The following is a 45192-nucleotide window of genomic DNA, read 5'->3' as shown; positions in this document are numbered from 1 at the left end:
GAGACGGGCCCGGGCTGACAATTTCGACTGTAATGGACGTTCTTAAATGACTAGGCTTATTCCGCCGTTCCGTAGACGGCGCCCCAGCCGTGGGCGGCCAAGGCGGAGTTGAGCTGGTCGCAAAGTGACTGGCGGTCGTAGTAGCCGGGCGGCAAAAGATTCACGATCTCCATGAGGTCGGGCGCCAGGTCCAAGATTTCGGCCTGTACGATCAGATCCAGGCGGTCGATGGCGTGGCGGTCGTAAAACAGTCCGTCGACCAGGCGCTGCAAGTCGCCGAATTCCTCGGCCTGAAACGATCCGTACTCCATAGTGCCTCCTTGGGCGCCCCACGCCGGCATGCGCGGCGATTCGTAATTGATTGCGATGAACTTAATCTATCACGGCTTCATAACGTTGCGACGATGGCGGTCTATACTTAGACGAACTGCAACGTACCGCTTCGCGAAAGGTCGCACCCCATGCAGACGATCTACCAGAAGATGGAAACCACCGAACTCGATGCCGCCATCGAGGCGCTTAAAGCCGAGGTTGCCGAGGTCAAGGCCAAGGGCCTGGCGCTCGACATGGCGCGCGGCAAGCCGTCGCCCTCCCAGGTGAACATTTCTCGCCCCATGCTCGATATCCTCAATGCCGATGCCGATCTGCACGACGGCAATGTCGACTGCTCCAACTACGGTTGCTTCGAGGGCATTCCCTCGGCACGCAAGCTGGCGGGGGAGTTCCTGGGTTGTCCTGCCGAGCAGACGCTCGTACTGGGCTCATCGAGCCTGCTGATCGAGCACGATATCGCCGGTATGTTCTGGCGTTGCGGCTCGTGCGGCAGCGACCCTTGGGAGGCTTACGAGGCAGCGCACGACGGCAAGAAGGTCAAGTTCCTGTGCCCCGTTCCCGGCTACGATCGCCACTTTGGCATCACCGCCGACTTGGGCATCGAGAACGTCCCCGTCGCGATGACCGACAACGGCCCCGACATGGACGAGGTTGAGCGCCTGGTTGCCACCGACGACTCCATCAAGGGCATCTGGTGCGTGCCCAAGTATTCCAACCCCACGGGCATCACCTTTAGCGAGGACACTGTGCGTCGCCTGGTCGAGATGTCCACGGCCGCGCCCGATTTCCGCATCTTCTGGGACAACGCCTACTGCGTGCACGACCTGTACGACGAGACCGACGAGCTCGCCAACATCTTCGATCTTGCCCGCGCGGCGGGCACCGAGGACCGCGTGGTGGCCTTTGCCTCGACGTCCAAGATCACCTTCCCGGGTGCCGGCATCGGCTTTATCGGTGCGAGCCCCGCGGTCATCGCCGAGTTCTCCAAGCGCCTGAAGGCCGGTCTTATTAGCGCCGACAAGCTCAACCAGCTGCGTCACGTGCGTTTCCTTCCCACCATCGAGGCGGTCAAGGAGCACATGAAAAAGCATGCCGAGTTCCTGCGCCCGCGCTTTGAGGCCGTTGAGCGTAAACTCACCGAGGGCTTGGGCAACACGGGTTGCGCCACTTGGACTCATCCCCATGGCGGCTACTTTGTGAGTTTCGATGGCCCCGAGGGCTCGGCCCAGAAGGTCGCCGCGCTTTGTGCCGACCTGGGCGTCAAGCTCACGCCGGCTGGTGCCACCTGGCCTTATGGCAAGGATCCGCGCGACACCAACATCCGCATCGCGCCGAGCTATCCCACGGTCGAGGACCTGGAGGCTGCGCTCGATGTGCTGGTGCTGGCTGTCAAGCTCGTCGCTGCCGAGCTTGCGCGTACCGAGCGCGCCTAACGCGTAGGGCCCCGCAAGTCCGCGCCTAGTACTATCCGCACTTTCGATACGTAAAGGAGCGTATACATGGATTTGGGTATTTCCACCAACCCCACGCCAGAGCTCTACACCATTAAGGTGACCGGTGAGATCGATATCTCTAACGCCGATAGCCTGCGCAATGCCATCGACCTGGCACTCGAGCAGCCCACCGAGGCCGTTGAGCTCGATTTTGCCCAGGTGAGCTACATTGATTCGACGGGCATTGGCGTGCTCGTGGGCGCCGCGCACCACGCGGTTGACCACGGCAAGCGCTTTAGCTGCACCAATGTGCAGCCCCCGGTGATGCGCGTGGTTCAGCTGTTGGGTGTCGACCAGGAGATTTCGATCACCGCTGCATAATCTTTGCCCCAAAAGGGCGTGCCGTTTGGCATATGTTTGTGATGCGCTCGGACGTTTTGGCGTCCGGGCGCTATACTTGACCGAATGAATAGACGAGTTCCGGCCGAATGGCGCGGTGCGGGCTCGAATCACATCGAGCCTTGGAGGTATGTGTGTTTGGTATTGGAGAAGGTGAGCTGGCAATCATCGTGGTCTTCGGCTTTTTGCTGTTTGGCCCGGATAAGCTCCCGCAGATGGGCCGTACGATCGGCCGTGCCATCCGTCAGTTCCGCGAGACGCAGGAAAAGATGACGGCGGTTGTCCAGTCCGAGATCATCGATCCGGTAAGCGAGGCCGCTTCGGCTCCGGTCAAGCCCAAGAAGGCTGCCGTCGATGACGATTCCGATGCGGACGAGGATGCTGCCGAGACGGTAGCGCCCGCCAAGAAGGAGACCTTTGCCGAGCGTCGTGCCCGCCTTGCTGCCGAGAAGGCCGCGAGCGAGGCTGCCGCCGAGGGCGAGGGTGCTGCTGAGGAGTCCGAGGCCGAGGGTGCCGAGGCCGAGCCTGCCGCTGCCGCCGAGCCTGCCGTCGAGCCCGAGCCTGCTGCAGAGCCCGAGCCCGAGCCGGCAGAGCCCACGACGGCTGACCTCTACGCCCGTCGTCCCCGCAAGCGCAAGGCCGTCGTCGACCAGCTCGCTCGCGAGCTCGAGGTCGAGGACGATGCCGAGGCTGCTGCCGCCGACGCCCCGAAGGGAGGCGATGAGTAATGCCGATCGGACCTGCGCGCATGCCGCTCTTCGATCACCTGGGAGAGCTCCGTCGCCGCCTGACCATCGTGGTCGTTTCGGTGTTTGCCGCCGCCATCGTGCTGTACTTTGCCACGCCCGTGGTGCTCGATATTCTTGAGGACCCCATCCGCTCCTTTGTGCCGGACGGTAAGTTTTACATCACCACCACGCTCGGCGGCTTTGGCCTGCGCTTCTCGCTTGCCATCAAGATGGCCGTGGTCATGTGCACGCCCATGATCATCTGGCAGATTCTGGCATTTTTCCTGCCGGCACTGCGCCCCAACGAGCGCAAGTGGGTTGTGCCCACGGTGCTCGCCTCGACGGTGCTGTTCTTCCTGGGTGCCATCTTCTGCTACTTCATCATCATCCCGGCGGGCTTTGAGTGGCTCATCGGCGAGACCTCGGCTGTCGCTACGGCGTTGCCCGATCTGGAGAACTACGTCAACATGGAGCTGCTCTTTATGATCGGCTTTGGTGTGGCGTTTGAGCTGCCGCTCATCATCTTCTACCTGTCCGTTTTCCACATCGTGTCCTATGCGGCCTTCCGCAGCGCCTGGCGCTACGTGTACGTAGGCCTGCTCGTGGGTTCGGCTGTGATTACGCCCGACGGCTCGCCCGTTACGCTGGGTCTCATGTATGGCGCCCTGCTCTCGCTCTACGAGATTTCGCTCGCCATCGCTCGCGTGGTCATTACCGCGCGCGAGGGCAAGGAGGGCCTGTTCGTGAGCCGTCTGGACCTGTTCTCGGACGACGAGGACGACGAGGAGTAAATCGGTATGCACGAGGTTGGCATTGTCAACGGCATACTCGATACAGTGATTCGCGCGGCGCGTGGGGCGGGGGCCTCGCGCGCCGTTTTGGTAACGCTGCGTATCGGGGATATGACCGAAGTTGTGCGCGAGGCGCTCGACTTTGCGTGGGAGACGTTTCGCGACGAGGACCCGCTCACGCGCGGCTGCGAGCTTGCCGTGGAGGAGGTCCATCCACAAAGCGAGTGTCTAGACTGCGGCGAGGTTTTCGACCACGATCGCTTCCACTGTCGCTGTCCTCAGTGTGGTGGTGCCAACGTGCGCCTACTGCACGGCCGCGAGCTCGATATCGCAAGTATCGAAATCGAAACCCCCGACGATTAGCCCGCTAGCCATCTGGTGATGGGGTATAAAGGGGCCAAAGTAAGGAGCGCTAAGTATGGCCGAGAAAACGATTGATATTGCATCGCCGATTCTGTCGCGCAACGAGCGCCTGGCAGATCAGCTGCGTCAGCGATTTAATGAGACAAACACCTACGTGATCAATGTGCTGTCGAGCCCCGGCTCGGGCAAGACCACCACGATTCTGGGCACCAACGAGCGCCTGCGTGACAAAGCCGGCCTGCGCTGTGCTGTCATCGAGGGCGATATCGCCTCGGACGTCGACGCCATCACCATGAAGGAAGCCGGCATGCCCGCCATTCAGATCAACACGGGCGGCCTGTGCCACCTCGAGGGCAACATGATCATGGAGGCCGTCGATGCCTTCGACCAGGCCGTCGGTCTGGAGAACATCGACGTCATCTTTATCGAAAACGTGGGCAACCTGGTCTGCCCGGTCGACTTTGACCTGGGCGAGAACCTGTCCATCATGATTCTCTCGGTGCCCGAGGGCGACGACAAGCCCATCAAGTACCCGGGCATCTTCCAACACGCCGGCGCGCAGCTGCTCAACAAGGTCGACGTGGCTCCGGCTTTCGATTTTGACATGGATAGGTATACTAAGACACTCGATGACCTCAATCCGCAGGCGCCGCGGTTTGCCGTGAGCGCGCGCAAGGGCGAGGGCATGGATGCCTGGTGCGATTGGCTCATCGGGCAGATTGAGCAAGCAAGGGCGTAAGTCGGCCGCCATACGGGCGGGCGTAGCCGCAGAGACACGAGATAGGAGCCTCTTTTGAAGCTCATCATCGCAGAGAAAAACGACGCCGCGCGTCAGATTGCCGAGCGTCTGTCCACGGGCAAACCCAAAAAGGACAAGGTGTACAACACCGCCATCTACCGTTTTGAGTGGAAGGGCGAGGAGTGCGTGACCATCGGCCTTGCCGGTCACATCCTTGCGCCCGATTTTTGCGACAGCGTGCTGTTCGATAAAAAGCTGGGCTGGTATTCGGTCACCGAGGACGGCGAGATGCTGCCGGCCGATATGCCCGATGGCCTGGCACGTCCGCCCTACGACACCAAGCGCAAGCCGTTTCTTGCCGATGGTATCTCCATCAAGGGCTGGAAGCTCGAGAGCCTGCCTTACCTCACCTGGGCGCCCGTCATTAAGCTGCCGGCCGAGAAGGAGCTCATCCGCTCGCTCAAGAACCTTGCCAAGAAGTCCGACAGCGTCATTATCGCCACGGACTTCGACCGCGAGGGCGAACTGATCGGTTCGGACGCCCTCAACAAAGTGCGCGAGGTTGCGCCTGACTTGCCGGTCGCCCGCGCCCAGTATTCTTCGTTTACCAAGGCCGAGATTACGCAGGCCTTCGATAATCTTGTCTCGCTCGACCAGAATCTGGCCGACGCCGGCGAGAGCCGCCAGCACATCGATCTCATTTGGGGCGCGGTGCTCACGCGCTACCTGACGCTCGCCAAGTTTGGCGGCTTTGGCAACGTGCGCTCCGCCGGCCGCGTGCAGACGCCGACGCTCGCTCTGGTGGTCGAGCGCGAACGCGAACGCATGGCGTTTGTGCCCGAGGACTATTGGCAGATTCGCGGCATGGGTGCCGCTCAGGGTGCTGCCGAGGATGACCGCTTTAAGATTGCGCACAAGACGACACGTTTTACCGACAAAGATGCTGCCGAGACGGCGTACGGCCACGTCGACGGCGCTACGACGGCAACCGTCGCCGCGGTGACCAAGCGCTCCCGCAAGCAGCAGCCGCCCACGCCGTTTGCGACGACCTCGCTGCAGGCTGCCGCCGCGGCCGAGGGCATCTCGCCTGCGCGTACGATGCGCATCGCCGAGTCCCTCTACATGGCCGGTCTCATCAGCTACCCGCGTGTCGACAACACCGTGTACCCCGCGACGCTCGATCTGGGCGCCGTGGTGAGCGACCTGGCAAAGATCAACCCGGCGCTGGCGCCCGTGTGCAAAAAGGTGCTCGCCGGTCCCATGAAGCCCACGCGCGGCAAGGTCGAGACTACCGACCACCCGCCTATCTATCCCACGGGCGAGGGTGATCCGTCCACGCTCGACGGCGGCCAGCGCAAGCTTTACGACCTCATCGCCCGCCGCTTCCTGGCGACGCTCATGGGTCCTGCGACCATCGAGAACACCAAGCTCGAGCTCGACGTCAACGGCGAGCCGTTCGTGGCCTCGGGCGACGTGCTCGTGACCCCGGGCTTCCGCGAGGCGTACCCGTACGGCCTTAAGCGCGACGAGCAGATGCCGCCGCTGGAGCAGGGCGATACGGTCGACGTGTTCGACATTAAGCTCGAGGCCAAGCAGACCGAGCCGCCCGCGCGCTACAGCCAGGGCAAGCTCGTGCAGGAGATGGAGAAGCGCGGCCTGGGCACCAAGTCCACGCGCGCGAGCATCATCGAGCGCCTGTATGCCGTGCGCTATCTCAAAAATGATCCCGTTGAGCCGAGCCAGCTGGGCATCGCCATCATCGATGCGCTGTCACAGTTTGCCCCGCGCATCACGAGCCCCGATATGACCAGCGAGCTCGACGGCGACATGACCCGCGTGGAGCGCGGCGAGGACACCGAAGAACATGTCGTGACGCACTCGCGTGCGCTGCTGGCCGGCGTGCTCGACGAGCTGCTCAAGCATACGCAGGAGCTCGGCGACGCCATCAGCGACGCCGTCACGGCCGATGCGCGCGTGGGCGCCTGCCCCAAGTGCGGCAAGGACCTGGTTATGAAGACGAGCGCCAAGACCCGCGGCAGCTTCATTGGCTGCATGGGCTGGCCCGACTGCGACGTGACCTATCCGGTGCCGAGTGGCGTCAAGGTAAGCCCGCTCGAGGGCGAGGCCGCCGTGTGCCCCGAGTGCGGTGCGCCGCGCATTAAGTGCCAGCCGTTCCGCCAGAAGGCCTTCGAGATCTGCGTGAACCCCACGTGCCCCACCAACTACGAGCCCGACCTTAAGGTGGGCGAGTGCAAGGTGTGTGCCGAGGCCGGACGCCATGGCGACCTGATCGCGCACAAGAGCGAGAAGAGCGGCAAGCGCTTTATCCGCTGCACCAACTATGACGATTGCGGCGTGAGCTATCCACTGCCGGCGCGTGGAAAACTCGAGGCGACGGGCGAGACTTGTCCCGAGTGCGGCGCTCCCATCGTGGTGGTCAACACGGCGCGCGGCCCGTGGCGTATCTGCGTGAACATGGACTGCCCGACCAAGGAGAAGAAGCCCGCCCGCGGCCGCAAGACCACAACCAAGGCGAGCACGGCGAAGAAGACGACCGCTGCGAAGAAGACTTCGACGGCGAAAAAGTCGACTGCCAAGAAGTCGACCACCAAGAAGACGACGGCCAAGAAGGTCGCCGACAAGTAACGGCGCAGTCGAAACAATGCCCAAAAAACGAGCGAGGGTCTCATGATCCTCGCTCGTTTTTTTGACCGGCAGTTAGGGACGTTCCTTTTCTGCCGGCAGTTTAGGAACGTCCCTAACTGCCGGCTCGGGAACGACAAAGCGCTAGTTCACTTCGACGGGTTTGGCGCCGGGATAGCGCTCCTCAAAGTCTAGGCGGTACTTATTGTCATTGGTGCCCGCCACGTTGTCGCGCGACAGCGGCGCCACGATCTCATTCTTGTGGTCCGCAGGCTTGGCGTATTTCAGGCTGATCTCCCAGGCATCACTGATTGCGTCAATGCGGTGATCCAGGTCGTCGTACAGGGCGATGATGTCCTTCCAGGAGCTGTAGTTTTTGGAGCTCGTCGGGACGTCCAGGTCCTCGACGATGTCGTAATACTGCTCGATGGTGTCCTCCGTGCGCTCGGCGACGTCGGCGAGATTTTGACGGGTGGTTCGATCCTCTTCCAGATAGTTGCCGTTGAAGTTCTGCGCGCAGCCACGGACGTAGTTGTCGAGGTCTTCGAGCAGGTCGTAGTACTCGCTCAGGCGACGGTAGAGGTTTTGCTCGGAGAGGGTCGCTTCGCCGCCATCCTCGTCGTCATCGTCATCATCGTCGTACAGGCTGTTGGGATCGCCGAGAGGCTTTAGGTCATCGTCGTCGACGTCATGGTGCAGCTTAGCTACCTCGGCAGTCGTCTGCGTGGCGGCGTTGTCGAACGGTCTGATCGCAAAGAAGATGACCAGGGCGATGATGATCGCCACCAGCACAACGATAACGGCGATAAGCGGCCCGGTGCCGCTCTTTTTGGGAGCGGGGGTCTGTGGCGAAGCGGGCGCGTATGCGGGAGCCGGCTGCTGTTGGGGCGAGCCGCTCGCGACGGGTATGCGCTGCGTGGTCTCGACGGCCTCGGTCCTTGCGGCGGGGTCGGGGCTATAGGCGAGGGGGTCGTCCGCCTTGGCTTGCGGCGTATCAAGGGAGCCGGTCTGCTCAAAAGCGGGCTGGCTATCGCTCGCGGCTGTTTGCTCAACGGGTGCACCGCACGAGGTGCAGAACTTGGCATTATCTTCAAGAAGCTTGCCGCACGAGGCGCAATACCGAGACATTGCCACTCCTTTCGCCACATTTCAATGCAATACGACGATTATACCCACTGCCCCAAGAAGCCGGCAGTTAGGGACGTTCCTTATCTGCCGGCAGTTTAGGAACGTCCCTAACTGTCGGCTAATCGTTGGGGCGCGCCTGTCCCTGGGGTATCATGGCTTGGTTGATATATCCGCATTTACGCGCCTTGTAGGAAGGGGCTGCGTCCATGGCTTTTGAGCCCGCTCAACATAGCTTTATCACGCTCGAGGGCGTCGACGGTGCCGGCAAGTCCACGCAGGCGCGCCTGCTTGCTCGCGCGCTCGAGCTCGCTGGCCACCAGGTTGTGAGCCTGCGCGAACCGGGCGGCACCGCCATCAGCGAAAAGATCCGCGCCCTGCTGCTCGACCCCGCCAATATGGCGATGGGCGATACCTGCGAGCTGTTGCTCTACGAGGCCGCGCGTGCCCAGCTGGTGCACGAGGTCATCGCGCCCGCCCTCGCTGCCGGCAAGGTGGTCCTGTGCGATCGCTTCTACGATTCCACGACCTGCTACCAGGCGTTTGCCGACGGCCTCGATCGCCAGATGGTGCGCGACGCCAACAACCTGGCCGTCGCGGGAACGCACCCGGCGCTCACACTCGTCTACCACATCACGCCCGAGCAGGCGGCGCTACGCATGGCAGCCCGTGGCGCGGCAGATCGCATGGAGGCTAAGGGCATGGCATTCCAGGAGCGTGTCTACGAGGGGTTTTGCGCCATTGCTGCCGAGGAGCCAAACCGCGTAAAGCTCATCGACGCCACTACGACCGTCGAGGTAGTTTTCGAGAAGACGGTCGAGCAGGTTCGCGCGTACGGTCTCGATATCCCCCAGGATGCTGTCGCCGCCGCGCTTGCCAAGGAGGCCGAGTAACATGGCCCCCGCTCAGGCAAGCCTGCTGGCCAAGCTCGACACCCAAGAGCGCGTGCGCGACTTTTTGACCAATGCCGTCGCCAGCGGCCGTGCATCGCACGCCTACCTGTTTTTGGGCGCGCCCGGCGCGGGCAAGCTCGATGCCGCGTGGGCGCTCGCCCAAGCCTTCCTGTGCGAGCAGGACGGCTGCGGCGCATGCGACAGTTGCGTGCGCGTCTCTCGGCATACGCATCCCGACGTGCACTATTACACGCCCGAGAGCGCCACGGGCTATCTTATTGCCCAGACCCGCGAGCTGCTCGATGACGTGCCGCTGGCACCCATTCGCGCCAAGGCCAAGGTCTACATCATCGACCGTGCCGAGCAACTGCGCGCCAACACCGCCAACGCACTGCTCAAGACACTCGAGGAGCCGCCCGAGGGCGTTATGTTCATCTTGCTGGGCACCTCGGCAGACGTGATGCTGCCCACCATCGTGAGCCGCTGCCAGTGCGTGCCGTTTCGGCTGGTGTCGCCCGCCGTCGCCGCGCAGGCCGTGAGCCGCGCCACCGGCCAGGACCCCGCGCGTTGCCGCATGGCGGTCGCCGTGGCGGGAAGCCCCACACGCGGCATCGAGTTTCTTAAGAGCGCCGAGCGCCAGGACGCCCGCCGTCAGATGGTCCGTGCCATCGACTCACTCATTGCCGCCGACGAGGCCGACGTGCTCAGTCGCGCCAAGTCGCTCATCGTCGCCGTCAAGGCGCCGCTCGCCGAGGTCAAGTCCACGCAGGAAAAGGTACTCGAGCAAAATGCCGACTACCTGTCGCGTGGAGCATTGAAGCAGCTTGAGGACCGCAACAAGCGCGAACTCAACGCGCGCGAGCGTTCGGGTATCATGGAAGCGCTGGCGAGCGCGCGGACGCTCATGCGCGACGTGCTGCTGACACTTCAGGACGAGGCGGCCGACGTGGTGAACGAAGACGTGCGTGACACGATCGGTCGGCTTGCCGCTGCGACGAATGTTGCGGGTGCCACCCAGGCGCTCGAGGCGGTCGCGACCGCCGAGCGCAACATCGCCAGAAACGTTACTCCCCAGCTGGCCATCGAGGTCATGCTGTTCGATATCAGGAAGGCACTGAAATGCCGTTAGTCGTACCCGTTAAGTTTACCTACGCCTCGCGCGACCTGTGGTTCGACCCGCAGGATTTGGATATCCTCGAGGCCGATTATGCCATCTGCTCCACCGAGCGCGGAACCGAGATCGGCCTGGTCACGGCCGATCCCTTCGAGGTACCGCAGGACGAGATCGGCCAGCCGCTCAAGCCCGTGCTGCGCGTGGCGAGCGACATCGACCTGCAGCTTGCCGATGATCTGGCCATCCAGGGCGACGAGGCCATGGTCGATTTCCGTCGCCTGGTCAAGGAGCTCGACCTCGAGATGAAGCCGGTCGGCGTCGAGTACCTGTTTGGCGGCGAGAAGGCCGTGTTCTACTTTGCGGCCGAGGAGCGCGTCGATTTTCGTCAGCTCGTCAAGGACCTGTCCTCGACGCTGCACATTCGCGTCGACATGCGCCAGATCGGCGTGCGCGACGAGACCCGCCTGGTGGGCGGCTATGCCCAATGCGGACAGGAGCTCTGCTGCACGCGCTTTGGCGGACAGTTTGAGCCCGTCTCGATTCGCATGGCAAAAGAGCAGGACCTGCCGCTCAACTCGTCCAAGATCAGCGGCGTGTGCGGCCGCCTGATGTGCTGTCTGCGCTATGAGTTCGAGGCGTACAAGGACTTTAAGAGCCGTGCACCCAAAAAGAAGACGCTCATCGATACGCCGCTTGGCAAGGCACGTATTCAGGAATACGACACGCCGCGTGAGCAGCTAGTGCTGCGCCTGGAGAACGGCAAAGTCTTTAAGGTCAACTTGGCCGACATGACCTGCTCTGAGGGCTGCAAGAAGAAAGCTGCCGAGCAGGGCTGCAATTGCCGTCCCGACTGCGTGACGCGCGACGTGCTCGAGCGCATCGAGTCGCCCGAGATGCGCCTGGCGCTCATGGAGCTCGATCGCGAGAACGGCGTCGACGTGGGCGATGGCCTGTCGAGTGCCGACCGTCTGGCCGGCACGTCGATGCCCAAGCGCCGTCGTCGCGATGCCGAATCCGATGCTCGCGCCGGTCAGAGCCAGGGCGAGAGCCGTGGCCGCGGAAAGGGCCGTGGCAATGCCGCAACGCCTGAGGCCGAGGAGGCCGCTGGCGGCCGTCGCCGCCGCAAGCGTGCGGGCTCTGCCGATGCCGGCGAGGCCGCAGCCGCCGGCAAGAACGGCGCTCGCGAGCGCGAGGTTCAACAGCCCCAGCAGCAGAATCGCGGCGGTGGCATGAATCCCACGCGCCGTCGTCGCCGTCATCTGTCGAGCGAGGAGCGCGAGGACGCCTTCCGCGCCGCAGCTGCTCGCGAGGCTGGTGCCGCTTCCAAGGGTCCCTCGGCCTCCGATGCGCCTGTCGACAAGGGCGGCAAGTCACGTGGCGAGGAGGAGCGCGCGCCGCGTCCGCGCCGTCGCCATTCCTCGGGCGCGCAACAGAAGCCCTCAGTGCCCTCCGTGGCCGATCAGGTCTCGGATGGCGAGGTCAAGGTCACGCGCCGTCGTCCCGGAGATGGCGGGGGAGCGGCTGCTAAGGCTTCGCGTGGCGCCGCTCGCGACGAGCGCGAGCCGCGCGAGGATCGCGGTGGCGAGGGCTCGGCCGACCAGGGTCAAAAGCGCCGTCGCCGGCGCCGTTCCCGCAAGCCGCGCCAGGATGGTGGCGAGGGCTCGACCCCGTCTTCGTCCGCACCACAACCGCCCGCCGGCGAATAACGCCCGCGAGCGGATTTAGCCCGCCTTGCCCCGAGCGCATCGGGGTATCATAGCGCCGAATCAACAACCCTCCCTGCGACCGAATGTAGGGAGGGTTGTGTCTTGAAGAGCCATCTGAACATATCGAGCCGTCTGCAGGGTGCCGGTGCCCTACCGTTTGCGGACGAATTGCTACCGTTTGCCGAGCGGGTGGCACGCGAGGCGCTCGAGGCATTGTCGCCAACACGATGTGCCGGCTGCGAGCGCGCCGGTGCGCTTATTTGCCAAGACTGCCTGGCCGCGCTCACGCTCATCGACCCACGTCATAGCTGCACCCGATGCGGTGCCCCGTTTGGGGATTTGCTGTGCACTGAGTGTTCGGTCGAGGGCACGTCTTCGGCAATGGCGGAGGCGCTCGACCGCTGCCTGGCGTGCGCCGTCTATGCGCATCCGCTGCCGCGCATCATTAAAGCGTACAAGGATGCGGGCGAGCGACGTCTGGCTCCGTATCTGGCGGAGCTGCTCTACGACACCGCCCTGCATGCCCAGGTCGTAGCGCCCGAACGCTTAGGAGGTGTGCTGTCCGGTGCGGATGCGGTGGTGTTTGTGCCTGCGACGGCGGCAGCGTTTCGGCGGCGTGGTTTTGATCATATGGAGGCTATTGCGCGCCCATTTTGCGAGCTGTCGGGTGTTCCCCTGCTCGATGCTCTCGTCAAGTACGGGCATGGCGACCAGCGCGAACTCGGTCGTGAGGAGCGCCGCGAGCGTGCCCAAGGCATGTACGAGACGGTTGAGGATGTGCGGGGCAAGTGCCTGCTGCTTATCGACGACGTTATCACCACGGGTGCGACGATGGCCGCGGCTTCGGCGGAACTCAAGCGCGCCGGCGCCGCAGCAGTCGATGGCCTCGCTATCGCACGCGTTTGGTAGGGGTGGTTTTGTGGCAGTAAAGATTGAGCGGTGCAACGAGCCGACAGGCGAACAGCTAGCGGCTTCCGTAATCCTAACAGGCGCCTCGGCGCTACGCATGATGCGCGCCGAGCGCCGACAAATGGGTTACATCAGCTGGAGGGACCTCGATCCCGATGAAGAGCGCCGTGTGCTGTGCACGTCGTCGCCCTCGACCGAGGACATCTATCTTCCCGACTTGGTGCGGATTGGGGCCGCAAGCGGCGAGGTGCAAGAAGATCTTTGCTTGCTGGTGGGATCTGCGGCGCAGCGCCGCCGCATGCCTGGCGTGGGCTGGTCCGTATGCTCCGGGTTGCCCGCCGGCTCGATTCTAGAGGTGGAACCGGGGGTGTACAGTCTATCTCCCGAGGCCCTTTGTGTTGCCGTCGCCCGCGAGGTCGGCTGTATCCAGGCATTTGCCCTGGCCCAGGAGCTGTGCTCTAAGATTTCGCTGAGTGACCGCGGGAAGTATCTGCCTCCCTACACCTCGCCTGTTACGAATAAACTTGCAAAGGACAAGGACCAGCCAGCAGACGTGGGCTACTTTGAAGTCGAGCCGGTGCTGATGCCCGATCGTCTGGCAGATTATCTCGCGGTATACAAGGGGAACACGGCCAAACAACTGCAGCGTCTGTGTCCCTATCTTTCGGAAAACCTGCGCTCACCCATGGAGTGCATCATGCTCGCTTTGTTTTCGCTTCCGTTTTCCTATGGCGGTTTTGCCTGCGGTCCCTTTAAGACCGACTACAAGATCGAGTTCGATGACCGCGCGCAGGCAATCTCGGGGATGCCTCATGCAGTTTGCGATGCGTATCAAGAGGCAGCCCGGTTTGACCTGGAATACAACGGTGAGCTGGGCCATTCGTCTCGCGGTGGGCGCATTCACGACGAAAAGCGTAATACGGGCTTTATAGCTATGGGGATCGAGGTCGCAACGGTCAATAACGAGATGCTCTGCGACATGGAGGCGATGGAGGCACTCGCATGGCGCATGCACCAGCGTATGCGAAAGCGGTACCGGAATCGTGTCGATGCCCGCAGGAAGAAGCAAGAGGCGTTGCTTAATACGCTGCGGGCGTGTTTTGGGCTTAAGCCGGTCTAATTCACGTCGAAAATAGGGGGTTAATCATATGCCCTGGCCAAAATATGGCAAATATGAGTACTGTCACTAAATCAGTAACAGCAAAATCAAGGAATTTAGGACTCGGAGGCGTCATAAAGTAAGAAGATAATAAATAAATGTAGAATAACTAAACATCAGGTTGGCGACACTGAGCGCAAAATCTGTCCGAGAGGCCAAAATTGCCTGTTACTAAATTGGTGACAGTACTCATATTTGCCATTTTTTGGCCACGGCACCCTAGGAAGGGTGCCCCGGAGCTCCCCATAGGGGAGCTCCGGGCTTCACAGAGGCACGAATAGCCCACTCCGACCTGCGAAATCTGTACTCGCGATGCGAATGACGCCCCTAACCTTAAACTTTAGCTTGAACTTAGCTATAATGCGCTACGTTCCTACCAGGCTGTGGTTGCGGACGGACGAAATGCCCGTCCTAGTCCAAGACAGACGCGGTCAAAGGGATCCACGTAAGCGACCGCGTGCGCGCGGCGCGATCATGGCGCGTCCTAGATGTAAGCCGCACCGTCCGTTCTACTTTCTTTGGGGCAATACCGCCTCGCGGGCGAGCGGGCCAGTCGTGAAGGTGGCTGCGGCCTCCCGAGCAAACACCCCGGTGCGCAAGTGTGGGGTCAAATACCAGGTCAGCTGGTGGGAACAATCTGATATTCCGCGAAACGCACGGATCGTATACGACACAGAAGGCAGGGTAGTGGACATGGTGAGGGGCAGCTTGATGCACGCGGCTCGGTTAGGTGCTGGGACCGCAGCGGTCATCGCCGTTTTGGGCCTGAGCGGATGCGCGTTCAACCCGCTGTCTACGTTCACGACTCCCACGATCGACCAGATCGAGTACGAGACCGTCGCGCCCACGGTGTCGGATGATGCCCTGGTCACTCCCGGTACCCTGACGGTTGCCCTCGATACCTCCGATGCGCCGCAGGCCATGCAGGGCGCTGACGGCGAGCTCACGGGGTATGCAGTCGACGCTGCCCGCGCCCTCGCAAGCCGTATGGGCCTTAAGGTCGCCTTTGTCGATGCGTCCTCGGCAGGTTCCGCGCTCGGCGACAAAAAGGCTGATATCTTTATCGGCGAGATCAACTCCACGGACGGGGACGTTAGCTCGCTCGGCACCTGCCTGTACGATGCCGCTTCCGTGTTCGGTAAAACCAGCGATGGTGGGTCGCTAAGCGTTTCCACCGATACCCTTAACACGTCTACTCTGGGTGTCCAGATGTCCTCGGCCTCGCAGGAGGCGCTTGCTAAGCAGAGCATCGCCGCCAACCAAAAGACTTACCCCAACATCAACGAGTGCTTTGAGGCACTCGAGTCCGGCGAGGTCGACTATGTAATCTGCGACTCCACGGCCGGCGGCTACCTTGCACGCCTGATGAGCGAGGTCTCCTATGCCGGTTCGCTCGAGGCGCCCTCGACGCTTGGTGTTGCGGGCCTCTCGTCCAATGACGAACTGTGCCGTGCCGTGAGCGATGCCCTCGACGGTATTACGGCCGACGGCACGCTCGAGGCGGTCCACTCTGTCTGGTATGGCAGGATGCCCTACGACCTCACCACTAAGACGGTTTCGGGCGCTAACGTGCAGCCGGGCGACTCTGAGTCCAGTGAGACCGCATCCTCCGGCAGCGAGTCTTCCGATTCCAACAATGAGACCGCATCCTCCGAGGACAAATCGTCCAGCCAGGAAGGCACCATCACCGACGACGACATTAACAAACTTAATAGCTAGTTATTGCTAGGGGTGGTGTCTCCTATACGTTGGAAAGGACGCCTCTTCACGGTTTCAACACGCACTGCCGGGCTTCCCCAATAGGGGAGCCCGGCTTTTTCATCCCTATAAAACCAGCAGGTCAAAGCCAATTTTCGGGACCAAATACAAAGCCGTCGGCTCCCTCCTATAGCGCACTTTGCCACAGAAAAGTGCGAGACTTCGGTATGCGGTATCAAGCAGTCGTTATTCGGGTCTTTAGGAATCCGCGTGATTAAATGCACGGCAATGGGTACATAGCCAGTACAGTAAGTCCCCGAGGCAGATTGGAGCCACGTATGGATATCAAGGTTTCTGGACGCAAGACGACGGTAACCGATGCTCTGCGTGCGCATGTGGATGAGAAGATCGGCGAGGCGCTCAAGGTTTTCGATATCGAGCCCATGACGGTCGACGTTGTACTTCGTTATGAGAAGAACCCCTCGAACCCCAACCCGGCAATCGTCGAGGTTACGGTTCGTGCCCGCGGTTCGGTAATTCGCGTTGCCGAGCACGGTGCAGATATGTACGCCGCCATCGACCTCTCTGCCGATAAGGTCACCCGTCAGCTGCGCAAGTTCAAGACCAAGGTCGTGGACAACCGCCAGGGCGGTGCCAGCGCCGCGGATGTCGCACCGGTCGAGCGTGTCGAGGATCTGGCCGACCTGCTGCTACCCGAGGAGGAGGACGACCTGCTCGTCCGCGAGAAGGTCATCGATGTCACCCCGATGACTGAGGAGCAGGCGCTGGTGCAGACCGATCTGCTGGGCCACGACTTCTACGTGTTCGAGAACGCGACGACCGGCCTCATCAATGTGGTGTATCACCGTAAGAATGGTGGATATGGCATCATCAAGCCCCGCATCGAAACACTTGACGAGTAAAATACGTTAACTTGCATGAGTTAACGGTTGGCGGCCATCCCATGCGGGTGGCCGCCTTTTTTACGTAAGGAGTCGCTTTGATGGACAAGGCTGCATCTACCGGCCATTCTGACCGCTGCCGCATCGTCGTCGATACCTGCTGCGACTTTAGCCCCGAGGTTGCCGCGAACCTCGATGTCGATATCTTGGGCTTCCCCTTTATCATCGATGGCGAGGAGCGCACGGACGACATCTGGTCGAGCATGAGCCCTAAGGAGTTCTACGACCGCATGCGCGCTGGTGCCCGCGTGTCCACCTCGGCTGTGTCGCTCGGTCGCTATATCGAGTTCTTTACCGAGTGCGCCAAAGAGGGCACGCCCACGGTCTACCTGTGCTTTACCTCGGCGCTGTCGTCGAGCTACAACTCCGCGTGCCAGGCGGCAGATGCCGTGCGCGCCGAGTATCCCAACTTTGAGCTCTACGTGGTCGACAACGCTCTGCCCTGCGCGACCGGCGCGCTCTTGGCGCTCGAGGCCGTGCGCCAGCGTTCGGCGGGACTGACCGCCAAGCAGCTGGTCGATTGGGCAAACGAGGCAAAGACCTACGTCCACGGCTACTTTACGCTCGAGAGCTTCGATGCACTGGCTGCCGGCGGCCGCATTCCGCCCGCGGCGGCGCAGCTCACGGCAAAGCTCGACGTCAAGCCCGAGCTCTCCTACGACCTTGCCGGCTCGCTGTCGCTGATCGGCGTCAACCGCGGCCGCAAGAAGGCGCTCAAGTCCATCCTCAAGTCGTTCCGCGAGAACTACGTGCCCGATCGCACCATGCCCATCGCCATCATGACGGCCGATGCCGAAAAGGACGGCGACTGGCTCGAAGCTGCCATCCGCAAGGAGGAGGGCTGCGCCGACGTCACGATCATTCGAAGCTCCGTGGGTCCCACCATTGGCTCGCACGTGGGCCCCGGCATGGTGGCCTGCGCGTTTTGGGGTAAGAACCGCGCCGACAGGGCGTCGCTTTCCGATCGCATCGCTCGCCGCGTGCGCGGCCAGTAGGCAAGCGCTGCGTCCGTAATCGTCCTCGACTCACAGCCTAAACGCTGGCACCGAGTATTCAACCTGGTAACAACACCCAACCCAAAAGGAAAGGTTTCATGGCAAACAAGCTCTCTGTCGCATTTATCGGCACCGGAATCATGGGTGCCCCCATCGCCGGCCACATTCTGGATGCCGGCTATCCCGTCACGGTCAACAACCGCACCAAGTCCAAGGCTGCAGCGCTCGTTGAGCGCGGCGCCGTCTGGGCCGATACGCCGGCAGATGCCGCGGCGAACGCCGACGTCGTCTTTACCATGGTGGGTTATCCCTCCGAGGTCGAGGAGCTCTACCTGGCGGGTGACGGTCTGCTCGCGTGCACTAAGCCCGGCGCGGTCCTGATCGACCTCACCACGAGCTCGCCCGAGTTGGCGCGCGACATTGCCGAGGCCGCCCAGGTTTCCGGCCGCATGGCGTTTGACTGTCCCGTCACCGGCGGCGAGTCGGGCGCTATTGCCGGCACGCTCACGGCTATCGTGGGCGCTACCGAGAACGACATCGCCCCGGTCCGCGACATCCTTTCCACCTTTGCGGCAACCATCTGCTGCTTCGACGGCGCCGGCAAGGGTCAGGCTGCCAAGCTTGCCAACCAGGTGTCGCTGGGCGCCTGCATGGTCGGTATGGCCGATGCGCTGGCCTTTGCCGAGCTGAGCGGCCTTGACCTGGAGAAGACCCGCCAGATGATTCTGGGCGGCACCGGCAAGTCCGGCGCCATGGAGAGCCTGGCCCCCAAGGCGCTCGACGGCGACTACAAGCCCGGCTTTATGGTCGAGCACTTCATTAAGGACCTGCGTCTGGCGCTCGCCTACGCCGATGACCGCGAGCTCGCGCTGCCCGGCGCCGACGTGGCCTTTACGCTCTACGACATGCTCGACGCCATCGGTGGTGCCAAGCTGGGCACTCAGGCCATCACGGTCCTCTATAAGGAGGAGGCCGATGCCATCGCCGCCGGTCTGGACTGGTCGCAGTATCGTCCCGAGGAGCATGGCGCTCACGAGGAAGGTTGCGGTTGCGGCGAGCACGGCGAGGACCATGAGTGCGGTTGTGGCCATCACCACGGCGAGGACCACGAGTGCTGCGGTGGCCACGGCCATGACGACGGCCACGAGTGCTGCTGCGGCCGCCATCACGGGGAGTAGCGCCTATGAGCTGGACGTTCGTGGTGCTTGCGCTGGTGCTCTTTCTCTTTGCGATCTACATCGGCTTTTTGTGCGGCCAGTGGGCCTGCGAAAAGCGCGTGATCACCAAGCGCGACTACTGGATTGCCAACTTTGCGGGTGCGGCGGCAGTCGTCCTGCTGACCTGGGTGTTCTCGCTGTTCCCGCTGGTGCAGTTTGCGCCGATCGGCTGGCTCGGTGGCTTTATCGCCGGCCTTAAGATGAGCTTTGGCGAGTCCGTCGGTCCGTGGCGCAAGCACGACGAGGTCTTTAACGTCAACAAGGCTCATCGAGCCGCCGCCGACGCGGGCGATGCCGAGGAACGCCGCCGTGCACGTCGCAATGGCGCGGCCGACCGACAGCTCATCTCGGTCACCGATGACAGCAAGGGTGCTGGCAAGCACGCTAAGAAATAGTAAGAAGAGGTAACTATGGCAGAAAACAAAGACGAACAGCTCACCGACGAGGAGCTGGCACAGCTCCAGCTGGCAGAGGAGAACGAGAACGCCGTCGATCGCCTGGTCCAGGAGCTCGGCTGCCCCACGCGCCGCATCCGCCAGTTTGCCGCCCGCGTGCTGCACCTGCTTGCCGAGCGCGATCCGCAGCGCGTCGTGCCCTGCGTGCCCGCGTTGATCGAGGCACTCGACCGCCCCGAGGCGCAGACCCGCTGGGAGGCCCTCGATGCCCTGACGGCGCTCGCCACCACCTGCCCTGAGCAGCTGGGCGATGCCTTTGAGGGCGCCGAGACTGCACTGTTCGACGAGATCTCCTCCACGCTGCGCTATGTCGCCTTCCGCCTGCTGTGCGTGTGGGGTGCCACGAGTGTCGAGCGTTCGCGCGAGGCTTGGCCCATCCTGGACGAGGCCATCCAGTGCTACCACGGCGACCTTGAGTATCGCGACATGCTCGGTTGCCTGTACGAGTTTTGCCAGGGCGAGATCGACGCCGAGGTTGCCGAGAAGCTTGCGCTGCGCCTTAAGTTCGATGCCGAGAACGGTAAGGGCAGCTATCTCAAGGCCCGTTCGAGCGAGATTTGCGAAATGCTTGTTAAACGTTTTGGCCTGGATCTCTCCAAAAAGAAGAAGCGTGCTAGCGTTAAAAAATCTGACGACGCCGAAGACGAGGAGTAACAGATTATGGCGCACGATGTAGTCCTGATTCCCGGTGACGGTATCGGTCCCGAGATTACGCAGGCCATGCGCCGCGTGGTCGAGGCCACCGGTGTCCAGATCAACTGGAACGTCCAGGAGGCCGGCGCCGGCGTCATGGACGAGTTTGGCACGCCGCTGCCCCAGCACGTCCTCGATGCGGTCGCCGAGACCAAGGTTGCCATCAAGGGCCCCATCACCACACCGGTCGGCACGGGTTTCCGCAGCGTCAACGTGGCCCTGCGCAAGCATTTCGACCTGTACGCCTGCGTGCGCCCCTGCCTGTCGCAGCCGGGTGACGGCTCGCGCTTCCGCGATGTCGACCTGGTTATCGTGCGCGAGAACACCGAGGACCTCTACGCCGGCATCGAGTTCGATGAGGGCGCTGCCGAGGTCGAGGAGCTCTCGCAGCTCGTCGAGCGTTCGGGCCAAAAGACCTTCGCCGCCGATTCCGCCATCTCGATCAAGCCGATCTCCATCGCCAAGAGCCGTCGCATTGTGGAGTATGCCTTTGAGTATGCCCGCCGCTGCGGCCGCAAAAAGGTGACGGCCGTGCACAAGGCCAACATCATGAAGGCGACCGACGGCCTGTTCCTGCGCGTGGCGCGCAAGGTGGCCGCCAGCTATCCCGATATCGAGTTCAACGACAAGATCGTCGACGCCACCTGCATGGGCCTGGTCCAGAACCCCAACGACTTCGATGTCCTGGTGCTGCCCAACCTGTACGGCGACATTGTGAGTGATCTGTGCGCCGGCCTGGTGGGCGGCTTGGGTATGGCCCCCGGCTCCAACATCGGTGCCGACTGCGCCATCTTTGAGGCTACGCACGGCTCCGCACCCGATATCGCGGGCAAGGATATCGCCAACCCCACGGCCGAGATCCTCTCTGCCGCGATGATGCTCGATCACCTGGGCGAGAACGATGCTGCCAATCGCATTCGTGCCGCCGTCTCCGCCACGCTCGACGAGGGCGAGCAGGTTACCGGTGACGTGCGTCGTGCTCAGACCGGCTCCGTTGAGGGCGCCGTGGGCACGCAGGCCTTTGCCGATGCCGTTATCGCGCACCTGGCCTAAGGTATGCACGCTGCAAACGCCTAAATAGTACTTAAGTGTTTGCGTATAACCTAAGAATCAATACGCCCGGCGCCTCGTCGGGCGTATTCTATTGGGGACTATGTTTCCTAACAAGGAGTAATTGATATGGGTCTGATTCAAAAGAAGGACGAGAAGGACGAGATCGACGGCATCCAGATCATCGAGCGCGGCGAAGGCCCCGACGGTGACGAGGACGAGAAGATCGACCTGGTCGCCGGCACGTCTGCCGAACATATCGCCGCTGGCACGACCGCCGAGGAGGAGGACGCCCGCCTGGAGGCAAAGATCGCCGCGGACGCCGCCGACGAGAACCTTATGCCTGAGGAGCAGGACGAGGACGACGACTCCGACGCGAACGACCGCGCATCCAAGCACAAGAAGACGATGATTGCCGCCTTTGTGGTCGCCATCGTGATCGCTGCGGTGGTCGGCTTCTTTATTGGCAATGGCGGCTTTGGCGGCAAGGGTGTCGGCTCGGCTACCCTCACCGAGGACCAGCTCGATTCGACCGTGGCAAGCTATAGCTACAACGGCAAGAAGAGCGATATCACCGCGCGCGAGGCCATCGAGAGCCAGTACAGCCTCGATACCGTCAAGGATAGCGATGGCAACTACACCGCTCCTTCTGCCGACGTCATCCTGTCCTACGTGCGCAACAAGATTCTGCTCGATGCTGCTGAGGACGAGGGCATTACCGTCTCCTCTAAGGAGATGAAGAAGTACGCCGAGGATTCTATCGGCACCTCGGACTACGACACCATGGCCAAGCAGTATGGCGTGTCCAAGGACCAGGCCAAGCAGATCGTCCGTCAGTCCGCGACGCTGCAGAAGCTCTACAAGAAGAAGGTGGGCGATAGCTCCGCAAGCATGCCGACCGCTCCGACCGAGCCTGCTGACGGCAACGAGGAGACCGCGAGCAAGGACTACGCCGACTACATCATCAACCTTGCCGGCGACGAGTGGGATAGCGAGAAGGGCACTTGGAAGGACGCCGACAGCACCTACGCTAAGGCCTTCGCTAACGATGCCTTTACTGCCGATAGCGCAACCTATAAGCAGGCCATGACCGCCTATTACACCGCCTACCAGCAGTACTCTTCGCAGGCCTCGAGCGCCAGCTCCAAGTGGACCGAGTATGCTAACGGCCTCTACGCCAAGGCCAACATCAGCATCTACGGCCTGTTTGCGTAAGATCTGTCTGCACTACTGCGCGCTAACCGATCTACCTGATTAAGCCCGCTAGAACGACAACGTTCTAACGGGCATTTTGTTACCGAAACCACTAGGATAGGACTTGCGCCCGTGCAAGTGCTTCATCGGGTATCCTCAATTCATCCTGGAAAACGGCCGCAAACGATTGCAAATAACCGGTGAACGGTCGAAAACTACCGTTCACCGATAATATCGAAACTGGTTCTAACTGGTATTAAGTCAAAAAGACCAATTTACAAATCTTCACAATGACCTGCATTTTTTCTACACGCCATTTTTAGCCACTCTGCGTTGTTTAGACACAAAAAAAGTTCCGATCTTTCGTCAAATCATTTCGAAACGGTTTCAAAACCGCAGGTAGAAGTGTTAATGAGCGGTAAACGGTCGATTTTTCACCGTGAACGGTGCAAAAACGTTTTACTGTTTGAATCAACGAAAGCAACCTCTTCTGTGGTGATATAGTGACAACAACACGTCACGTGGTTACTACCAGTTGAGAGACCACTGGTTCTCAAAGAACGCTTTCCAAGAAGCTTTAAGGGCGATTGCCCGTTGGCTTCCGAAAACTATCGGACTCAGATCGTACACACCTTCGGAAGGGAAATTTGAATGGTTGGCTTTATTCTTACCGGTCATGGACAGTTCGCACCCGGCCTCGCAAGCGCTATCGCTATGGTCGCTGGCGACCAACCCGCTTTTACCGTCGTTCCTTTCGAGGGCGACCAGGCTGCTTCCTACGGTGAGGATCTCCGCGCCGCTATTACCGCCATGCGCGAGGAGTGCGATGGCGTGCTCGTCTTTACCGACCTGCTTGGTGGTACTCCGTTCAATCAGTCGATGATGATTGCCCAGGATGTCGACAACGTCGAGGTACTGACTGGCACCAACCTTCCCATGGTTATTGAGCTTCTGTTCCTCCGCGGTAACGCCACGCTCGCCGAGCTTGGCGAGCAGGCCGTGACCGTTGGTCAGACGGGAGTCACCGCCCAGACGGTCGCATCCGTTGCCGGCTCCGACGAAGAGGATATCTTCGGCGACGAGGACGGCATCTAATGGCTGATTTCGGAGCCAACGTCCTGAGCTCCTCGGTCGCCCTTTTAGGCCTGCTTGTCATCATGGGCTTGATTTACACCATCTGGTCGCAAATCAACATGAAGAAGAAGCAGAAGTACTTCAAGGAGCTGCACACCGAGCTCAAGCCGGGTCAGGAGGTTCTTTTCGCCGGCGGTATCTACGGAACCGTCAAGGGCATCGAAGGCGAGAAGGTCCAGATCAAAGTCCGATCCGGCGCCGTTGTAGATGTTTCGCGTTACGCGATTCAGGAGATCAAGTAACTGTCGTCAGCAAATAACGAAAGGAAGCTGATCAACATGGCAGAACCCAACATTCTTCTTACCCGCATCGATAACCGACTGGTCCATGGTCAGGTCGCTACCCAGTGGAACTCCACCCTGGGCTCCAACCTCATTCTCGTCGCCAACGACGATGTGTCGACCAACACCATGCGCCAGAACCTCATGAAGATGGCCGCTCCCGCCGGCGTCGCTACTCGTTTCTTCTCCCTGCAGAAGACCATCGACGTCATTGGCAAGGCGAGCCCGCGCCAGAAGATCTTCATCGTGGCCGAAACACCGGAAGACGTGCTTACGCTCGTCAAGGGCGGTGTGCCTATAAAGAAGGTAAACATCGGCAACATGCACATGTCGGAAGGAAAGCGCCAAGTCGCCACCTCCGTCGCAGTTAACGACGAGGATGTCGCTGCGTTTAAAGAGCTGCAGGAATTGGGGGTGGAGTTGGAGATCAGGCGCGTTCCGAGCACGCCTGTTGAGGACACGAGCAAGCTCTTCTCGTAATCCTCATGATCCACGTTGTCAGGAATGAAACCCTGACATTCTGTACGTGAAATCCAAAGTGCGTACATACATTTTGAAAGGAGGAGCAAGATGGAATACTCGATCATCCAGGTCGCTCTGGTCTTCATCGTCACGTTCGTCGCGGCAATCGACCAGTTCAACTTCCTCGAGTCTCTCTATCAGCCCATCGTCACCGGCGCCGTCATCGGTCTTATCCTTGGCGACCTCAACACCGGTCTTCTCGTGGGTGGTACCTATCAGCTCATGACGATCGGCAACATGCCGATCGGAGGCGCTCAGCCGCCTAACGCCGTCATCGGCGGCATCATGGCAGCCATTCTCGCTATCGCTACGGGCCTCGAGCCCAACGCGGCAGTCGGCCTTGCCATTCCGTTCGCTCTGCTTGGTCAGCTCGGCGTTACCCTGGTCTTCACGCTTATGTCGCCGCTCATGTCCTCCGCGGACAACATGGCTCACAACGCTGACACCAAGGGTATCGAGCGTCTGAACTACTTCGCCATGGCTCTGCTCGGCCTGATCTTCGCTATCGTCGTCACCCTGTTCTTCATCGCTGGCGCCACCATCGGTCAGACCATCGCTTCCGCCATCCCGACTTGGCTGCAGACCGGTCTCTCCGCTGCAGGCGGTATGATGCGCTTCGTCGGCTTCGCCGTCCTGCTCAAGGTTATGATGAACCGCGATATGTGGGGCTTCTTCCTCATGGGCTTTGGCCTCGCGCTCATCACCGTTGCCAACGATTCTCTGGCAACCCCTGCTCTGCTCATCCTCGCTCTCATCGGCTTCGGCATCGCTTTCTGGGACTTCCAGCAGCAGACCGAGCTGAAGGGTGCAGCTGTTTCTGACGGAGGTGACTTCGAAGATGGCATCTAATGAGTATGTGATCCCGGAGCACTACGAGGATCTCACTCCTGCTCCGCAGCTCGACCAGAAGACCCTCAACAAGATGGCTTGGCGTTCCTGCTTCCTGCAGGCCTCGTTCAACTACGAGCGTATGCAGGCCGCTGGTTGGCTCTACTCCATCATCCCCGGTCTGGAGAAGATCCACACCAACAAGAACGACCTCGCGGCTTCCATGAGCCACAACCTGGAGTTCTTCAACACTCACCCGTTCCTCGTCACCTTTGTTATGGGCATCGTGCTTTCGCTCGAGCAGAACAAGGTTGACATCCCCACGATCCGCGCCGTCCGCGTCGCCGCAATGGGCCCGCTCGGTGGTATCGGTGACGCCCTGTTCTGGCTGACGCTCGTGCCTATCACGGCCGGCATCACCTCCAACATGGCCATCAACGGCAACGCCGCTGCGCCGATCATCTTCCTGGTGATCTTCAACGTTGTCCAGTTTGCTCTGCGCTTCTGGCTCATGAACTGGTCCTACAAGCTTGGCACCAGCGCTATTGACGCTCTGACCGCCAACATGCAGGCCTTCACGCGTGCCGCTTCCATCATGGGCGTCTTCGTCGTCGGTTGCCTGGTCGTCACCATGGGTGGCACCCAGATCAACCTCCAGATCCCCAACGGCACCACCCGTGGTCTCTCTGCTACTACCGTGATCGTCTCCGAGAAGGAGGCCGAGAACTTCACCGGTATGGAGGGCATCGATACCGAGACCGCTGAGGCCGGTACCATCGCCATGACCGATGAGGACGGCAACGCCCTCACCGCTTCCGATGCCGACGGCAACGCTGTCGAGTGCGGCGTCACCGATCTGGGCAACGGCATGGAGTCCGTTACCTACGGCACCGTCACCGAGGATCCGGTCAACTTCTCTGTTGCCGACACCCTCAACACCATCGTCCCGAAGCTCGTCCCGCTTATGCTTACGCTGCTGCTTTACTACATGTTCGCTAAGCACAGCTGGACCCCGACCAAGGGCATCCTGCTGCTCTTCGTCCTGGGCATCCTGGGCGCTGGCCCGCTTGGTCTCTGGCCGAGCATCTGGTAAGGCTCTAGCTTGAGGGGTGTGTCCCTACGCGGCTCACACCCCGACCCCTTAAGCCATGTGTATGTTATAAGCCGCGTGCTCGAAAGAGCGCGCGGCTTTTGTTTTTCTTGATGATTCGGGTGTGGCAGACCGATAATGCTTAACGCCCTAGGTAGTTAGCCGAATTCGAGCAAAAGGGAGGATAGGATGGCGATCGGAGCGCGTAAGCAACCGCTGTACGATCAGCTGGTCGATATTCTGACCGAAAAGATTGACCATGAATATCGCGCCGGTGACATGATTCCTTCCGAGCGCGAGCTTTCGGAGCGCTATGGTCTCTCGCGCACTACGGTACGTCTGGCTCTGCAAGAACTGGAGCGTTTAGGACTGGTGGTTCGGCAGCACGGTCGCGGTACCTTTGTGACCGACCGTTCGGCAAAAGCAACCAATCTTATGCAGTCCTACAGCTTTACCGAGCAGATGCGCGCGATGGGTCGCGACCCCGAGACCACGATTCTCGAGTTTTGCGAGATGGAGGCCGATAAGAATCTGGCCGAGCATATGGGATTGCGTATCGGTGATCGCATTTTTAAGCTCAAGCGCCTTCGTTCTGCCGACAACATGCCCATGATGGTCGAACGCAGCTATCTACCGGTTCGTCAATTTCTGTCCCTAAAGCGACCACTGCTGGAGCGTAAGCCGCTTTACGATGTGATTGAGCAAGACTTTCAGCAAAAGATACGCGTGGCCGAAGAGGAGTTCTATGCGAGCATAGCCCGTCCCACCGATGCCCACCTTTTGGGAATTGTCGAGGGTTCGCCTGTGCTCGATTTGGTCAGAACTACATATAACGAGTCAAACGAGGTTGTGGAGTATACACTCTCGGTTGCTCGTGCCGATCAGTTTAAATACAAGGTTTACCACCAGCGTAGCGACTAGTGTTCGCATTGTTTCCATATGATGATTCTTTGCATTTAACTGGTTACTACCAGATAACCAACCGAAGTGTATAATTGCACGTCAGAGGTTTACTTCTAGAGAGAGGTATTAGAAATGTTCGAGAAGAGTGTCGAGGAGCTCACCGAGCTCGGCGCCCAGATCACCACGGCCGAGATTGCTCAGCAGCCCGAGCTTTGGCGTGATACGCTCAACATCTACCGCGAGAACAAAGAGGCCATCGAGGCCTTCCTGGCCGAGGCTCGCGCCATGGGGGAGGGCCGTCTGTCCGTTGTTTTCACCGGTGCCGGTACGTCCGACTACGTTGGCGATACCTGCGCCCCGTACCTGCGTCACGCTGGCAACACTGATCTTTACGACTTTAAGCCCATCGCCACGACCGACATCGTGAGCGCCCCGCGTGACTTCCTGCGCGCCGAGGATCCCACGCTCGTGGTTTCCTTTGCCCGCTCTGGCAACAGCCCCGAGAGCCTTGCTGCCGTTGCCGTTGCCAAGGAGCTCGTCCACAACGTTAAGTTCCTCAACATCACCTGCGCTCCCGAGGGCAAGCTCGCCGTCGAGTCCGCCGATGATCCCAATGCGCTGACGCTGCTCATCCCGCGCGCCAACGACAAGGGCTTCGCCATGACTGGTTCTTATTCCTGCATGACCCTGCTCTCTACCCTCATCTTTGACGAGGCTTCCGACGAGCAGAAGGCCGAGTGGGTCGAGACCATCGCCAAGATGGGCGAGGAGGTTATCGCTCGCGAGTCCGAGGTTGCCGACTACCTCGCTGGCGACTTCAACCGCGTGACGTACTTGGGTTCCGGCTCCTTCGGTGGCCTTGCCCAGGAGAGCCAGCTCAAGATCCTCGAGCTTGCTCACGGTCTGGTCGCTACTTCCTACGACACCTCCATGGGCTATCGTCACGGACCCAAGTCCTTCGTCGACGACAAGACCCTCGTGTTCGTGTTCGTCAACAACGACGCCTACACCCGTCAGTACGACATCGACATCCTCAACGAGATCGGTGGCGACAAGATCGCTCAGCACACCGTTGCCGTTCAGCAGGATGGCGCTACCGTCTACGAGGGCGAGTCCTTCACCTTTAAGGGCTACGAGGCGCTTCCCGAGGGCTACCTTGCTCTGCCGTTCGTGATGTTTGCTCAGGCTATCAGCCTGCTCAACTCCGTGCGCGTGGGCAACACGCCCGACACGCCGAGCCCCACCGGTACGGTCAACCGCGTGGTTAAGGGCGTGACGATTCACCCCTTCACCGCTTAATCGCGTCCCCCTGTAAGGGCGCCCGTCCGCTCATAACGGCGGGCGGGCGCTTTTTGTTATTACGTGGGCTGGGTATAAGCATCACCACAGTCAACTGCTTTAGAAGCAAGGAGTGCATATGAGCACGTACGCAATTAAGGCTGACAAGTTCTTCTTGCCGGCAGGCCCGCAACTGGGCGGCTATCTTATGGTCGAGGATGGCGTCTTTGGCGCCTGGCAGGCCGACGAGCCCTCTTGCGAGATCAAGGACTACACGGGATCGTGGATCGCACCGGGTATGGTCGACACCCACATCCACGGCTTCTACAACCACTCAACTACCGATAACGACCCCGAGGGTATCGATATTAGCTCGACCGAGCTCGCCCGTCGCGGTACCACCAGCTGGTTGCCCACGACGTTCACCGATGGCGTCGAGCAGATCAAGGATGCCTGCGCCGTCATCGCTCAGGCTGACGAGGGCCGCGGCCCTGACTTCTGCGGTGCTCGCATTCAGGGCATCTACCTGGAGGGCCCCTTCTTTACCATGAAGCATGTGGGCGCACAGAACCCCGCTTACCTGATTGACCCCTCCGAGGAGGTCTTTGACGAGTGGCAGGAGGCTGCCGGCGGACGTATCGTTAAGAGCGCCATGGCTGCCGAGCGCGATGGCGCCGCTGCTTATGCTGCTGCCCTCAATGCGAAGGGTGTCGTGACCAGCATCGGTCACTCTGATGCCACGTATGACGAGTGCATCGCCGCCATCAACGCCGGTGCCAGCTGCTTTACGCATACCTATAACGGCCAGCGCGGGCTGCATCACCGTGAGCCCGGTGTCGTGGGTGCTGCTATGTCCACGTCCGAGACCTACGCCGAGATCATCTGTGACGGCAAGCACGTAAACCCTGCCGCCATCAAGGCGCTGCTGCAGGCCAAGGGCTGGCAGCACACGGTACTCATCACCGACTGCCTGGGCTGCGGCGGCATGCCCGAGGGCAGCTACACCAGCGGTGGCATGGACGTCATCATGAAGGACAACCTGTGCTGGCTCGCCGATGGCAAGAGCATTGCCGGTTCGGTGCTCACGCTTGCCCAGGGCGTCAAGAACATCGTCGACTGGGGCATCGCCAGCGCCGATATCGCCATTCGCATGGCAACCGAGGTGCCGGCACGCTCCGCGCACATCGAGGATAAGTGCGGCAGCATCATGCCGGGTCGCGACGCCGACTTTGTCGTGTTCGACCATGAGCTCACCCTCGTCGAGACGTATGTTGGCGGCCAGAGCGTCGGCAACGCCTTTACCGAGTAACGAAAGAAAAAGACGGCGGGCCCGAATCTGCTCGGACCCGCCGTACGGGTTAAACGCTCAAAAGCACCTTTACAGTTACAGCTTGCTAGCGATTTTCTTTGCCGTACGCTTAACGCCGGCCACCAGGCCTCCTGCAGGATGTTCCTTCTCGTATGCTAGGCGCTTCTCGCGCTTGGCGTACTCTTCGACGATGATGTCTCCATACTCGTCTTCGATCTTGTCGAAGAAGTCGACGGCACCCTTAATTTCCTCAGCGGTCGGGTGCCCCTTTTGGACACCGCCGGTGAGTTTGAACGGCCCCCACGTATCAAAGCCGGGGCAGCCGTAGACACCCATAAAGATGGCCTGCCTCATGCGGCAGATGCCATCGATATCCTTGCCGTACCACTTGTTTTTGCCACCGTAGGTCATAAGGCCAAACACCTTGTCCTGCGGCTGCAACACGTTAGTGAGCACGCGTGCCATGTCCTTGTCGATCTCGGAGTAATAGATGCCCGTGGCGACACCAATCAGATGGTATTCGTGCAGGTTGGGATACTCGTTTTTGCCGAGCGTTTTCACATCGAGGGTATCGATTTCGGGGTGCGCCTCGACGATGGCGTCCACGAGCTTTTTCGTATTGCCGTGGTGGCGTGAGGCATAAAGAATGATGGTTCGCATAAGAAGGCCTTTCAGCTGTAATTGCATCAATGTCTGTATGGTACCCCGTTACATGGCCGGGATACCGGACGCATCGATGAGCGTGCGGGTTTGTTCTATGGTTAGGATTGAAACGGGCGCTTGCGTGAAATAAAGCAGTTGTTCGAAAGGATGGGTAATGGAATACGCTCTCTCCAACGATTCGATTTCTATTAAGGTTTCCACGGCTGGTGGCTCGTTTACCTCGATTGAGGCCGGAGGTCGCGAGTACTTGTGGCAGGGTGATCCCACCGTGTGGTCCGGCCAGGCGCCGATTTGCTTCCCGATTTGCGGAGGCTTGCGCGACAACAGCGCCATGACGTTTGCCGGGCATCATGTAAAGCTCGCTCGCCACGGCTTTGCGCGCAAGCAGGAATGGAAGCTGCTGAGCCAAGGCGAGAACGAGTTGGCTATGTGCCTGGCTTCGGAGGATAACGCCGCGCTGCTGAGCGATTATCCGTATCCGTTTAGGCTCGTCGCCCGCTATACGCTCGAGGACGCCGCCGTGCGTGTCTCCTATGAGGTTACCAACGAGGGCACCGAGGACATGCCGTTCTTTATCGGTGGGCATCCCGGCTTTAGGTGCCCGCTCGATGAGGGCGAGGCCTATACGGACTACGAGTTGCGCTTTGAGAAAGAAGAGGCTGCAGAGCTTTGCACCGCTGTCCCTTCGACTGGCTTGATTGACGTGGACAAGCGCTCCAAGAACCCCATGGTGGGAAAGACGCTGCCCCTGTCGCACGAGCTCTTCGATTTTGCGGAGACCATCTTTGACGTGCTCGAGAGCCGCCAGGTCACGCTTTCCAAAAAGGGCGAGGACAAGGGCGTTCGCCTGAGCTTTGAGGGCTTCCCATATCTCATTGTGTGGAGCAAGCCCGAGGGTGATTTTGTGGCAGTTGAGCCTTGGGGCGGCCTTTCGACCTGCTCCGATGAGGACGACGTGCTTGAGCATAAGCGTGGCTGCCTTGTCGCCAAGCCCAAGGAGACCGTCGTTCGCTCGTTCACGATTGAGATTCTGTAATTCCGTTTTGTCGACTCGTATCGCGAGGCACAAGGAGCCTGCGAGATAAGGAGCTAAAAATGATCCTCACCGTTACGATGAACCCGTCCGTCGATACACGCTATCAGCTCGATGAGCTCATTATCGACGACGTTAACCGTGTGACGCCCGAAAAGACCGCCGGCGGCAAGGGTCTCAACGTGGCCCGTGTACTGGGTCAGCTGGGCGACGACGTTGTGGCAACCGGTCTACTCGGCGGCCACATGGGCGCCTACATGGCCGAGCTCATGGATGCCAACGGCATTAAGAATGATTTTGTACCCATCAAGGGCGAGACTCGTATTTGCCTCAACATCCTTCACGCCGGCAACCAGACCGAGCTGCTCGAGAGCGGCCCGACGATTGCCCCCGAGGAGCTCGATGCCTTTACCGCCAAGTTTACCGAGCTTGCGGGCAAGGCCGACGTCGTCACCATCTCGGGTTCGCTGCCCCGCGGCGTCGAGGCGGACTACTACGCCAAGATCACGGGCATTGCCGAGAACGCCGGTGCCAAGGTGCTGCTCGATACCTCGGGTGCTTCGCTCGAGGCCGCCCTTAAGTCCGAAATTAAGCCAGAGCTGGTTAAGCCTAACCTGACCGAGATCAACGGCCTTTTGGGTACGAGCTTTACCACCGACGATGTGGACGAGCTCCGCGCCGCGCTCGCCTCTGATGCCCGCTTCTCCGATATCCCCTGGGTCGTCGTGTCCATGGGCGCTGCCGGCTCCGTGGGCTTCCATAATGGCCGTGCATTCCGCGCCAAGACCCCCGATATCCCCGCCGTTAACGCTACGGGCTCTGGCGATTCGACCATTGCCGGCTTCGCGCATGCGATTGCTGCTGGCGCGGATGACGAGACGGTGCTGCGTACCGCCAACACCTGCGGCAAGCTCAATGCCATGGATCCCATGACTGGCCACTTGGTTATGGATCGTTGGGACGAGGTTTACAACGGCGTTGTCGTGACCGAGCTGTAGGAGCTTGTGCGCCGCCCCCGGCATCGGTTGCTTGCTTGTGGTTAGAGTTGACGGCAAGTGCGGTAGCATTATGCCGGGGCGCGACGCCGAGTTTGTCGTGTTCAATCCCGACCTTACCCTGGTCGAGGCGTATGTGGGTGGCAACAGCATCGGTAACGCGTTTGCCGATTAGCCGCCAAAGAAGCGATCCGAGAGGGGATTTAGATGATTTACGGTGCATTGGGCGATATCGAGGAGTACCGCGGAATGCTCAAGGGCCTCGACGTGCTGATCGACTGGCTCGAGGAGAACGACCCGGCACAGCTCGAGGTCGGCAGCCATCCGATTTTGGGTGAGAAGGTCTTTGCGAACGTCATGTCTCCCACGACGCGTCCCGAGGCTGAGGCTCACTATGAGACGCATCAGCGCTATCACGACCTGCAGATCGACGTCGAGGGTCGCGAGGCCTTTAAGGTCGCTACGGGCAGCCTGACGCTGGTCCAGGAGTTTGACGAGAAGGACGACTATGATCTGGTCGATTCCGACGCCTCGATCGCCGGCGATCTTGCCGACGACAAATTCGCGCTGTTCGTTGCCGGCGAGCCCCACATGCCCACGCTCGAGTTCCCGGGCGATGGCGCACAGCCGGTCAAGAAGATCTGCTTTAAGTTGCTTGCCGACGCCTACTGGGAGGAGTAGCGAGCTGCTCGGCTGAGCTGTTCGTCTGATGGCGTGATTCCCCTAGGGAAATCACGCTAGGACCCCGCCAAACGGGTTTTCCCTAGGGAAATCACGTTTGGCGGGGTTTTCTGTTTTGAATAGGGAAGCCTCATTTATTTGCGAAGAACATCGGCTAGCCGCAGGATTGAAATCATCGACCGATAAGTGAGTTCCACTTTTTCGCCCGCAAGCAGTCGTTTCGAGCCAATCTCATCTAGCCCCACAAGCCGAGAAAACAGCGGGCCGCTCATCGTGCCCTCGTCAATTGATTCCCTTATGGTCTTCAAAACGTCCGTATCATGAAGCGATGCCGAGCTGTAGGGGGCAACACGAGCGGAACTCTCAATTAACGACGAGACAAAAGGATGGAGATGCTTTGGACATAGTCCATCAAACACCACATCCCCATTGTCGTTCGAGCCGACCAGGCGCCAAGTATAATGATCGACCCAGTCATCCCCGTCGTATATGGCGTTCATGAGCAACTTCCCGTCTAGAGAGAGAAACCTATTTGGACATCGGGGCGCAAGACCGCAATCCATATCGGGCCTGCAGCAGCTCCAACCCAACGCACCACATAGGTTCCCTTTCGTACATGTGTATCAATCTGCCCCGAAATGCCGGTGAATGCAATTCCAGACCCGTTTGTCGGATAGCAATCGACGTATTTTTGTTTTCCGCTCACAACCTTGTATAGATATATCGTTCCAGCAAAAGAGAAGGGATCGTTCGCAATTTTGTCCGGAAGAACTTGCCACCTCAAAATCCCGCTACCAATATGGTCAAGCTTGACCGTTCCGCCGTCCCCCTCAAAAGTGGCAAGGGGATTTACCCAAGACTGAGAGTCGGCATCGCCCTCCTTAGCAGTTATCAGCAGACTGCCCGTATAAGACTGCTGAGGCTCACCTTCAGGACAGACAGCCTTGGCCCAAGAAGGGCCACTCAGGCAGAACAGTCCGAGCAGCATCAATACCAACAAAAGAAAACCCTTAGTTCTTTTCATCTATATCCCCAACGTCTCTCGACATTTGTATATCGTGACTTTTTTAGATCTATATGGCCAATTCGAGCCCTCACCATGGCAATTGTTGCAGCTGGGTTTCTTTTCATTAAGATTTCACTTTGGTAAATCCCCGCCCCTAAGCATTAAACCCGAAGTCCACCGAGTGGGCCGCTGTTGACGTGGCGATGCTTGGATTGGCGCGCACGCACTCAAAATCGGCAACAAAAAAGCCGCCCGAAGGCGGCTATCTTGAGCAATGGAGCCAGCGACCGGGCTCGAACCGGTGACCCCCGCTTTACGAGAGCGGTGCTCTACCAACTGAGCTACGCTGGCGGCCATGTGATGACGCAACTGAGGCGCCAACGGCTGTCTATGATACGGGACATCGCACATCCGCGCAAGTGTTCTGACGGCTTTTCTCACTTTAAATGCACTAATATTAGAGGCGTGATGTCTGCAGTGCCCATTTGGTACTTGACCTGCTGTTGAGTTGGTGGCCGACGTCCCGCTCGTATGGGTCTCAAACAGAATGGGGCAGCCATGGCTCAACCCAAGATCCTTCTCACGCGTATCGATGACCGTTTCATTTACGGGCAAGACGTTGAGCTGTGGAACGAAGCCGTGGGTTCCAATCTTGTCTTAATCGTCAACGATGAGATCGCGGCGGATTCGCGCCAATGGGCACCCATGAGGGTGGCGGCGCCAGAAGGCGTTTGGACGCGGTTTTTCTCGGTGCAAAGGACCATCGACATCATTTATACCGCAACGCCGCGCCAATGGATTCTCATCATGGTGGCGTCGCCCACGGATGCACTCGCGCTGGTTAAGGGCGGTGTGCCAATAACCAAGATCAGCATCGGCCATATGCGGGCGAGGGAGGGCAAGCGCTCTGCAACGCCTGCCATTGCCGTAGGCGATACGGACATCGCCGCCTTCAAAGAGTTGCAAAAGCTCGGCATAGAGCTAGAAATCCGTTATCTCCCCAGTTCCGCCCCCGACCCCATTGGCAATCTGTTCAACTGATCCCTTGGGGACGGAGGAAAACGGATCATTTTGCCCTTGCGAGGGATGCGCGCGATGCCGCCTGTCAAAAACTATGCCCATTTACTACGTTTGGTCGGCTATCGCCGAGCATGTCGAATTTGAGAAAAACAAAACCGCAGGTAGACGGCTTGCGAATTTAACAAAAACCGGTGCATGGTCGAGCATCCCGGGCTAAACGTAGTAAATGGGCATAGTTTTGATATGTCACTCATACAGTCACAGCGAAAATGAGCCAAAAGATGAAAAAACGCCCGTCGGCGGTGGTGCCGGCGGGCGTTGCTGTGCGATATGTCGCGTTGTGGGCTTAGTGCCTCATAAAGTGATATTCGATCACATTGCTATAGGGATGACCCGGGCCCACAATGCCCTGCGGGAACAGAGGCTGGTGCGGCGTGTCGGGGTACATCTCGGCCTCGAGGGCAAAGCCGGCGCCCCAGCCATAGTTGGCATCGTCCTTGGCGTGCTCGTCGCCCAGCCAGTTGCCGGTGTAGAGCTGCACGCCCGGGGCAGTGGTGTAGTAGTCCATCTCACGACCGGTCCACATCTCCTCGACGTGCATCGCGCGGCGCAGGTTGCGGCCGTACTGATAGCCATCGATGCACAGGCAGTGATCGTAGCCACGGGCCTGCTTGATCTGCGGGTCGTCGGCCTCCATGCCGGGTGCGACGGGGCGAAGCTCGCGAAAGTCAAACGGTGTTCCCTCGACCGGAGCGATCTCGCCGGTGGGGATGTTCTGCTCGTTAATGGGCAGGTAGTGGGCGGCGTTGGCGACAAAGAAATGTTCGCAGTCCATGCCGGCGTTATGGCCTGCAAGGTTAAAGTACGTGTGGTTGGTCATGGACACGTAGGTGGCGCGGTCGCTCTCGCAGCCATAATCGATGCGGAAGACGCCGGTGCGCGTAACGGTAAACACGGCCGTAAAGGTTCGGTTGCCGGGCAGGCCCAGCTCGCCATCCTTAAGCGAGGTGGTCATGCGCACGGCGTTATGGACCTCGTCGAGCTCAACATCCCACACACGTTTGTGCAGGCCGTGCTCAAGGTCGCTGTGCAGGTTGTTGGCGCCCTCGTTGGCGGGCATATGCCAGTCCGTGCCGTCGATGGCGATCGTGGCGCCAGCGGTGCGGTTTGCCACAGGGCCGATGGTCGCGCCAAAGCAGGCGGGGTTGTCAAAGTAATCCTCGAGCTTATCGAAGCCCAGCACCACATCGCGCACGTTGCCGGGAATGTCGGGCACATCGATGCCCAACACGGTGGCGCCATAGTCCATAATGCGAACGCAGATCTCGGGCCCGTTGAGGGTGTAGCGATGAACGGGGGTACCGCACGGCGCGGTGCCGAAAAGCTCGGAAGTGATCATTTGGTTCCTAACATCGAGGTATTTCGGACAAACTGTAGCGCGAACAGGCGAGATTATCACTACACCCCACTAAAGCAGGGGGTATTTTTCTCAAAAAAGTGATGATTGACTTACTGTGGACAAACAAAAAGAAACCCGCCGGGATGCGACGGGTTTCTTCCACAGGGGATATGTGGCAATGAGTTAGGCGTTTGCCTTTGCGGACTCGGCTTCCTTAGCAGCCTTGAGGTCCTCCTCGGTAAACTTGCCGGTGGTGAGCGGCGAGAGGGTGCACTTATCCTGCTTCGCGTACTCGATGTTACGGGCGATCATCTGCTTGCGATACCAAGCAAAGAGCACGACGTAGATGACGATAGCAACGACCGTAGCGATAATCATGGTCACATCGCCCGTGGTCGCCTTGCCCACGAAGAAGGCCAGGAACTTCTCGACAGGTCCTTCCATGGTGGTCTGAGAGATCAGGCCGGTAACACCATCGGGGAAAGCGCCGACAGTCTTAGCGGTGAAGGTAACGAAATCGGCGACGAGGGTGCCAGCGCCCAGGAAGACGGGCAACAGGACAGCACCGATAACGACCATGCGGATCACGCGGCCGCGGGTGACAACGAGCAGTGCCGGCGTCAGGCCCATGGCGATGATGCCGCCGAGCGGCAGCAGGCCGTTCCAAGTGCCAGTCGGGGAGAGGGGGCAGGGAACGTTGGCGAGCAGCAGTGCCTCACCCAGCATGATGGGGGCAAGGATGTTAGCGGCAGCCCAGATCTCGGCGCGGCCGGCGATGAAGGGCCAGTCGAGGCCGACGTTGAGGGTACGGCCCTGGAGCCACTTGCTGTTGTTGGCAAAGTCGGAGATGCCCTGAGACAGCGGCTCAACGGCTGCGATGAACCAAGAACCGATCATCGAGAACAGCTCAAGGCAGGTTGCGGCGGTAAAGGCGAGCGTGCAGATCTGCTGCGGGGTCTGGTGCGAAAGCAGACCGACGAAGACGCCCAGGTAAATACCAATAGCAAACTTGGAGCCCCAGAAGCCAATCATGTTGTTGAGCTTGGCAGCATCGAAGTCGTACTTATCGAGGAAGGGGAGCGCCTTGTCGATGATCTTGTTGAGCAGCATGGCCAGCGGGTTCATCATGTAGTTCATGTGAGTCGTGGTCATGGGGTTCTCCTCGGGAGCACCCAAAAGATCGTTGAACGTGGGCTTCATAAGGTCGGAGTTCATGATCTTCATGACGCCGACGAAGACGACGAGCAGCGTGGCGACGACAATGTTGGCACCAAAGTAGATGCAGGCAAGGCCGACAAAGGCGAGGTGCCAAACGTCAAAGATGTCGACGTCGATGGTGTTGGTCTTGGCGAGCACGATCATCGCGATGTTGACGATGACGAGAACCATCAGGAAGTACAGCGTGTAGGGAGAACCCCAGGTGATGGTGGCCAGCGGTGCCCAACCCACGTCGGTAACGGTGAGCTGAAGGCCGGTGGACTCAACGAACGTCGTCATGGCGCTCGAGAAGGCCGTCGTCAGAATGTTGATGATGGCACCGATGCCGGTAATGGCGATACCGAGCTTAAGGCCGCCCTCGAGGGCCTTGGTAAACTTTACTTTGAAGAGTAGGGCGATAACCGTCAAAACGATGGTCATCATAGGGGCTGCGCCAAGGTCGATCAGCGGCTGAAAGACGGCATTAGCAAACCCGATTACTGCGTCCATGTCTCCCTCTTTCCTAAAAGAGAATTTCCTTTTCCGTATGTTGCCTTAAAAAAGGAAGATGCCGTTCCCGGTCGTCATCTTCCTTAAAGCCAAAAATTGCGCAGAGCGAAGCTGCAAAAGATTAGTTGAGACCCTTTTCCTTGATAATGGCCTCGATCTTGTCGTAAACCGGCTTAGCCATGGCAGGCATGCGGTAAAGGATCGGGCCAGCGTCGACGATCGGGGTCTTAACCTCAAAGCCAAAGTCGGTCTTGGCGATCTGTGCGAAGATGTCGTACTGAGAGAGCATCTCCTCGTTGACGTCCTTGATCATCACGGCGTCGCAGTGCAGGTTGTAGCCGCGATTCTTGAACTCGGACTCGATGGCGTCCTTGATCTGATGGCTGGAGTTAACACCGGCGCCACAAGCTGCGAGAACCTTAATCATGATGAATTCCTTTCTCTATGCGGGTTATTCCGCGGATTCCTAAGGGTAATTGGCTAGTCGGCAGGAAAGTTGTCGACCAAGAACTGGTAGATGGCCTTGGCGTCGGTCATGGAGAACAGCTCCTTGACGCGATCGGTGCCAAGAGCGTTAACGAAGTCCATGATCTTGGCGAGGATGCCCACCTGGGCCTCCTTGTTGTCGTTGAGGATCATGAACAGGAACGAGACGGGGAAGGTCTGCGAGGGGTCGATCATGGAGTGCCACTCGACGGGAGTCGTCAGCTTGACGGGGACGATGCGACGGGTGTGAACGAACTCGACCTCGGTGTGAGGAACGGCAAAGCTGGGCAACTCGGGGTCGACGACAGACATATCCATGCCGGTGGGGTAGCCCTTTTCGCGCTCGATGATGTTCTCGAGAAACGCGGGCGCAACATAGTTTTTGAGTGACAGCTTATTGGCGATCTCGGTAAAGACATCTTCTTGCGTGGTGCGGTCGCAAACAAACACGGTGTCTTCGAAGAACAGATTGCTCTCTGCGGACATGTCTGCAACTCCTTCCGTTCCATGCAGATCGAACGTGTTCGAATCTGTTTGTTTAAGTTGCCTGTTATTTAAATCTAAGAGAATTAGTGTGTCAATCTGTTTTCTATTGTTCGGGAAAGTTCAATTTGATTTATATGAGGTGCATTGGATTGAAACGATTTTAAAATCGCAGCTTTTTGCCTATGTATAGCTGAAGTTGATGCGTCGGATACATTCGATATTCAACGTTTGGCGTTTACTATCCTACCGTTCACCGGGAAAAATCGACCGTTTAGGGTGGGTGGGCATAGCTGTTCGATTACTATAGCTGCGAACAAAATCACTCAAAGGAGTAAAAATGATCAAGGCGGAGCGTCAGGATAAGGTTCGTCAGCTGCTCGAGGAGCAGGGCGCGGTCTCGGTCAAGGAGATCTCGGATGCGCTGGGCGTATCGGACATGACAATCCGCCGCGACCTTGAGGAGCTTGCGAGCCTGGGCGAGATCGAGCGCGTGCACGGCGGCGCCCGTAGTGCGCAGGGTCGTCCGCACGCTATGCTGCGCCATGAGTATTCGCACAGTGAAAAGCGCACCAAGCATGCCGAGGAAAAGCTGCAGATCGCACGCCGCGCTGTGGAGCTTATCGAGGAAGGCTCGACCATCTTTTTGGGTACGGGCACCACGGTTGAGCAGATGGCCTCGATGCTGCCGACGTTTCGCCTGCGCATTGTGACCAATTCGCTTTCGGTGTTTAACCTGCTCGAGGCGCGCGAGGACTGCGACTTGTGCCTCGTGGGCGGTATGTACCGTCGCCGCACCGCCGCTTTTGTGGGACCAACAGCTGAGGATACCCTGCGCACGCTGGGCATCGATGCGGCGTTTATCGGCGCCAACGGTATCTTGGACGGTGACGTGTCTACGTCCAACATGGACGAGGGCCGTATCCAGCAGCTCGCCTTTAGCAAGGCCGACTCGCGCTACCTGATCGCCGACTCCAGCAAGATCGGCAAGCGCGACTTCTACACCTTCTGCCGCCTGGACAATTTAGACGCCGTGGTGTGCGAGCCGGGTATTACCGCCGAGGACCGCACTGCCATCGAGGAACACACGCGAGTCATTTGTTAACTGGCGCTGCAGGCGAGGTAGTCATTGGGGACAGTCTTGGTGCGCTCCGTTGTCCTCCCGTTCGGTTTTTTACTGGGTGGGTATACTTCCATCCGCAATACAGACCGGACTGAGGAGGTATCCAAATGCCGGATAACGGGTCAATACAAAAAAGAGATGCGCGCGAGATGGCTCATGGGCGTCCTGTCCAGATAACCGAGCACACGACGGTAACCGAGCTGCAGCCCAGCCTGTCCGATGTCGTGTGCGCAAACAAAAAGCTGCAGATTGGCTTTATCGTTGCACTCGTGGTACTGGCGCTGCTGTCGGGCTTTGTGGCTCGTCCGCATTTTGCCGATACCAAAACATGGGACTCCACCATCGAGGTCATCGATCAAAAGAAAGGCAACGTACTGGCGCTCACGACCTCGTGCGTGGCGCTGTCTGCGGGCATTACCGCGCTGCCGGGTGATACGGGAACGCCGGTTGCCGAGCAGCTCGCGCAGCTTTCGGGTAACTTGGGCATCGTGCTTGCCGTGCTCTACCTCGAGAAATACCTGCTGACCATTTTGTGGTCGGTTGGCCTGGGTATCCTGATCCCGTTTGCGCTGGTACTCTTTGCGGTGTCGCTCGGCATTCACGGGCGCTGGAGCACGAGCGCCGTCCTGCGCCGTGCGGCGACGCGCGTGCTGGTGGTTGCCGTGATCGGCATGGCGCTTGTGCCCGCGAGCGTATGGGTGTCGCAAAAGGTCGATGAGACGTATCAGGTGAGTATCGAGCAGACAGAGCAAAAGGCGACTGAAGCGAGCAAGGCGAGCTCCACAAAGAGCGAGAAGAAATCCGAGACCACGGAAAACAAGAATGTGCTTGAGCAGCTGACCGATGGGGCATCGAGTTTACTCACATCGGTGACCGACAGTGCCAAGTCGATGACCGATAAGGTGGTGCAACAGGTGACCGATCTGATCGAAGGCGTCATCGTGATGATCGTGACCTCGTGCGTTATCCCGTTGCTGGTGCTCGCGGCGTTTCTGTGGCTGGGGCACACGCTGCTGGGGATCGATATCTCTGGCCCGGCGAACTATTTGACGGGTCGTTTTCTGAGGGCTCCGTCCAAACATGCCAAGAAGAGCGGACAGTCTGAGTAGGCGGCAAAGCGATCCTTGGAAGACCAACCGTAAGAAGGGCGGCCGAGACACGTTCTCGGCCGCCCTATTTGTTTGTTGAATACGTGGCAGGCTAGGTTTTCCCGTTCCCAAACGGTCAGCAATCATCCGTGAACGGTATTTGTTCAAAATAGAACAAAGACAAACAAATAATTGTTGCAGTTGATGTTCGAATGTGTTCAAATAAACATGAACAGTGAAGAACCGCACATTCAGATGCCCGGACCTGAACGCGATTCAACACTTCCAAACAGAAACTACGCACCTGCGTATCTCTCAAGGAGGATGTCATGAGGGTTGTAATCGCTTCCGATGCCGACGGTATGTCGATGAAGGAGTCCATCAAGGAGATGCTCATCGCCGACGGTCACGAGGTCGTCGACTATTCCGAGACCCCTGCCGCGGACTTTGTCGATTCCGCGACCGCCGTTGCCAAGGACCTGCTGGAGCACAAGGATTCCCAGGGCTTCGCATTCGATAAGTACGGCGTCGGCTCCTATATGGCCGCCGTCAAGATCAAGGGCATGGTCGTCGCCAACATTTCCGACGAGCGTTCCGCTTACATGACCCGCGAGCACAACGGTTCGCGCATGGTCACCATGGGCCCGGGCGTTGTGGGCACCGAGGTCGCCAAGAAGATCGCCCGCGAGTTCCTGCGCGCTCAGTACGCCGGCGGCCGTCACCAGATCCGTGTCGACATGCTCAACAAGATGGCCTAACGAGAGCCACCGAGAACTCGAACTTCTACCTCAACTTGTGAATTCAGACGAAAGGACGTTCTGATGAAGAAGACCATCGCAATCGGTTGCGACCATATCGTTACGGACGAGAAGATCTATCTGGCCGACCGCCTGGAGCAGGCTGGCTACAAGGTGCTCGACTGTGGCACCTACAGCCACACCCGTACGCACTATCCCATCTACGGTAAGGCCGTGGGCGAGGCCGTTGCCAGCGGCAAGGCCGACTTTGGCGTGGCCCTGTGCGGCACCGGCATCGGCATCACCAACGCCGTCAACAAGGTTCCCGGCGCCCGTTGCGCCCTGGTTCGCGACATGACCTCCGCCCTGTATGCCCGTCGCGAGCTCAACGCCAACATCGTGGGCTTTGGCGGCAAGATCACCGGCGAGTTCCTGATGGCCGATATCATGCTTGCCTTCCTGGAGGAGCCCTACGAGAAGACCCCCGAGCACGATGCCCTGATTGCCAAGATCGATGCCTGCAATAAGGCCGACGCTGAGGCTCAGGCTGACCCGCACTTCTTTGACGAGTTCCTCGAGAAGTGGGACCGCGGCGAATACCATGACTAGCGGGTATCCGGCGTAATTTACTAGTCCGTTGACGGCTCGCGTTTCTGTGAGGGGGCGCGGGCCGGTTTTCTGTCAGCCCTATTGACTTGGCGGGCTGTCGTAAGAAAGGGAAGGCTCCTATGGAGTTTGTTCTTGATAACGGTTCTGTTCGCGTGGCACTGAGCACGGCTGGAGGATCGTTCACTTCGATTAAAGCCAACGGTCGCGAGTACCTGTGGCAGGGCGATCCTTCGGTCTGGTCGGGCCAGGCACCCATTTGCTTTCCGATTTGCGGCGGCCTTCGTGACGGCCGCGCGATGACCATGGGCGGCCGCGAGGTCAAGCTTGCCCGCCACGGCTTTGCCCGCAAGCAGGAGTGGAAGCTCGAGGAGCAGGGCGATAACATGGTTGCGCTGAGCCTGAGCTCTGCCGACCATGCCGAGTTGCTCGAGCAGTACCCGTATCCGTTTAAGATCGTTGCTCGTTACGCGATCGATTCGGAAAAGGTGGCCGTGTCGTACGAGGTGACCAATGAGGGTACCGAGGACATGCCGTTCTTTGTGGGCGGTCACCCCGGCTTTACGTGCCCGCTCGACGAGGGCGAGTCCTATGACGATTACGAGCTCCGTTTTGAGCAGCGTGAGGCCGCCGAGCTCTGTACTGCCGTTCCCTCGACGGGCCTGATTGATGTCGAGCATCGCAGCAAAAACCCGATGGTCGGCCACGACCTGCCGCTGACCCACGAACTCTTTGACTTTGCCGAGACCATCTTCGACGTGCTCGACAGCCGCGTGGTTACGCTGACCAAGAAAACCGAGGACAAGGGCGTGCGCCTGACGTTCCCCGATATGCCATACCTGATTGTGTGGAGCAAGCCCGAGGGCGACTTTGTGGCCGTGGAACCGTGGGGCGGCCTGTCCACCTGCTCTGACGAGGACGATGTTCTGGAGCATAAGCGCGGCTGCCTGGTTGCCAAGCCGGGGGAGACCGTCACCCGTGGCTTTGAGATCGAGATCCTTTAACGAGTTATCGTATGTTTGGGGTCGCGCGTTTGGCGCCCCGGAAACAGGAGTTCAATATGATTCTGACCGTTACCATGAACCCGTCGATCGATACGCGCTATCAGCTCGACAAGCTGATCATCGACGACGTGAACCGCGTGACGCCCGAAAAGACCGCTGGCGGCAAGGGCCTCAACGTGAGCCGCGTGTTGCTGCAGCTGGGTGACGACGTGCTCGCGACCGGCCTGCTTGGCGGTCACATGGGTGCCTATATGGCCGAGCTCATGGATGCCGATGGCGTCAAGAATGACTTTGTGCCCATTGCCGGTGAGACGCGCATTTGCCTGAATATCCTGCACGAGGGTAATCAGACCGAGCTGCTGGAGAGCGGTCCGCAGATTGCGCCTGCCGAGCTCGAGGCCTTTACGGCCAAGTTCGCCGAGCTTGCAGCGAAGGCGGACGTCGTGACGCTTTCGGGCTCGCTGCCGCGTGGCGTCGATGCTGGCTACTATGCCGAGCTCGTCAAGATTGCCGAGGAGGCGGGCGCCAAGGTGCTGCTTGACACTTCGGGCGCATCGCTGGAGGCCGCGCTGGAGTCCGACGCTAAGCCTGAGCTCGTAAAGCCCAACCTGACCGAGATTAACGGTCTGCTGGGTACGTCCTTTACGACCGATGATGTCGATGCCCTGCGCGAGGCGCTTGCCGCCGATGGCCGCTTTGCCGGTATCCCCTGGGTTGTCGTTTCGATGGGCGCTGCCGGTTCGGTGGGCTTCCATGAGGGTCGCGCGTTCCGCGCCAAGACGCCCGCGATTGCGGCTGTGAACGCGACGGGTTCCGGCGACTCGACCATCGCCGGCTTTGCGCATGCCATTGCTGCTGGTGCCGACGATGTCACGGTGCTCAAGACCGCCAATACCTGCGGCAAGCTCAACGCCATGGATCCCAAGACCGGCCACCTGGTCATGGACCGCTGGGACGAGATCTACAACGGCGTTGTCGTGACTGAACTTTAAAGTTACGGCGTTTTACCAAACGCCGTAACGGCTCGACGCTGCGCGGGCCGCATTTGGGCAATCTGACGTTCAACTTCAAGGGCGCGACCAGAAGGTCAGCGCCCTTTCGTTTCACGTCACCTTGCCTCAAATGCGGCCCGCTCGCTGGCGTTGCCAAGACATCGGCGTTGCCGGAGTAGTCGTTGGGTGTTCCTATAGTTTTGTCAACCTTCGACGCTACTCCCG

Annotated in this window: 47 protein-coding genes and 1 tRNA gene; 38 read left to right on the top strand and 10 right to left on the bottom strand. The window is 59.7% G+C overall.

Features of this window, described 5'->3' with window-relative positions:
• Positions 1 to 56 precede the first annotated feature (56 nt).
• Entirely contained in the window at positions 57 to 311 is a 255-nt protein-coding gene (locus tag DWV58_RS08400; RefSeq protein ID WP_117776806.1) for a hypothetical protein, read from the bottom strand.
• 150 nt (positions 312 to 461) lie between these two features.
• On the opposite strand from DWV58_RS08400, the gene DWV58_RS08395 reads away from it, so the two are divergent.
• The 7 genes from DWV58_RS08395 to DWV58_RS08365 all read left to right on the top strand — a co-directional run bounded on the left by DWV58_RS08395 (position 462) and on the right by DWV58_RS08365 (position 7432).
• The gene (locus tag DWV58_RS08395) at positions 462 to 1766 is read left to right on the top strand and encodes an aminotransferase class I/II-fold pyridoxal phosphate-dependent enzyme (RefSeq protein WP_117776805.1); all 1305 of its coding nucleotides are present in this window, start codon (positions 462 to 464) and stop codon (positions 1764 to 1766) included.
• 66 nt (positions 1767 to 1832) lie between these two features.
• Positions 1833 to 2147 (top strand): STAS domain-containing protein, encoded by a 315-nt coding sequence (locus tag DWV58_RS08390; protein ID WP_035137695.1) that lies wholly within the window; start codon positions 1833 to 1835, stop codon positions 2145 to 2147.
• Positions 2148 to 2299: 152 nt separating this feature from the next.
• Positions 2300 to 2893: a twin-arginine translocase TatA/TatE family subunit gene (locus DWV58_RS08385; protein WP_158564552.1), complete on the top strand. Its 594-nt coding sequence runs from the start codon at positions 2300 to 2302 to the stop codon at positions 2891 to 2893.
• Positions 2893 to 3684, top strand: a complete 792-nt coding sequence (gene tatC / locus DWV58_RS08380; protein ID WP_055285525.1) for a twin-arginine translocase subunit TatC — start codon at positions 2893 to 2895, stop codon at positions 3682 to 3684. The genes DWV58_RS08385 and tatC overlap by 1 nt, the downstream gene beginning before the upstream one ends.
• A 6-nt stretch (positions 3685 to 3690) precedes the next feature.
• Positions 3691 to 4047, top strand: a complete 357-nt coding sequence (gene hypA / locus DWV58_RS08375) for a hydrogenase maturation nickel metallochaperone HypA (RefSeq protein ID WP_022093859.1) — start codon at positions 3691 to 3693, stop codon at positions 4045 to 4047.
• Positions 4048 to 4102: 55 nt separating this feature from the next.
• Positions 4103 to 4786, top strand: a complete 684-nt coding sequence (gene hypB, locus DWV58_RS08370) for a hydrogenase nickel incorporation protein HypB (RefSeq protein ID WP_006235936.1) — start codon at positions 4103 to 4105, stop codon at positions 4784 to 4786.
• Positions 4787 to 4840: 54 nt separating this feature from the next.
• A complete protein-coding gene (locus DWV58_RS08365; RefSeq protein WP_117776803.1) occupies positions 4841 to 7432 on the top strand; it encodes a DNA topoisomerase I in 2592 nt (863 codons plus the stop codon).
• A 141-nt stretch (positions 7433 to 7573) separates the two neighbouring features.
• Here the strand turns inward: DWV58_RS08365 and DWV58_RS08360 are convergent, their stop codons facing one another.
• Complete coding sequence (locus DWV58_RS08360) at positions 7574 to 8557, bottom strand: zinc-ribbon domain-containing protein (RefSeq protein ID WP_117776802.1); 984 nt, start codon at positions 8555 to 8557, stop codon at positions 7574 to 7576.
• Positions 8558 to 8763: 206 nt separating this feature from the next.
• On the opposite strand from DWV58_RS08360, the gene tmk reads away from it, so the two are divergent.
• The 21 genes from tmk (at position 8764) to nagA (ending at position 29944) form a co-directional block, all read left to right on the top strand.
• A complete protein-coding gene (gene tmk / locus DWV58_RS08355; RefSeq protein ID WP_117629904.1) occupies positions 8764 to 9447 on the top strand; it encodes a dTMP kinase in 684 nt (227 codons plus the stop codon).
• A gap of 1 nt (position 9448) precedes the next feature.
• Positions 9449 to 10576 (top strand): ATP-binding protein, encoded by a 1128-nt coding sequence (locus DWV58_RS08350; RefSeq protein ID WP_117776801.1) that lies wholly within the window; start codon positions 9449 to 9451, stop codon positions 10574 to 10576.
• Positions 10567 to 12267, top strand: a complete 1701-nt coding sequence (locus tag DWV58_RS08345; RefSeq protein ID WP_117776800.1) for a regulatory iron-sulfur-containing complex subunit RicT — start codon at positions 10567 to 10569, stop codon at positions 12265 to 12267. Before DWV58_RS08350 ends, DWV58_RS08345 begins: the two co-directional genes overlap by 10 nt.
• 102 nt (positions 12268 to 12369) lie before the next feature.
• Positions 12370 to 13176 carry a ComF family protein gene (locus DWV58_RS08340; protein WP_233540545.1) on the top strand — a complete coding sequence of 269 codons (807 nt, stop codon included), beginning with the start codon at positions 12370 to 12372 and terminating at the stop codon, positions 13174 to 13176.
• Positions 13177 to 13186: 10 nt separating this feature from the next.
• Positions 13187 to 14296 (top strand): hypothetical protein, encoded by a 1110-nt coding sequence (locus DWV58_RS08335; RefSeq protein ID WP_117776799.1) that lies wholly within the window; start codon positions 13187 to 13189, stop codon positions 14294 to 14296.
• A gap of 732 nt (positions 14297 to 15028) precedes the next feature.
• Positions 15029 to 16054: an ABC transporter substrate-binding protein gene (locus DWV58_RS08330; protein ID WP_233540546.1), complete on the top strand. Its 1026-nt coding sequence runs from the start codon at positions 15029 to 15031 to the stop codon at positions 16052 to 16054.
• A gap of 317 nt (positions 16055 to 16371) precedes the next feature.
• Entirely contained in the window at positions 16372 to 16956 is a 585-nt protein-coding gene (gene hpf / locus DWV58_RS08325) for a ribosome hibernation-promoting factor, HPF/YfiA family (RefSeq protein WP_035137685.1), read from the top strand.
• A gap of 80 nt (positions 16957 to 17036) precedes the next feature.
• Positions 17037 to 17990 (top strand): DegV family protein, encoded by a 954-nt coding sequence (locus DWV58_RS08320; RefSeq protein WP_117776797.1) that lies wholly within the window; start codon positions 17037 to 17039, stop codon positions 17988 to 17990.
• A 98-nt stretch (positions 17991 to 18088) separates the two neighbouring features.
• The gene (locus DWV58_RS08315; RefSeq protein WP_117776796.1) at positions 18089 to 19168 is read left to right on the top strand and encodes an NAD(P)-dependent oxidoreductase; all 1080 of its coding nucleotides are present in this window, start codon (positions 18089 to 18091) and stop codon (positions 19166 to 19168) included.
• 5 nt (positions 19169 to 19173) lie between these two features.
• On the top strand, positions 19174 to 19602 hold the full coding sequence (locus DWV58_RS08310) for a hypothetical protein (protein WP_055310425.1): 429 nt from the start codon (positions 19174 to 19176) through the stop codon (positions 19600 to 19602).
• A 15-nt stretch (positions 19603 to 19617) separates the two neighbouring features.
• Positions 19618 to 20316: a HEAT repeat domain-containing protein gene (locus tag DWV58_RS08305; RefSeq protein WP_117776795.1), complete on the top strand. Its 699-nt coding sequence runs from the start codon at positions 19618 to 19620 to the stop codon at positions 20314 to 20316.
• A 6-nt stretch (positions 20317 to 20322) separates the two neighbouring features.
• Positions 20323 to 21408 carry an isocitrate/isopropylmalate dehydrogenase family protein gene (locus DWV58_RS08300; protein ID WP_117776794.1) on the top strand — a complete coding sequence of 362 codons (1086 nt, stop codon included), beginning with the start codon at positions 20323 to 20325 and terminating at the stop codon, positions 21406 to 21408.
• Between the two features lie 126 nt (positions 21409 to 21534).
• On the top strand, positions 21535 to 22620 hold the full coding sequence (locus DWV58_RS08295) for a hypothetical protein (protein WP_117635808.1): 1086 nt from the start codon (positions 21535 to 21537) through the stop codon (positions 22618 to 22620).
• A gap of 630 nt (positions 22621 to 23250) precedes the next feature.
• A complete protein-coding gene (locus DWV58_RS08290) occupies positions 23251 to 23694 on the top strand; it encodes a PTS fructose transporter subunit IIA (protein ID WP_117772902.1) in 444 nt (147 codons plus the stop codon).
• On the top strand, positions 23694 to 23975 hold the full coding sequence (gene yajC, locus DWV58_RS08285) for a preprotein translocase subunit YajC (RefSeq protein ID WP_022094612.1): 282 nt from the start codon (positions 23694 to 23696) through the stop codon (positions 23973 to 23975). The genes DWV58_RS08290 and yajC overlap by 1 nt, the downstream gene beginning before the upstream one ends.
• Positions 23976 to 24011: 36 nt before the next feature.
• Complete coding sequence (agaV, locus tag DWV58_RS08280; protein ID WP_089572404.1) at positions 24012 to 24494, top strand: PTS N-acetylgalactosamine transporter subunit IIB; 483 nt, start codon at positions 24012 to 24014, stop codon at positions 24492 to 24494.
• Between the two features lie 90 nt (positions 24495 to 24584).
• Positions 24585 to 25385 (top strand): PTS sugar transporter subunit IIC, encoded by an 801-nt coding sequence (locus tag DWV58_RS08275; RefSeq protein ID WP_117776793.1) that lies wholly within the window; start codon positions 24585 to 24587, stop codon positions 25383 to 25385.
• Positions 25375 to 26457 (top strand): PTS system mannose/fructose/sorbose family transporter subunit IID, encoded by a 1083-nt coding sequence (locus DWV58_RS08270; RefSeq protein WP_022094609.1) that lies wholly within the window; start codon positions 25375 to 25377, stop codon positions 26455 to 26457. The genes DWV58_RS08275 and DWV58_RS08270 overlap by 11 nt, the downstream gene beginning before the upstream one ends.
• 186 nt (positions 26458 to 26643) lie before the next feature.
• Positions 26644 to 27375, top strand: a complete 732-nt coding sequence (locus DWV58_RS08265; RefSeq protein ID WP_055310430.1) for a GntR family transcriptional regulator — start codon at positions 26644 to 26646, stop codon at positions 27373 to 27375.
• A gap of 114 nt (positions 27376 to 27489) precedes the next feature.
• Positions 27490 to 28656, top strand: coding sequence for an SIS domain-containing protein (locus DWV58_RS08260; protein ID WP_117776792.1), 1167 nt, complete (start codon positions 27490 to 27492; stop codon positions 28654 to 28656).
• A gap of 118 nt (positions 28657 to 28774) precedes the next feature.
• Positions 28775 to 29944 carry an N-acetylglucosamine-6-phosphate deacetylase gene (gene nagA / locus DWV58_RS08255; RefSeq protein ID WP_117776791.1) on the top strand — a complete coding sequence of 390 codons (1170 nt, stop codon included), beginning with the start codon at positions 28775 to 28777 and terminating at the stop codon, positions 29942 to 29944.
• A 75-nt stretch (positions 29945 to 30019) separates the two neighbouring features.
• Here the strand turns inward: nagA and DWV58_RS08250 are convergent, their stop codons facing one another.
• The gene (locus tag DWV58_RS08250; RefSeq protein ID WP_089572399.1) at positions 30020 to 30604 is read right to left on the bottom strand and encodes a hypothetical protein; all 585 of its coding nucleotides are present in this window, start codon (positions 30602 to 30604) and stop codon (positions 30020 to 30022) included.
• A gap of 157 nt (positions 30605 to 30761) precedes the next feature.
• On the opposite strand from DWV58_RS08250, the gene DWV58_RS08245 reads away from it, so the two are divergent.
• The 3 genes from DWV58_RS08245 to DWV58_RS08230 all read left to right on the top strand — a co-directional run bounded on the left by DWV58_RS08245 (position 30762) and on the right by DWV58_RS08230 (position 33316).
• Complete coding sequence (locus DWV58_RS08245; RefSeq protein WP_089572398.1) at positions 30762 to 31643, top strand: aldose 1-epimerase family protein; 882 nt, start codon at positions 30762 to 30764, stop codon at positions 31641 to 31643.
• A gap of 59 nt (positions 31644 to 31702) precedes the next feature.
• A complete protein-coding gene (locus DWV58_RS08240) occupies positions 31703 to 32638 on the top strand; it encodes a hexose kinase (RefSeq protein ID WP_117776790.1) in 936 nt (311 codons plus the stop codon).
• 204 nt (positions 32639 to 32842) lie between these two features.
• The gene (locus DWV58_RS08230) at positions 32843 to 33316 is read left to right on the top strand and encodes a YhcH/YjgK/YiaL family protein (RefSeq protein WP_089572396.1); all 474 of its coding nucleotides are present in this window, start codon (positions 32843 to 32845) and stop codon (positions 33314 to 33316) included.
• A 134-nt stretch (positions 33317 to 33450) separates the two neighbouring features.
• On the opposite strand, the gene DWV58_RS08225 is transcribed toward DWV58_RS08230, so the two are convergent.
• The 3 genes from DWV58_RS08225 to DWV58_RS08215 all read right to left on the bottom strand — a co-directional run bounded on the left by DWV58_RS08225 (position 33451) and on the right by DWV58_RS08215 (position 34673).
• On the bottom strand, positions 33451 to 33816 hold the full coding sequence (locus DWV58_RS08225; protein ID WP_117766459.1) for a hypothetical protein: 366 nt from the start codon (positions 33814 to 33816) through the stop codon (positions 33451 to 33453).
• 14 nt (positions 33817 to 33830) lie between these two features.
• The gene (locus DWV58_RS08220) at positions 33831 to 34340 is read right to left on the bottom strand and encodes a hypothetical protein (protein WP_117766461.1); all 510 of its coding nucleotides are present in this window, start codon (positions 34338 to 34340) and stop codon (positions 33831 to 33833) included.
• Between the two features lie 257 nt (positions 34341 to 34597).
• Positions 34598 to 34673 (bottom strand) — tRNA-Thr (locus DWV58_RS08215).
• A 207-nt stretch (positions 34674 to 34880) separates the two neighbouring features.
• On the opposite strand from DWV58_RS08215, the gene DWV58_RS08210 reads away from it, so the two are divergent.
• On the top strand, positions 34881 to 35363 hold the full coding sequence (locus tag DWV58_RS08210; RefSeq protein ID WP_117766463.1) for a PTS sugar transporter subunit IIB: 483 nt from the start codon (positions 34881 to 34883) through the stop codon (positions 35361 to 35363).
• Positions 35364 to 35688: 325 nt separating this feature from the next.
• On the opposite strand, the gene DWV58_RS08205 is transcribed toward DWV58_RS08210, so the two are convergent.
• The 4 genes from DWV58_RS08205 to DWV58_RS08190 all read right to left on the bottom strand — a co-directional run bounded on the left by DWV58_RS08205 (position 35689) and on the right by DWV58_RS08190 (position 39420).
• Positions 35689 to 36741 (bottom strand): aldose epimerase family protein, encoded by a 1053-nt coding sequence (locus DWV58_RS08205; RefSeq protein ID WP_117635796.1) that lies wholly within the window; start codon positions 36739 to 36741, stop codon positions 35689 to 35691.
• A 183-nt stretch (positions 36742 to 36924) separates the two neighbouring features.
• The gene (locus DWV58_RS08200; protein ID WP_117776789.1) at positions 36925 to 38448 is read right to left on the bottom strand and encodes a PTS transporter subunit IIC; all 1524 of its coding nucleotides are present in this window, start codon (positions 38446 to 38448) and stop codon (positions 36925 to 36927) included.
• Between the two features lie 121 nt (positions 38449 to 38569).
• Positions 38570 to 38875 (bottom strand): PTS sugar transporter subunit IIB, encoded by a 306-nt coding sequence (locus tag DWV58_RS08195; protein WP_117716300.1) that lies wholly within the window; start codon positions 38873 to 38875, stop codon positions 38570 to 38572.
• Between the two features lie 53 nt (positions 38876 to 38928).
• Complete coding sequence (locus DWV58_RS08190) at positions 38929 to 39420, bottom strand: PTS sugar transporter subunit IIA (protein ID WP_117776788.1); 492 nt, start codon at positions 39418 to 39420, stop codon at positions 38929 to 38931.
• Positions 39421 to 39757: 337 nt separating this feature from the next.
• Between DWV58_RS08190 and DWV58_RS08185 the strand changes: the two genes are divergently transcribed.
• The 6 genes from DWV58_RS08185 to DWV58_RS08160 all read left to right on the top strand — a co-directional run bounded on the left by DWV58_RS08185 (position 39758) and on the right by DWV58_RS08160 (position 44967).
• Entirely contained in the window at positions 39758 to 40522 is a 765-nt protein-coding gene (locus tag DWV58_RS08185; protein ID WP_117776787.1) for a DeoR/GlpR family DNA-binding transcription regulator, read from the top strand.
• Positions 40523 to 40647: 125 nt separating this feature from the next.
• Positions 40648 to 41649 carry a hypothetical protein gene (locus DWV58_RS08180; RefSeq protein ID WP_147345871.1) on the top strand — a complete coding sequence of 334 codons (1002 nt, stop codon included), beginning with the start codon at positions 40648 to 40650 and terminating at the stop codon, positions 41647 to 41649.
• A 308-nt stretch (positions 41650 to 41957) separates the two neighbouring features.
• Positions 41958 to 42386, top strand: coding sequence for a galactose-6-phosphate isomerase subunit LacA (gene lacA, locus DWV58_RS08175; RefSeq protein WP_006234830.1), 429 nt, complete (start codon positions 41958 to 41960; stop codon positions 42384 to 42386).
• 63 nt (positions 42387 to 42449) lie between these two features.
• Positions 42450 to 42974 carry a galactose-6-phosphate isomerase subunit LacB gene (gene lacB / locus DWV58_RS08170; protein ID WP_006234831.1) on the top strand — a complete coding sequence of 175 codons (525 nt, stop codon included), beginning with the start codon at positions 42450 to 42452 and terminating at the stop codon, positions 42972 to 42974.
• 119 nt (positions 42975 to 43093) lie between these two features.
• A complete protein-coding gene (locus DWV58_RS08165) occupies positions 43094 to 43975 on the top strand; it encodes an aldose 1-epimerase family protein (RefSeq protein WP_117776785.1) in 882 nt (293 codons plus the stop codon).
• Between the two features lie 56 nt (positions 43976 to 44031).
• Positions 44032 to 44967: a hexose kinase gene (locus DWV58_RS08160; RefSeq protein ID WP_117776784.1), complete on the top strand. Its 936-nt coding sequence runs from the start codon at positions 44032 to 44034 to the stop codon at positions 44965 to 44967.
• Positions 44968 to 45192: the final 225 nt, after the last annotated feature.

It is taken from the genome of Collinsella sp. AF11-11 (assembly GCF_003465485.1).
Lineage (GTDB): Bacteria > Actinomycetota > Coriobacteriia > Coriobacteriales > Coriobacteriaceae > Collinsella.
This window is presented reverse-complemented; position numbering and strand designations above follow the sequence as displayed.

What these genes read in the sequence shown, in the direction of transcription:
- DWV58_RS08395 (WP_117776805.1), top strand. Translation starts at nt 462, where the DNA reads ATGCAGACGATCTACCAGAAGATGGAAACCACCGAACTCGATGCCGCC.
- DWV58_RS08180 (WP_147345871.1), top strand. Translation starts at nt 40,648, where the DNA reads ATGCCGGATAACGGGTCAATACAAAAAAGAGATGCGCGCGAGATGGCT.
- DWV58_RS08270 (WP_022094609.1), top strand. Translation starts at nt 25,375, where the DNA reads ATGGCATCTAATGAGTATGTGATCCCGGAGCACTACGAGGATCTCACT.
- DWV58_RS08160 (WP_117776784.1), top strand. Translation starts at nt 44,032, where the DNA reads ATGATTCTGACCGTTACCATGAACCCGTCGATCGATACGCGCTATCAG.
- hypA (WP_022093859.1), top strand. Translation starts at nt 3,691, where the DNA reads ATGCACGAGGTTGGCATTGTCAACGGCATACTCGATACAGTGATTCGC.
- DWV58_RS08185 (WP_117776787.1), top strand. Translation starts at nt 39,758, where the DNA reads ATGATCAAGGCGGAGCGTCAGGATAAGGTTCGTCAGCTGCTCGAGGAG.
- DWV58_RS08225 (WP_117766459.1), bottom strand. Translation starts at nt 33,816, where the DNA reads ATGAACGCCATATACGACGGGGATGACTGGGTCGATCATTATACTTGG.
- DWV58_RS08350 (WP_117776801.1), top strand. Translation starts at nt 9,449, where the DNA reads ATGGCCCCCGCTCAGGCAAGCCTGCTGGCCAAGCTCGACACCCAAGAG.
- DWV58_RS08290 (WP_117772902.1), top strand. Translation starts at nt 23,251, where the DNA reads ATGGTTGGCTTTATTCTTACCGGTCATGGACAGTTCGCACCCGGCCTC.
- DWV58_RS08360 (WP_117776802.1), bottom strand. Translation starts at nt 8,557, where the DNA reads ATGTCTCGGTATTGCGCCTCGTGCGGCAAGCTTCTTGAAGATAATGCC.
- DWV58_RS08390 (WP_035137695.1), top strand. Translation starts at nt 1,833, where the DNA reads ATGGATTTGGGTATTTCCACCAACCCCACGCCAGAGCTCTACACCATT.
- tmk (WP_117629904.1), top strand. Translation starts at nt 8,764, where the DNA reads ATGGCTTTTGAGCCCGCTCAACATAGCTTTATCACGCTCGAGGGCGTC.
- DWV58_RS08230 (WP_089572396.1), top strand. Translation starts at nt 32,843, where the DNA reads ATGATTTACGGTGCATTGGGCGATATCGAGGAGTACCGCGGAATGCTC.
- DWV58_RS08295 (WP_117635808.1), top strand. Translation starts at nt 21,535, where the DNA reads ATGGGTCTGATTCAAAAGAAGGACGAGAAGGACGAGATCGACGGCATC.
- DWV58_RS08245 (WP_089572398.1), top strand. Translation starts at nt 30,762, where the DNA reads ATGGAATACGCTCTCTCCAACGATTCGATTTCTATTAAGGTTTCCACG.
- DWV58_RS08330 (WP_233540546.1), top strand. Translation starts at nt 15,029, where the DNA reads ATGGTGAGGGGCAGCTTGATGCACGCGGCTCGGTTAGGTGCTGGGACC.
- DWV58_RS08195 (WP_117716300.1), bottom strand. Translation starts at nt 38,875, where the DNA reads ATGATTAAGGTTCTCGCAGCTTGTGGCGCCGGTGTTAACTCCAGCCAT.
- nagA (WP_117776791.1), top strand. Translation starts at nt 28,775, where the DNA reads ATGAGCACGTACGCAATTAAGGCTGACAAGTTCTTCTTGCCGGCAGGC.
- DWV58_RS08240 (WP_117776790.1), top strand. Translation starts at nt 31,703, where the DNA reads ATGATCCTCACCGTTACGATGAACCCGTCCGTCGATACACGCTATCAG.
- DWV58_RS08260 (WP_117776792.1), top strand. Translation starts at nt 27,490, where the DNA reads ATGTTCGAGAAGAGTGTCGAGGAGCTCACCGAGCTCGGCGCCCAGATC.
- yajC (WP_022094612.1), top strand. Translation starts at nt 23,694, where the DNA reads ATGGCTGATTTCGGAGCCAACGTCCTGAGCTCCTCGGTCGCCCTTTTA.
- tatC (WP_055285525.1), top strand. Translation starts at nt 2,893, where the DNA reads ATGCCGATCGGACCTGCGCGCATGCCGCTCTTCGATCACCTGGGAGAG.
- DWV58_RS08205 (WP_117635796.1), bottom strand. Translation starts at nt 36,741, where the DNA reads ATGATCACTTCCGAGCTTTTCGGCACCGCGCCGTGCGGTACCCCCGTT.
- DWV58_RS08220 (WP_117766461.1), bottom strand. Translation starts at nt 34,340, where the DNA reads ATGAAAAGAACTAAGGGTTTTCTTTTGTTGGTATTGATGCTGCTCGGA.
- DWV58_RS08400 (WP_117776806.1), bottom strand. Translation starts at nt 311, where the DNA reads ATGGAGTACGGATCGTTTCAGGCCGAGGAATTCGGCGACTTGCAGCGC.
- DWV58_RS08275 (WP_117776793.1), top strand. Translation starts at nt 24,585, where the DNA reads ATGGAATACTCGATCATCCAGGTCGCTCTGGTCTTCATCGTCACGTTC.
- DWV58_RS08165 (WP_117776785.1), top strand. Translation starts at nt 43,094, where the DNA reads ATGGAGTTTGTTCTTGATAACGGTTCTGTTCGCGTGGCACTGAGCACG.
- lacB (WP_006234831.1), top strand. Translation starts at nt 42,450, where the DNA reads ATGAAGAAGACCATCGCAATCGGTTGCGACCATATCGTTACGGACGAG.
- agaV (WP_089572404.1), top strand. Translation starts at nt 24,012, where the DNA reads ATGGCAGAACCCAACATTCTTCTTACCCGCATCGATAACCGACTGGTC.
- hypB (WP_006235936.1), top strand. Translation starts at nt 4,103, where the DNA reads ATGGCCGAGAAAACGATTGATATTGCATCGCCGATTCTGTCGCGCAAC.
- DWV58_RS08200 (WP_117776789.1), bottom strand. Translation starts at nt 38,448, where the DNA reads ATGGACGCAGTAATCGGGTTTGCTAATGCCGTCTTTCAGCCGCTGATC.
- DWV58_RS08305 (WP_117776795.1), top strand. Translation starts at nt 19,618, where the DNA reads ATGGCAGAAAACAAAGACGAACAGCTCACCGACGAGGAGCTGGCACAG.
- DWV58_RS08310 (WP_055310425.1), top strand. Translation starts at nt 19,174, where the DNA reads ATGAGCTGGACGTTCGTGGTGCTTGCGCTGGTGCTCTTTCTCTTTGCG.
- DWV58_RS08315 (WP_117776796.1), top strand. Translation starts at nt 18,089, where the DNA reads ATGGCAAACAAGCTCTCTGTCGCATTTATCGGCACCGGAATCATGGGT.
- DWV58_RS08210 (WP_117766463.1), top strand. Translation starts at nt 34,881, where the DNA reads ATGGCTCAACCCAAGATCCTTCTCACGCGTATCGATGACCGTTTCATT.
- hpf (WP_035137685.1), top strand. Translation starts at nt 16,372, where the DNA reads ATGGATATCAAGGTTTCTGGACGCAAGACGACGGTAACCGATGCTCTG.
- DWV58_RS08190 (WP_117776788.1), bottom strand. Translation starts at nt 39,420, where the DNA reads ATGTCCGCAGAGAGCAATCTGTTCTTCGAAGACACCGTGTTTGTTTGC.
- DWV58_RS08265 (WP_055310430.1), top strand. Translation starts at nt 26,644, where the DNA reads ATGGCGATCGGAGCGCGTAAGCAACCGCTGTACGATCAGCTGGTCGAT.
- DWV58_RS08300 (WP_117776794.1), top strand. Translation starts at nt 20,323, where the DNA reads ATGGCGCACGATGTAGTCCTGATTCCCGGTGACGGTATCGGTCCCGAG.
- DWV58_RS08250 (WP_089572399.1), bottom strand. Translation starts at nt 30,604, where the DNA reads ATGCGAACCATCATTCTTTATGCCTCACGCCACCACGGCAATACGAAA.
- DWV58_RS08345 (WP_117776800.1), top strand. Translation starts at nt 10,567, where the DNA reads ATGCCGTTAGTCGTACCCGTTAAGTTTACCTACGCCTCGCGCGACCTG.
- DWV58_RS08320 (WP_117776797.1), top strand. Translation starts at nt 17,037, where the DNA reads ATGGACAAGGCTGCATCTACCGGCCATTCTGACCGCTGCCGCATCGTC.
- lacA (WP_006234830.1), top strand. Translation starts at nt 41,958, where the DNA reads ATGAGGGTTGTAATCGCTTCCGATGCCGACGGTATGTCGATGAAGGAG.